The organism is Streptomyces sp. NPDC031497, from assembly GCF_055580905.1.
In genome coordinates this window covers 513,174-570,844 of sequence record NZ_JBVIKO010000001.1, presented here as the reverse complement: position 1 = coordinate 570,844, position 57,671 = coordinate 513,174, and the positions used below count along the sequence as shown (strand labels likewise).

At 71.0% G+C, this 57,671-nt stretch carries 46 protein-coding genes and 1 pseudogene (2 of these 47 cut by a window edge); 24 read left to right on the top strand and 23 right to left on the bottom strand.

Annotation, left to right across the window (positions count from 1 at the left end):
• Window positions 1-846 carry the 5' end (the start) of a GH92 family glycosyl hydrolase gene (locus ACZ5K7_RS02515; protein ID WP_468909534.1) on the bottom strand. It extends 2,898 nt beyond the left edge of the window, so only the first 846 of its 3,744 coding nucleotides appear in the window; its start codon is at window positions 844-846; its stop codon lies beyond the left edge, outside the window.
• 424 nt (window positions 847-1,270) lie between these two features.
• Here ACZ5K7_RS02515 and ngcE point away from each other — a divergent pair, with 424 nt between their 5' ends.
• The 10 genes from ngcE to ACZ5K7_RS02465 all read left to right on the top strand — a co-directional run bounded on the left by ngcE (window position 1,271) and on the right by ACZ5K7_RS02465 (window position 15,149).
• A complete protein-coding gene (ngcE, locus tag ACZ5K7_RS02510; protein WP_351710429.1) occupies window positions 1,271-2,722 on the top strand; it encodes an N-acetylglucosamine/diacetylchitobiose ABC transporter substrate-binding protein in 1,452 nt (483 codons plus the stop codon).
• A gap of 30 nt (window positions 2,723-2,752) precedes the next feature.
• Window positions 2,753-3,679, top strand: coding sequence for a carbohydrate ABC transporter permease (locus tag ACZ5K7_RS02505; RefSeq protein ID WP_351710427.1), 927 nt, complete (start codon window positions 2,753-2,755; stop codon window positions 3,677-3,679).
• A gap of 4 nt (window positions 3,680-3,683) precedes the next feature.
• Entirely contained in the window at window positions 3,684-4,583 is a 900-nt protein-coding gene (locus ACZ5K7_RS02500) for a carbohydrate ABC transporter permease (protein WP_351710425.1), read from the top strand.
• A 367-nt stretch (window positions 4,584-4,950) separates the two neighbouring features.
• Window positions 4,951-6,150, top strand: a complete 1,200-nt coding sequence (locus ACZ5K7_RS02495) for an ROK family transcriptional regulator (protein ID WP_351710423.1) — start codon at window positions 4,951-4,953, stop codon at window positions 6,148-6,150.
• Window positions 6,151-6,284: 134 nt separating this feature from the next.
• A complete protein-coding gene (locus tag ACZ5K7_RS02490) occupies window positions 6,285-7,376 on the top strand; it encodes a sugar ABC transporter substrate-binding protein (RefSeq protein WP_453384317.1) in 1,092 nt (363 codons plus the stop codon).
• A gap of 324 nt (window positions 7,377-7,700) precedes the next feature.
• Window positions 7,701-8,492: an ATP-binding cassette domain-containing protein gene (locus tag ACZ5K7_RS02485; RefSeq protein WP_351710419.1), complete on the top strand. Its 792-nt coding sequence runs from the start codon at window positions 7,701-7,703 to the stop codon at window positions 8,490-8,492.
• A 44-nt stretch (window positions 8,493-8,536) separates the two neighbouring features.
• Window positions 8,537-9,847 (top strand): sugar ABC transporter permease, encoded by a 1,311-nt coding sequence (locus tag ACZ5K7_RS02480; protein WP_351710453.1) that lies wholly within the window; start codon window positions 8,537-8,539, stop codon window positions 9,845-9,847.
• A 199-nt stretch (window positions 9,848-10,046) separates the two neighbouring features.
• Entirely contained in the window at window positions 10,047-11,963 is a 1,917-nt protein-coding gene (gene dxs / locus ACZ5K7_RS02475) for a 1-deoxy-D-xylulose-5-phosphate synthase (RefSeq protein WP_351710417.1), read from the top strand.
• A 168-nt stretch (window positions 11,964-12,131) separates the two neighbouring features.
• On the top strand, window positions 12,132-13,628 hold the full coding sequence (locus tag ACZ5K7_RS02470; RefSeq protein ID WP_351710415.1) for an amino acid permease: 1,497 nt from the start codon (window positions 12,132-12,134) through the stop codon (window positions 13,626-13,628).
• Window positions 13,629-13,700: 72 nt separating this feature from the next.
• Complete coding sequence (locus ACZ5K7_RS02465; RefSeq protein WP_468909526.1) at window positions 13,701-15,149, top strand: ArnT family glycosyltransferase; 1,449 nt, start codon at window positions 13,701-13,703, stop codon at window positions 15,147-15,149.
• 33 nt (window positions 15,150-15,182) lie between these two features.
• Here the strand turns inward: ACZ5K7_RS02465 and ACZ5K7_RS02460 are convergent, their stop codons facing one another.
• Window positions 15,183-15,554, bottom strand: coding sequence for a PIN domain-containing protein (locus ACZ5K7_RS02460; RefSeq protein ID WP_351710411.1), 372 nt, complete (start codon window positions 15,552-15,554; stop codon window positions 15,183-15,185).
• A 65-nt stretch (window positions 15,555-15,619) separates the two neighbouring features.
• On the opposite strand from ACZ5K7_RS02460, the gene ACZ5K7_RS02455 reads away from it, so the two are divergent.
• Window positions 15,620-16,636 (top strand): DUF8189 domain-containing protein, encoded by a 1,017-nt coding sequence (locus ACZ5K7_RS02455; protein ID WP_468909523.1) that lies wholly within the window; start codon window positions 15,620-15,622, stop codon window positions 16,634-16,636.
• Window positions 16,637-16,643: 7 nt separating this feature from the next.
• Here ACZ5K7_RS02455 and ACZ5K7_RS02450 read toward each other — a convergent pair whose 3' ends face one another.
• Window positions 16,644-17,741, bottom strand: coding sequence for an LCP family protein (locus ACZ5K7_RS02450; protein ID WP_468909520.1), 1,098 nt, complete (start codon window positions 17,739-17,741; stop codon window positions 16,644-16,646).
• A gap of 184 nt (window positions 17,742-17,925) precedes the next feature.
• Here ACZ5K7_RS02450 and galE point away from each other — a divergent pair, with 184 nt between their 5' ends.
• The 5 genes from galE (at window position 17,926) to ACZ5K7_RS02425 (ending at window position 27,654) form a co-directional block, all read left to right on the top strand.
• Entirely contained in the window at window positions 17,926-18,912 is a 987-nt protein-coding gene (gene galE / locus ACZ5K7_RS02445; RefSeq protein WP_468909517.1) for a UDP-glucose 4-epimerase GalE, read from the top strand.
• Window positions 18,912-20,012: a PLL family lectin gene (locus ACZ5K7_RS02440; RefSeq protein ID WP_468909514.1), complete on the top strand. Its 1,101-nt coding sequence runs from the start codon at window positions 18,912-18,914 to the stop codon at window positions 20,010-20,012. The genes galE and ACZ5K7_RS02440 overlap by 1 nt, the downstream gene beginning before the upstream one ends.
• A gap of 37 nt (window positions 20,013-20,049) precedes the next feature.
• Window positions 20,050-21,633 (top strand): DUF8189 domain-containing protein, encoded by a 1,584-nt coding sequence (locus ACZ5K7_RS02435; RefSeq protein ID WP_468909512.1) that lies wholly within the window; start codon window positions 20,050-20,052, stop codon window positions 21,631-21,633.
• Window positions 21,634-21,922: 289 nt separating this feature from the next.
• The gene (locus tag ACZ5K7_RS02430; protein ID WP_468909510.1) at window positions 21,923-23,155 is read left to right on the top strand and encodes a CDP-alcohol phosphatidyltransferase family protein; all 1,233 of its coding nucleotides are present in this window, start codon (window positions 21,923-21,925) and stop codon (window positions 23,153-23,155) included.
• The gene (locus ACZ5K7_RS02425; RefSeq protein ID WP_468909507.1) at window positions 23,152-27,654 is read left to right on the top strand and encodes a bifunctional glycosyltransferase/CDP-glycerol:glycerophosphate glycerophosphotransferase; all 4,503 of its coding nucleotides are present in this window, start codon (window positions 23,152-23,154) and stop codon (window positions 27,652-27,654) included. The genes ACZ5K7_RS02430 and ACZ5K7_RS02425 overlap by 4 nt, the downstream gene beginning before the upstream one ends.
• A 65-nt stretch (window positions 27,655-27,719) precedes the next feature.
• Here ACZ5K7_RS02425 and ACZ5K7_RS02420 read toward each other — a convergent pair whose 3' ends face one another.
• Together ACZ5K7_RS02420 and ACZ5K7_RS02415 are read right to left on the bottom strand one after the other, a co-directional pair.
• Window positions 27,720-29,849, bottom strand: a complete 2,130-nt coding sequence (locus tag ACZ5K7_RS02420; RefSeq protein ID WP_468909504.1) for a 3-hydroxyacyl-CoA dehydrogenase NAD-binding domain-containing protein — start codon at window positions 29,847-29,849, stop codon at window positions 27,720-27,722.
• Complete coding sequence (locus tag ACZ5K7_RS02415; protein WP_351710393.1) at window positions 29,846-31,063, bottom strand: thiolase family protein; 1,218 nt, start codon at window positions 31,061-31,063, stop codon at window positions 29,846-29,848. Before ACZ5K7_RS02415 ends, ACZ5K7_RS02420 begins: the two co-directional genes overlap by 4 nt.
• Window positions 31,064-31,309: 246 nt before the next feature.
• On the opposite strand from ACZ5K7_RS02415, the pseudogene ACZ5K7_RS02410 reads away from it, so the two are divergent.
• Window positions 31,310-31,477 (top strand): annotated as a pseudogene (locus ACZ5K7_RS02410) (carbohydrate ABC transporter permease); the annotation flags it as partial.
• A 249-nt stretch (window positions 31,478-31,726) separates the two neighbouring features.
• Here ACZ5K7_RS02410 and ACZ5K7_RS02405 read toward each other — a convergent pair.
• A complete protein-coding gene (locus tag ACZ5K7_RS02405; protein WP_468909500.1) occupies window positions 31,727-32,986 on the bottom strand; it encodes a hypothetical protein in 1,260 nt (419 codons plus the stop codon).
• Between the two features lie 834 nt (window positions 32,987-33,820).
• Between ACZ5K7_RS02405 and ACZ5K7_RS02400 the strand changes: the two genes are divergently transcribed.
• The gene (locus ACZ5K7_RS02400; protein ID WP_468909498.1) at window positions 33,821-34,609 is read left to right on the top strand and encodes a TetR family transcriptional regulator; all 789 of its coding nucleotides are present in this window, start codon (window positions 33,821-33,823) and stop codon (window positions 34,607-34,609) included.
• A gap of 299 nt (window positions 34,610-34,908) precedes the next feature.
• Here the strand turns inward: ACZ5K7_RS02400 and ACZ5K7_RS02395 are convergent, their stop codons facing one another.
• The 3 genes from ACZ5K7_RS02395 to ACZ5K7_RS02385 form a co-directional block, all read right to left on the bottom strand.
• Window positions 34,909-36,189: an HRDC domain-containing protein gene (locus tag ACZ5K7_RS02395; RefSeq protein WP_468909495.1), complete on the bottom strand. Its 1,281-nt coding sequence runs from the start codon at window positions 36,187-36,189 to the stop codon at window positions 34,909-34,911.
• A gap of 181 nt (window positions 36,190-36,370) precedes the next feature.
• Window positions 36,371-37,033, bottom strand: a complete 663-nt coding sequence (locus tag ACZ5K7_RS02390; protein WP_351710385.1) for a response regulator transcription factor — start codon at window positions 37,031-37,033, stop codon at window positions 36,371-36,373.
• Between the two features lie 318 nt (window positions 37,034-37,351).
• On the bottom strand, window positions 37,352-38,038 hold the full coding sequence (locus tag ACZ5K7_RS02385) for a DUF3000 domain-containing protein (protein ID WP_468909492.1): 687 nt from the start codon (window positions 38,036-38,038) through the stop codon (window positions 37,352-37,354).
• A 120-nt stretch (window positions 38,039-38,158) separates the two neighbouring features.
• On the opposite strand from ACZ5K7_RS02385, the gene hemE reads away from it, so the two are divergent.
• Window positions 38,159-39,226: a uroporphyrinogen decarboxylase gene (gene hemE, locus ACZ5K7_RS02380; RefSeq protein ID WP_468909490.1), complete on the top strand. Its 1,068-nt coding sequence runs from the start codon at window positions 38,159-38,161 to the stop codon at window positions 39,224-39,226.
• 9 nt (window positions 39,227-39,235) lie between these two features.
• Here hemE and ACZ5K7_RS02375 read toward each other — a convergent pair whose 3' ends face one another.
• Window positions 39,236-40,060 carry a rhomboid family intramembrane serine protease gene (locus tag ACZ5K7_RS02375; RefSeq protein ID WP_351710379.1) on the bottom strand — a complete coding sequence of 275 codons (825 nt, stop codon included), beginning with the start codon at window positions 40,058-40,060 and terminating at the stop codon, window positions 39,236-39,238.
• Between the two features lie 167 nt (window positions 40,061-40,227).
• Between ACZ5K7_RS02375 and ACZ5K7_RS02370 the strand changes: the two genes are divergently transcribed.
• Window positions 40,228-40,494, top strand: a complete 267-nt coding sequence (locus tag ACZ5K7_RS02370) for a hypothetical protein (protein ID WP_351710377.1) — start codon at window positions 40,228-40,230, stop codon at window positions 40,492-40,494.
• A gap of 91 nt (window positions 40,495-40,585) precedes the next feature.
• Here the strand turns inward: ACZ5K7_RS02370 and ACZ5K7_RS02365 are convergent, their stop codons facing one another.
• Together ACZ5K7_RS02365 and ACZ5K7_RS02360 are read right to left on the bottom strand one after the other, a co-directional pair.
• A complete protein-coding gene (locus ACZ5K7_RS02365) occupies window positions 40,586-41,974 on the bottom strand; it encodes an FAD-dependent oxidoreductase (RefSeq protein ID WP_351710375.1) in 1,389 nt (462 codons plus the stop codon).
• Between the two features lie 37 nt (window positions 41,975-42,011).
• Window positions 42,012-42,899 (bottom strand): DUF4349 domain-containing protein, encoded by an 888-nt coding sequence (locus ACZ5K7_RS02360; RefSeq protein ID WP_468909486.1) that lies wholly within the window; start codon window positions 42,897-42,899, stop codon window positions 42,012-42,014.
• Window positions 42,900-43,054: 155 nt separating this feature from the next.
• Between ACZ5K7_RS02360 and hemG the strand changes: the two genes are divergently transcribed.
• Window positions 43,055-44,617, top strand: a complete 1,563-nt coding sequence (gene hemG / locus ACZ5K7_RS02355) for a protoporphyrinogen oxidase (protein WP_468909483.1) — start codon at window positions 43,055-43,057, stop codon at window positions 44,615-44,617.
• A 5-nt stretch (window positions 44,618-44,622) separates the two neighbouring features.
• Window positions 44,623-45,354, top strand: coding sequence for a hydrogen peroxide-dependent heme synthase (gene hemQ, locus ACZ5K7_RS02350; protein WP_351710369.1), 732 nt, complete (start codon window positions 44,623-44,625; stop codon window positions 45,352-45,354).
• A 6-nt stretch (window positions 45,355-45,360) separates the two neighbouring features.
• On the opposite strand, the gene ACZ5K7_RS02345 is transcribed toward hemQ, so the two are convergent.
• From ACZ5K7_RS02345 to ACZ5K7_RS02320, 6 genes are all read right to left on the bottom strand, one after another.
• Complete coding sequence (locus ACZ5K7_RS02345) at window positions 45,361-46,998, bottom strand: alpha/beta hydrolase (protein ID WP_468909479.1); 1,638 nt, start codon at window positions 46,996-46,998, stop codon at window positions 45,361-45,363.
• 153 nt (window positions 46,999-47,151) lie between these two features.
• Complete coding sequence (locus tag ACZ5K7_RS02340) at window positions 47,152-47,931, bottom strand: TIGR04222 domain-containing membrane protein (RefSeq protein WP_351710365.1); 780 nt, start codon at window positions 47,929-47,931, stop codon at window positions 47,152-47,154.
• Between the two features lie 96 nt (window positions 47,932-48,027).
• Window positions 48,028-48,822: a DUF4142 domain-containing protein gene (locus ACZ5K7_RS02335; RefSeq protein WP_468909476.1), complete on the bottom strand. Its 795-nt coding sequence runs from the start codon at window positions 48,820-48,822 to the stop codon at window positions 48,028-48,030.
• A 203-nt stretch (window positions 48,823-49,025) separates the two neighbouring features.
• Window positions 49,026-50,297, bottom strand: a complete 1,272-nt coding sequence (locus ACZ5K7_RS02330; protein WP_468909473.1) for an MbnB/TglH/ChrH family RiPP precursor modification enzyme — start codon at window positions 50,295-50,297, stop codon at window positions 49,026-49,028.
• A gap of 124 nt (window positions 50,298-50,421) precedes the next feature.
• Complete coding sequence (locus ACZ5K7_RS02325; protein ID WP_468909471.1) at window positions 50,422-51,213, bottom strand: DUF4142 domain-containing protein; 792 nt, start codon at window positions 51,211-51,213, stop codon at window positions 50,422-50,424.
• A gap of 106 nt (window positions 51,214-51,319) precedes the next feature.
• A complete protein-coding gene (locus ACZ5K7_RS02320) occupies window positions 51,320-52,012 on the bottom strand; it encodes an aminoacyl-tRNA hydrolase (RefSeq protein ID WP_468909468.1) in 693 nt (230 codons plus the stop codon).
• A gap of 105 nt (window positions 52,013-52,117) precedes the next feature.
• Between ACZ5K7_RS02320 and ACZ5K7_RS02315 the strand changes: the two genes are divergently transcribed.
• Both ACZ5K7_RS02315 and ACZ5K7_RS02310 read left to right on the top strand, forming a co-directional pair.
• The gene (locus ACZ5K7_RS02315) at window positions 52,118-52,990 is read left to right on the top strand and encodes an ABC transporter ATP-binding protein (protein ID WP_351710355.1); all 873 of its coding nucleotides are present in this window, start codon (window positions 52,118-52,120) and stop codon (window positions 52,988-52,990) included.
• Entirely contained in the window at window positions 52,987-53,658 is a 672-nt protein-coding gene (locus ACZ5K7_RS02310; protein ID WP_351710353.1) for an ABC transporter, read from the top strand. The genes ACZ5K7_RS02315 and ACZ5K7_RS02310 overlap by 4 nt, the downstream gene beginning before the upstream one ends.
• Here ACZ5K7_RS02310 and ACZ5K7_RS02305 read toward each other — a convergent pair.
• The 5 genes from ACZ5K7_RS02305 to ACZ5K7_RS02285 form a co-directional block, all read right to left on the bottom strand.
• Window positions 53,650-53,832: a hypothetical protein gene (locus tag ACZ5K7_RS02305; RefSeq protein ID WP_351710351.1), complete on the bottom strand. Its 183-nt coding sequence runs from the start codon at window positions 53,830-53,832 to the stop codon at window positions 53,650-53,652. The two genes, ACZ5K7_RS02310 and ACZ5K7_RS02305, sit on opposite strands and share 9 nt — an antisense overlap.
• Before the next feature lie 18 nt (window positions 53,833-53,850).
• Window positions 53,851-54,672 carry a polysaccharide deacetylase family protein gene (locus tag ACZ5K7_RS02300; RefSeq protein ID WP_351710451.1) on the bottom strand — a complete coding sequence of 274 codons (822 nt, stop codon included), beginning with the start codon at window positions 54,670-54,672 and terminating at the stop codon, window positions 53,851-53,853.
• Window positions 54,673-54,855: 183 nt separating this feature from the next.
• Window positions 54,856-55,767: a slipin family protein gene (locus tag ACZ5K7_RS02295; protein WP_468909463.1), complete on the bottom strand. Its 912-nt coding sequence runs from the start codon at window positions 55,765-55,767 to the stop codon at window positions 54,856-54,858.
• Between the two features lie 146 nt (window positions 55,768-55,913).
• Window positions 55,914-57,398: a SulP family inorganic anion transporter gene (locus ACZ5K7_RS02290; RefSeq protein WP_468909460.1), complete on the bottom strand. Its 1,485-nt coding sequence runs from the start codon at window positions 57,396-57,398 to the stop codon at window positions 55,914-55,916.
• An 8-nt stretch (window positions 57,399-57,406) separates the two neighbouring features.
• A protein-coding gene (locus ACZ5K7_RS02285) for a carbonic anhydrase (RefSeq protein ID WP_468909457.1) crosses the window boundary here: on the bottom strand, window positions 57,407-57,671 show its 3' end. 314 nt of this gene lie beyond the right edge of the window; only the last 265 of its 579 coding nucleotides appear in the window; its start codon lies off the right edge, out of view; the stop codon is at window positions 57,407-57,409.

The following is a 57,671-nucleotide window of genomic DNA, read 5'->3' as shown; positions in this document are numbered from 1 at the left end:
ATCGAGGTCGCCGTCGGCCATCGAGGGGAAGATCCGGTAGGACAACTGCGTGTCCCGCCGGACCTTCACGTTCACGTCGAAGACCTTGTTGTACGAGTACGCCCGCCCGCTCGCCGTGTGCCGGCCCGCGTAGCGCAGCGCATGGGTCCCGGTGAAGCCGGCCCGTGCCTTCGCGGTCGGCGAGCCGCTCGGGCCCTTGTCGACCAGCGAGAGCATGTCCTGGGGCACCGGCCCGCCGCTGCCGCCCGTGGAGAACTGGACGTCGGCGACCTGCAGGATGTCCGGCGCGCCGTTGTTCTTCGTGACGTCGAGCCGGAAGTGCCGGTACTCGGCGGGTGCCGAGAGGTCGTACGACCTGGTCTGGAACCGCTCGGCGAAGGATTCGCCGGTGCGGGTGTCGACGGTCTTCCAGTCCTTGCCGTCCGCCGAACCCTGGAGGGTCCAGTCCGCGGGGTCGCGCTCGGCGTAGTCGTTCGCCGAGGTGACGGCGTACGTCACCAGCTTGATGGGCTTGTCGAAGTCGAACTCCGCCCAGCCGGTGGGCTGGAAGGTGAGCCACTTGGTTCCCGGCTCCCCGTCGACGAGGTTCTCCTTGACCTCGCCCGCGCCGGTGTTCTCGCCGCTGGCCCGCATGTCGGTCACATGGTCGGTGACATTGCCGGGGATGCCGGTGCTGTAGCCGCCGTCGACTCCGGAGGCGCGCGGGGCGCCGGCGGGGTCCGTGTCGACCGTGTCGGTCCAGTCCGGTGACGGATCGCCAGACTCGAACGAGGATGCGAACTGCGTCGCGGCGGCCGGTGCCTTGGCCGGCAGGGCGACCGCGGCCCCCTGGGAGCCCAGGGTCATGACTACGGCGGCCGCGATCACGACCGCCGTACCAGATCTGTGTCCTGTTCTTCGCTGCGTTCTCCGCTGCATCACAACGGGTACCCTCCCTGCCACATGAGACAACGTTGTCAGATGCGTGGCGCAGGAACCAGTAGGTGGTCAAGTGGTCCGTGATGTCAAGGGTGTTGGCTGCGGCATTCAGGGGTCTATGTCGGCTCTTTTTCCGGTAAGGCGTACCCAGGTCGCTCAGATTTCCGACAGGTCTCAACTAGGAAAAGACCCATGGCCAACCTTGCATTCGATCTTGCCCCGCTGGCGTGAAGTGGACTATACCTGTCGGCGTTTCCTGAGTGACTTCCTGCACGGCCCAGCACTACCCGACCGCGGTGCCGGGGAGGATCCGGTTCACCGCCTGAGTCCTGGAGAGGGCGAGGACTTGAGCATGGGATCCACATCCGCAGCCAGTCATGGTTCCGAAGGCGTCGGCCGCCGCGATCTGATCAAACGGTCAGCCGCGCTGGGCCTGATTTCGGTCCCCACCGTCGGTTTTCTCTCCGCCTGTGCCAGCAGTGGCGGAGGCGGCCAGTCCAAGGACAAGGCCGGCAAGAAGACGGCCAAGAACCCGCTCGGCGTCAACGACACCGCCCAGATGGAGTTCGTCCTCTTCGACGGCGGTTTCGGCAAGGAGTACGCCGAGGACGCGGTGAAGATCTACCAGAAGGACTTTCCGAAGGCCAAGGTCAAGTTCGCCGCCACCCAGAAGATCCAGTCCACCCTGCAGCCCCGCTTCAACCAGGGCACCCCGCCGGACCTCATCGACAACTCCGGCGCCGAGCAGATGGACATGGGCGTGCTGGTCGGCAAGAAGCAGCTGGCCGACCTCACCCCGCTCCTCGACGCGCCGTCGTACGACGACCCGAACAAGAAGGTCCGCGACACGCTGCGCCCCGGCATCGTCGAGATGGGCCAGTTCGACGGCGACCCGGTCTGGATCATGTACTACGCCTACACGGTCTACGGCGTCTGGTATTCGCAGAAGGCCCTGGACTCGCTCGACGCGGAGTACCCGCAGACCTGGGACCAGATGATCGCAGTCTGCGAGAAGGCCAAGAAGAAGGGCATGGCCGGCTGGACGTACGCGGGCAAGTACCCGTACTACCTCCCCTTCTCGCTGTACCCGATGATCGGCAAGGTCGGCGGCGTCGAGGTCCTGGACGCGATCGACAACCTGGAGCCCAACGCCTGGAAGCACCCGGCCGTCAAGGCGTGTTTCGAGGCCTACTACGAGCTCTACAAGAAGGGCTACATCCTCCGGGGCACCCCCGGCCTGGACCACATCCAGTCGCAGACCGCCTGGGCCCAGGGCAAGGCGCTGTTCATCCCGAACGGCTCCTGGGTGGAGAACGAGTCGGCGAACGTCATCCCCTCCGACTTCAACCTCGCCGTCTCCGCGCCCACCGGCATCGACAAGAACGACAAGATGCCGTTCGGCACCATCTGGGCCTCCGGCGGCGAGCCGTTCATCGTCCCGGCCAAGGCCGCGAACGGCGAGGGCGGCATGGAGCAGCTGCGCATCATGCTCAGCGAGGCGTCCTCCAAGAACTTCACCTCGAAGGTGAAGTCGCTGACCGCGTACAACGGCGGCACCGACGGCATCACCCTCACCCCGGGCCTCACCTCCGGTGTCGCGGCCCTGAAGCTGGCCGGGTCGAACGTGGTGAACCCGCGGCTCCAGGACTGGTATGTACAGCTCCAGAAGGAGAAGATCGGCGTGTCCGGTCTCGGCGAGATGATGGCGGGCCGGCTGACCCCGGCGGAGGCCATCAAGAAAATCCAGGGTTTTGCCGACGAGGCCGCCAAGGACGACTCGATCAAGCACTACAAGCACCAGTGACCAGAAACCCCTGACCGCACCGGAGTGGCGATGCAGCACGGCAAGTACCGGTTCATTGTGGGGTTTCTGGCGTTGCCCCTCGGACTGTACGCGCTCTTCGTGGTGTGGCCGTTCATCCAGTCCATCTACTACTCGTTCACGGACTGGACCGGCCTGAGCCCCGAATTCAAGATGGTCGGCCTGGACAATTACCAGAGGATGCTCCACGACGACATCTTCTGGAAGTCCTTGCAGCACAGCTTGATGTTCGCGGTCGTGCTGCCGCTGGTCACGATCAGCCTGGCGTTGTTCTTCGCCTTCATGATCAATGTGGGCGGTCGCAGAAGGAAGGGCGGCCCGGTCGTCACCGGTGTCCGGGGCTCCTCCTTCTACAAGATCGTCTATTTCTTTCCGCAGGTGCTGTCGATCGCGATCGTCTCGCTGCTGTTCGCCTTCGCGTACAACCCGGACAGCGGCGCGATCAATTCACTGCTGCGGGGAATTGGTCTGGACAATATCCAGCCGCTCTGGCTCGGCGACCCGAGCCTGGCGCTGTGGTGCGTGATGGCCGTGCTGGTCTGGTCCACGGTCGGCTTCTTCGTGGTCCTCTTCTCGGCGGGCATGGCGTCCATCCCCACGGACCTCTACGAGGCCGCCCTCCTCGACGGCGCCGGCCGCGCGACGACCTTCTTCCGCCTCACCCTGCCGCTGCTCTGGGACACCGTGCAGTCCGGCTGGGTCTACATGGGGATCCTCGCGCTCGGGGCCGAGTCGTTCGCAGTCGTACAGATCATGACGACCGGACCGGGCGGCCCCGACTACTCGACGACCGTGATGGTCCTGTACGTGTACCAGAAGGCGTTCCGGGACGGTCAGGCCGCCTACGCCACCACCATCGGCGTCGCCCTGCTGGTCGTCACGCTCGCCTTCGCGGGGATCGTGATGCGGCTGGGCCGTCGCGAGCGGCTGGAGTACTGAAGCGATGACGACGACCGAGACCGACACCACCGTCACCAAGATCGAGGTTCCCGCGCCGAAGCCGCCCCGGCGCAAGCGCGAGGGCGGGGTCCTCAACGTCTTCTCCCACGGCGTCCTGGTCATCTGGGCGTTCATGGTGGTCACCCCCCTGCTGTGGGCGGTGATGACGTCCTTCAAGGACGACCGGTCCATCTTCAGCTCGCCCTGGGCGCTCCCCGACAAGCTCCACTTCGACAACTGGTCGCGGGCGTGGACCCAGGCCAACATGAGCGACTACTTCCTGAACACCGTCCTGGTGGTGGGCGGTTCGCTGATCGGCACGCTGGTGCTCGGTTCGATGGCCGCCTATGTCCTGGCCCGCTTCGACTTCCCGGGCAACCGCTTCATCTACTTCCTGTTCGTCGGCGGCATGAGCTTCCCGATCATGCTCGCGCTGGTCCCGCTGTTCTACGTCGTGAACAACATGGGCCTGCTGAACACCATCCACGGCCTGATCCTGGTCTACATCGCGTACTCGCTGCCGTTCACGGTCTTCTTCCTCACGGCGTTCTTCCGTACCCTGCCCACGTCGGTGGCCGAAGCGGCCTTCGTCGACGGCGCCTCCCACACCCGCACGTTCTTCCAGATCATGCTGCCGATGGCCAAGCCCGGCCTGATCAGCGTGGGGATCTTCAACTTCCTGGGCCAGTGGAACCAGTACATGCTCCCGACGGTCCTCAACACGGACCCCGACAAGCGCGTCCTCACCCAGGGCCTGGTCCAGCTGGCGGTCAGCCAGGGATACAAGGGCGACTGGTCGGGCCTGTTCGCCGGCCTGGTGATGGCGATGCTCCCGGTCCTGGCGGCGTACATCATCTTCCAGCGCCAGGTGGTGGCGGGCCTGACGGCGGGCGCCCTGAAGTAACCCGGACGTTCGCAACCCGAAAGTACGGCGCCTTGATCCAGGCGGCCACCGCGACGCGGGCGCGGGGCTGTGTTCACTATGCGGCTCCGCCGCGTGGGCGCGACCAGCCACGACGGCGCCGCACCCGCGCCACCACGGTCACCCGCCACCCCCTCTGCCACCTGCTGACCAGTGGCCTAGACATGTCGAAAGCATGTCCCCCAGGCGACCCCCGAACCGCCAACGATTTCTGTCAAGGACTTGACGGCGGTAACCCGTTCAGCAGAGCTTGGAGTTCATAACTTGTAAGTGGCCCGGTCTCAGTGACGTGATCTGGGTCACGTTGGCGGCGCCGTGGCCGCCTCCGATGGCGGGAGTGGATGGGTCGATGGAGACTCCGGGGTCGCAGTCGTCGCTGCACCGAGCCAACCTGGAACGTGTCGTACGGGCCGTACGTCTGGCCGGATCGCTCACGCAGGCGGAGATCGCGCGCACGACCGGCCTGTCGGCCGCGACGGTCTCCAACATCGTGCGCGAGCTCAAGGACGGCGGAACCGTCGAGGTCACGCCCACGTCGGCGGGCGGCCGCAGGGCCCGCAGCGTGAGTCTGAGCGGTGACGCGGGCATCGTCATCGGGGTCGACTTCGGCCACACCCACCTGCGCGTCGCGATCGGGAACCTCGCCCACCAGGTGCTGGCCGAGGAGTCCGAGCCCCTCGACGTGGACGCGTCGTCCAGTCAGGGCTTCGACCGGGCGGAAGAGCTGGTCAACCGCCTGATCGCGGCGACCGGCGTGGACCGCTCGAAGATCGCCGGCGTGGGCGTCGGCGTCCCCGGCCCGATCGACGTCGAGTCCGGCACCCTCGGCTCCAGCGCCATCCTGCCCGGCTGGATCGGCGCGAGACCCGCCGAGGAGCTCAGACTCCGTCTCGGCGTCCCCGTGCACGTGGACAACGACGCCAACCTCGGAGCCCTGGGCGAGCTGGTCTGGGGCAGCGGCAAGGGCGTGCGTGATCTCGCTTACATCAAGGTCGCGAGCGGTGTCGGCGCCGGTCTGGTGATCAACGGGAAGATCTACCGGGGCCCCGGCGGCACGGCAGGCGAAATCGGACATATTACACTCGATGAATCCGGCCCGGTCTGCCGCTGCGGCAACCGCGGCTGCCTGGAGACCTTCGCGGCGGCCCGCTATGTGCTGCCACTGCTCCAGCCCGGTCACGGCACCGACCTGACCATGGAAGGCGTCGTACGGCTGGCCCGGGACGGTGACCCCGGTTGCCGTCGGGTGATCGCCGACGTCGGCCGGCACATCGGCAGCGGGGTGGCCAATCTCTGCAACCTGCTGAACCCGAGCCGGGTGGTCCTCGGCGGCGACCTCGCCGAGGCCGGAGAGCTGGTCCTGGGGCCCATCAGGGAGTCCGTGGGGCGCTACGCGATCCCCAGCGCCGCCCGGCAGCTCTCGGTGCTTCCGGGGGCGCTCGGCGGCCGTGCGGAGGTGCTCGGCGCGCTCGCTCTCGCGCTCAGCGAGATGGGCGATTCGACCCTTTTGGACGGCTCGTTGCCTGCCGTTGCACCTGCCTTCACTTAGAGAACGAATGGCGCCGTTGCCATCTCGTTAAGTATTTACTTCTTGACGTCGAAGTCACGGCCGAGTTGACTTCCAGCCACCTCGGCCGCAGCGTTGCGGCCCTGTCAGGGAGGCACCCCCAAATGAACGCAACGATGCGTAGAGTCGTGATCGGCACCGCCGCGGTTTCCATGGCGCTGTCCGTCGCCGCCTGTGGCAAGGCCGGCGACGACAAGAAGAGCGACTCGTCCAGCAGCAGCTCCTCCGGTGGCAAGACCATCGGTCTGCTGCTCCCCGACAGCGTGACCGCGCGCTACGAGAAGTTCGACCACCCGTACTTCGAGGCGCAGGTCAAGTCGCTGTGTGCCGACTGCACCGTCGACTACGCGAACGCTGCGGGTGACGCGGCCAAGCAGGCCCAGCAGGTCAGCACCATGGTCACCAAGGGCGTCAAGGTCATCGTGATCTCCGCCCAGGACTCTGCGGCCATCAAGTCCTCCATCGACGCCGCCGTGGCCAAGGGCGTCAAGGTCGTCGCGTACGACCGCCTCGCCCAGGGCAAGGTCTCGGCCTACGTCTCCTTCGACAACGTCAAGGTCGGCGAGCTCCAGGGCCAGGCCCTCCTCGACGCCCTCGGCTCCAAGGCGACCACCAAGTCCAAGGTCGTCATGATCAACGGTGACGACGCCGACCCGAACGCCGCCCAGTTCAAGGCGGGTGCGCACAAGGCCCTGGACGGCAAGGTCAAGATCGCCTACGAGCAGTCCGGCCTGTGGAAGGACACCGTCGCCGCGCAGAAGGTCAAGGCGGCCATCACGCAGCTCGGCGCCAAGAACATCGCGGGCGTCTACTCCGCCAACGACGGCATGGCCGGTGGTATCGCCACCACCCTCAAGGGCGCCGGCATCAGCGGCATCCCGCTGACCGGTCAGGACGCGGAGCTCGCGGGCATCCAGCGCATCGTCGCCGGCACCCAGTCCTCCACCGTCTACAAGGCGTTCAAGCCGGAGGCCGACGCCGCCGCCACGATCGCCGTGGACCTGCTGCAGGGCAAGAGCATCTCCTCGCTCGCCACCACCACGCAGACCAGCGGCTCCGGCGACAAGGTGCCCTCCCAGCTGCTGACCCCCGTGTCGGTCACCAAGGCCAACATCACGGACACCGTGATCAAGGACAAGCTGTACACCGTCGCGGACATCTGCACCGCCGAGTTCGCCAAGGCCTGCAAGGCCGCCGGCCTGCAGTAGTCCAGCCCTGGAGCCGTCCGGCTCCGGCCGTCAGCGCCCGGGTGATCGCAGTACGACACCCGGGCCCCGGCTGCCCGACGCACCCGGTCCTTCCGCAAGGGCCCCGTCCGTCCGGCGGTCTCGCGAAACCCCTCCGACGCCCGCTCCGGCCTTCATACCCCGCTGCCGGAGCGGGCGTCGGACGGACCCGTTGCCAAGCGCAGCGGATTCGCGCATGTTCATCTTGTTAACCACGTGCGTACACCGACCAACCTGAGGTACCGCACGGCCCTCCGCGCCTGATCACACAAGCGCGGCATCCCCGCCGGTCAGGCGGCGAAGGAGATGGTTCACGTGTCCGCTACGCCCGTGCTGGCGTTGCGCGGAATCTCCAAGCGATTCGGTGCGGTCCAGGCCCTCACCGAAGTCGATCTGGAGGTCCACGCCGGAGAAGTGGTCGCCCTGGTGGGCGACAACGGCGCAGGAAAGTCGACCCTGGTCAAGACGATCGCGGGTGTGCACCCCATCGATGAGGGCGTCATCGAATGGGAGGGCAACTCCGTCAGCATCAACAAGCCGCACGACGCCCAGGGACTCGGCGTCGCGACCGTCTACCAGGATCTCGCCCTCTGCGACAACCTCGACGTGGTCGGCAACCTCTTCCTCGGCCGTGAGCTGCTGCACCGCGGCGTCATCGACGAGGTCACGATGGAGAAGCAGGCCCGCGAGCTGCTGAGCACGCTCTCCATCCGCATCCCGAGCGTGCGCATCCCGATCGCCAGCCTCTCCGGCGGTCAGCGTCAGGTCGTGGCCATCGCCCGCGCCCTGATCGGCGACCCCAAGGTCGTCATCCTCGACGAGCCCACCGCGGCCCTCGGTGTCGAGCAGACCGCGCAGGTCCTCGACCTGGTCGAGCGGCTCCGCGAGCGCAACCTCGCCGTCATTCTCATCAGCCACAACATGGCCGACGTGAAGGCGGTCGCGGACACCGTGGCGGTGCTGCGACTCGGCAAGAACAATGGTTTCTTCCCCGTGAAGAGCACCAGCCAGGAAGAGATCATCGCGGCGATCACGGGTGCCACGGACAACGCCGTGACCCGTCGTTCGGAGCGTCGCACCCCGGAGGCGGCAAAGTGAGCGAGACGTCGAACAAGACCGTAGCGGGCGACGAGTCGCCCAAGATCGAGAAGGCCGGGGCGGCCGAGACCACCGAGGCCCCCACCACGGTGGCCCCCGCCGACGACCCCACGGCCGCGCCGGTCACGGTCGTCGACCCGCGCCTGCTGGTCCGTGAAGAGGGCTTCAAGGGCTACCTCACCGAGTTCAAGCGCCGGGTGAAGGGCGGCGAGCTGGGCTCGCTGCCGGTGGTCGTCGGACTGATCATCATCTGGACCATCTTCCAGGTGAAGAACAGCCTGTTCCTCAGCGCGGACAACCTCTCCAACATCAGCTACTTCCTCGCGGCCACCGGCATGCTCGCCATCGGCCTGGTGTTCGTGCTGCTGCTCGGTGAGATCGACCTGTCCGTCGGCTCGGTGAGCGGACTCGCCTCCACGGTGTTCGCCGTCTTCGTGGTCAACCACGGAATGAACCAGTGGCTGGCGCTGATCCTCACGATCATCACCGGCATCGGTATCGGCGCGTTGCACGGCTGGTTCTTCGCGAAGATCGGCGTACCCGCGTTCGTGGTCACCCTGGCCGGTTTCCTCGGCTGGAACGGTCTGATGCTGTGGCTGCTGGGTTCCAGTGGCACGATCAACATCCCGGCCGACAGCGGTCCGGTGCACGTCCTCGGCCAGAGCTCCTTCTTCATGGACCAGGCCATCATCGGCGCCTACCTGCTGGCCGGCCTCGGTGTGGTGCTCTCGGCGGTGGGCCAGTTCAACGAGCAGCGCCGGCGCCGCGCGGCCGGTGTGCCGTTCCGGCCCACCAGCGAGATCCTGGTCCGTATCGCGCTGCTCGCGATCGCGTCCTTCGTCGCGGCCGCGGTGCTGAACAACGCGTCCGGTGTCTCCAACGCGCTGGTGATCTTCCTCGCGTCGCTGGTGATCGTCGACTTCGTGCTCCGTCGTACGACCTACGGCCGCAAGGTCTTCGCGGTCGGCGGTGGCATCGAGGCGGCCCGCCGTGCGGGTATCAGCGTGCCGATGGTCCGGATCACCGTGTTCGCGATCTCCGGTGGCTTCGCGGCCATCGGCGGTATGTTCTTCGCCGGTCAGACGGCGAGCGCGACGCTCAACGCCGGTGGCGGCAACACCCTGATGCTCGCCATCGCGGCGGCCGTCATCGGTGGTACGTCGCTGTTCGGTGGCCGCGGTACCGTCTGGTCCGCCCTCCTGGGCATGCTGGTCATCCAGTCCATCCAGACCGGCCTCGACCTGCTCAACATGAACACGTCGATCCAGTACATGATCACCGGTGGTGTTCTGCTGGGTGCCGTTGTCATCGACTCCGTCTCCCGTAAGAGCCAGAAGGCGGCGGGGCGCGGCTGACGCCGAGCGCCCCTGAGGTTTCCGACTGTGCCCGGCACTGGACAGTGCCGGGCACAGTCGTGTCATAGGTGGGGCTCATGATGGGTACAGCCGATCGCGTGACCCATGACCCAAGGGCCGGAGTCGTTCCGCCCGGGCGGAACATTAGACTCGACGAGCCCGGCAACAGCTCGATCAGCTCTACTGCAAGGAGGCACGGGTGCCGCTGCTGACCCGTATCAGGGGACCGCGCGATCTGGACGGGCTCAGCCCCGAGGAGCTGGTCCAGCTGGCAGAGGAGATCCGGAGCTTCCTCGTGGAAGCGGTCTCCAAGACCGGCGGACACCTGGGTCCCAACCTGGGCGTGGTCGAGCTCACCATCGCCCTGCACCGCGTCTTCGACTCGCCGAAGGACAAGGTGCTGTGGGACACCGGCCACCAGTCCTATGTGCACAAGCTGCTCACCGGCCGGCAGGACTTCTCCCGGCTGAAGCAGAAGGGCGGCCTGTCCGGCTACCCCTCGCAGGCCGAGTCCGACCACGACGTCATCGAGAACAGCCACGCCTCCACGGTCCTCGGCTGGGCCGACGGCATCGCCAAGGGCAACCAGCTGCTCAAGAACGACAGCCACGTCGTCGCCGTGATCGGTGACGGTGCCCTCACCGGCGGTATGGCCTGGGAGGCGCTGAACAACATCGCCGACGCCAAGGACCGCCCGCTGGTCATCGTCGTCAACGACAACGAGCGGTCGTACGCCCCGACCATCGGCGGCCTCGCCAACCACCTGGCGACCCTGCGTACGACGGACGGGTACGAGCGGTTCCTGGCCCGGGGCAAGGACCTGCTGGAGCGCACCCCGGTCGTCGGCAGGCCGCTCTACGACACCCTGCACGGCGCCAAGAAGGGGCTGAAGGACTTCATCGCCCCGCAGGGCATGTTCGAGGACCTGGGCCTGAAGTACGTCGGCCCGATCGACGGCCACGACATGGAGGCCCTGGAGTCCGCCCTCGCCCGGGCCAAACGGTTCGGCGGCCCGGTGATCGTGCACTGCCTCACCGAGAAGGGCCGCGGCTACCAGCCCGCCCTCCAGGACGAGGCCGACCGCTTCCACGGCATCGGCCCCATCCACCCCGACACCGGCCTGCCGGTCAAGGCCTCCGGCGCCGACTGGACCTCCGTCTTCGGCGACGAGATGGTGAAGCTCGGCAAGGAGCGCGAGGACATCGTCGCCATCACGGCGGCCATGCTCCAGCCGGTCGGCCTGAAGAAGTTCGCCGACACCTTCCCGCAGCGGATCTACGACGTCGGCATCGCCGAGCAGCACGGTGCCACCTCCGCGGCGGGCCTGGCCACGGCCGGACTGCACCCCGTCTTCGCCGTGTACGCCACCTTCCTCAACCGCGCCTTCGACCAGGTGCTGATGGACGTGGCCCTGCACAGGTGCGGGGTGACCTTCGTCCTGGACCGGGCCGGTGTCACCGGCACCGACGGTGCCTCCCACAACGGCATGTGGGACATGTCGATCCTCCAGGTCGTCCCCGGTCTCAGGCTCGCCGCCCCGCGCGACGCCGACCAGGTCCGCGCCCAGCTCCGCGAAGCCGTCGAGGTCGACGACGCGCCGACGGTCGTCCGCTTCTCGAAGGGCGCGGTCGGCCCCGCCGTGGCCGCCGTCGGCAAGGTCGGCGGCATGGACGTGCTGCGCGAGCCCGGTACCGACACCCCGGACGTGCTCCTGGTCTCCGTGGGCGCCCTCGCCCCGATGTGCCTGGAGATCGCCGGCCTCCTCGACAAGCAGGGCATCTCCACCACCGTCGTCGACCCGCGCTGGGTGAAGCCGGTGGACGAGGCGATGGCCCCGCTGGCCGAGCGGCACCGGGTGGTCGTCACGGTCGAGGACAACATCCGCGTCGGCGGCGTGGGCGCGACGATCGCCCAGGCCCTGCGCGACGCGGGCGTCGACGTCCCCCTGCGCGACTTCGGCATCCCGCCCCGCTTCCTCGACCACGCGTCCAGGGCCGAGGTCATGACGGAGATCGGCCTGACGGCCCCGGACATCGCCCGTCAGGTGACGGGTCTGGTGGCCAAGCTGGACGGCCAGCCGACCGATGTCAGCTCGGTGGAACCGGCACGGGACTGATGTGAAGCGCCCCTGGCCGGGGCGCGTCCGAACCACCCCGATGGGTCGGTCTCGCTCACCCCTCCGGTGGCGAGACCGACCCATCTGCGTGAACCTGCCCTTGCCGGGGCATACGCATCCCCGGCCCTCTCGATCATGTCGAGGACGACAAACGTGGGAGGTAGGCACGTGGCCAGCACGCTCTTCAGGACCAAGAACGTCGAACAGTCCATCAAGGACACCGAGGAACCGGAGCACGCCCTCAAGAAGTCGCTGTCGGCGCTGGACCTCACGGTCTTCGGCGTGGGTGTCATCATCGGCACCGGCATCTTCGTCCTGACCGGCGCAGCCGCGCGGAACACCGCAGGGCCGGCCGTCGCGCTCTCCTTCATCGTCGCCGGCGTCGTCTGCGGCCTCGCCGCGCTCTGCTACGCCGAGTTCGCCTCCACCGTCCCGGTGGCCGGCTCCGCGTACACCTTCTCGTACGCCTCGCTCGGCGAGTTCCCGGCCTGGATCATCGGCTGGGACCTGGTGCTGGAGCTGGCACTGGGCACGGCGGTGGTCGCCGTCGGATGGTCGGGGTACATCCACTCGCTCCTGGACAACGCGGGCTGGCAGCTGCCCGAGTACCTCAGCGGCCGGGACGGCGCCCACGGCTTCGGCTTCGACATCCTCGCCGCCGCCCTGGTCCTCGTCCTGACCGCGATCCTGGTCGTCGGCATGAAACTCTCCGCCCGGGTCACCTCGGTCGTCGTCGCCATCAAGGTGGCCGTCGTCCTGGTCGTCATCATCGCGGGCGCCTTCTTCATCCACAGCGGCAACTACGAGCCGTTCATCCCGAAGGAGCAGCCGGTCCCGGCGGGCGGCAACCTCAAGGCTCCGCTGATCCAGCTGATGTTCGGCTGGGCGCCCTCCGACTTCGGTGTGATGGGCATCTTCACCGCCGCGTCCGTCGTCTTCTTCGCCTTCATCGGCTTCGACGTCGTCGCCACCGCCGCCGAGGAGACCCGCAACCCCCAGCGGGACGTGCCGCGCGGCATCATCGGCTCCCTGATCATCTGCACCTTGCTGTACGTCGCCGTGGCCATCGTGGTGACCGGCATGCAGAAGTACAGCGAGCTGTCCGTGGACGCCCCGCTCGCCGACGCGTTCAAGGCCACCGGGCACCCCTGGTTCGCGGGTCTGATCAGCTTCGGCGCGGCCGTCGGCCTGACCACCGTGTGCATGATCCTGCTGCTCGGCCAGTCCCGGGTGTTCTTCGCGATGAGCCGGGACGGGCTGCTGCCCCGGTTCTTCTCGCACACCCACCCGAGGTTCCGCACCCCGTACCGGCCGACCATCCTGCTCGGCGTCGTCATCGCGATCGTCGCCGGCTTCACCAGCCTCAGCGAACTCGCCGAGCTGGTGAACATCGGCACGCTCTTCGCCTTCATCATCGTCGCGATCAGCGTGATCATCCTGCGCAACACCCGGCCCGACCTGGAGCGGTCCTTCCGCACCCCGTGGGTGCCGGCCCTGCCGATCGTCTCCGTGCTGGCCTCGCTGTGGCTGATGCTCAACCTGCCGGCCGAGACCTGGCTGCGGTTCGCCATCTGGATGGTCATCGGCTTCGTCGTCTACTTCCTCTACGGCCGCTCGCACAGCCGCCTCGCCGGACAGCAGCGGACCCCCGCCGACGCTCCGTAATCATCAGGCTCGCCACTCCGGCCCCGTATGTCCCGTCCAGGTGGGACCGCGGGGCCGGATAGCGTGCTCCCCATGCTTGTCGCCCCCCTCGTCCCGGCACGGTCCGTAGTCGTACGGAAGGGGTACTGGCCGCGGCTGCTGCCGCTGCTCGCCGTGCTGGCCTGCGTCACCCGGATGCCGTCCTTCCGGCGGCCGCTGTGGAACCCGGACGAGGGCTTTCTCGCCGTACAGGCGCGCATACTGGCACGCGGCGGCCAGCTGTACGAGACGGTCGTGGACCGCAAGCCGCCGCTGCTGCCCTGGCTGTACGAGGGGGCGTTCGCGGTCTTCGGATCCGGGTCGCTCACCCCGGTCCGGGTGCTCGCCGTGCTCGCGCAGCTGGCCACCGCCGTCCTGCTCGCGTCGATCGCCCGACGGCGGTGGGGCGACCGCGCGGGCCGTACCGCCGGGGTGCTGTACCTGCTGGTCTCGGTCGGGCTCAACCCCGAGGACGCGCAGGCGGCCACCTTCGAGGTGTTCATGCTGCCCGCCACGGCCGCCGCGATGTGGTGCGCCGACCGCCGCCGCTGGGGCGCCGCCGGAGCCGCCGTCGCCTGCGCCTTACTCACCAAGCAGACCGGCGGCGCGGTCCTGCTGCCGGTGGTCTATCTCCTCAACCGGTACGGCGGCCCGCGCGCCGGCCTGCTCCGACTGGCGGCCGGCGTCGCCCTGCCCGTACTGGGCACGGCCCTGCTCACCGACCCAGCCGGCTTCGCCTTCTGGACGGTCACCGGCTCCGGCGCCTATGCCTCCTTCACCGGCTCCGAACTCCACGTCCTGGCACGGGCGTTGACCAACACCGCGATCCTCGCCGCGGCCTGCGCCGGGCTGCTCCCGCCGGTCGCCCGCGCTCTGCGCATCGCCCGTACCGGCGCCGCCGACCTGTGGCTGTGGCTGGCCGCGTCGGCGGCCGCCGTCACCCTCGGCTTCCACTTCTTCGGCCACTACTTCCTGCAACTCACCCCGCCGCTCGCCCTGCTGGCGACGGCCGCGCTGCAGGTGCTGCCCAGGGAGCGCACCTCGGCCGCGATCCGCACCTCGGCCTGTGTCTGCGTCCTGTTCCTGACCTGGGGACTGCTGGCCCCGCGTCCCGAACTCGCGCACGCCCAGCGGCTCGCGCTCGCCCTCGCCCACCGCACCGGCCCCGGCGACCGGGTGCTGGTCTGGGGGATACACCCGGAGACGTACTGGCTCGCCGACCGCACCCCCGCCACCCGCTATCTCACCGCCGGCCTCCTCACCAACTTCAGCGGTGGCCGGGACGGCCCGCAGGTCGGCGAGAAGTACGCCGTCGGGGGCACCTGGCCCGTCTTCCGCGCGGAACTGGCCGACCGGGCACCGACCCTGGTGATCGACGACTCCCGGGGCAAGCCCTACGGCCCCGACCGAGTCCCCACCCTGCGCCGACTCCTCACGGCCGGCTACGAACAGGTGGACGAGGTGGACGGGGCGGTGCTGTACGCACGGGTGCCGGCGGAGTAGGACCGGGGACCGACGGGCGCGGGCACGTCCGGGTCAGTGGAGGAGGGCGCTCGGGCCGATCACCTCGGCGCCCAGCTCCGTTACCCTGCGCCGGAGTTCGCGGTCGGCGGTGACGACGAGGCGGGGGCGGCCGGGGTCTTCGGCGGTCAGCTCGACGATCCGGTCGTCGCCGCTGCCGGACGCCGGCTCCACCCGTACCCCGGGCACCGAGTCCACCCCGCGGGCCGCGCCCTCGACGACGAGCACCAGTTCCACCGGGGTCGGGTGGCCGGGCAGGCCCCGCTCGGCCAGCCGGTCGCGCAGCCGCTCGGCGGCCCCCTTGCGGTCCCGCCACCAGCCGTCCGGCCGCGACCCGACGACGTTCGCGCCGTCGACGATCACCAGCAGGGGAGCTTCGTCATCCATGCCCCCAGCCTCGCACGCCCGGGGCCCCGGCCACTGCCCCGAAGGGCCCCGCTTAGAGTGAAGCGGTGAACGGCGACTGGCTCCTCCGCGGCCGTGACGGCCGGCTCAGTGTCTATCTGCCGTCGGGCGACGCCGTGCTGTGCCGGGCGGAACGCGGCCCAGGCGGTTCTTGGGGCACCCCTCGGAAGATGGGCGGCGACCAGCGGCTGCACCCCGGCTTCTCGGTGGGCCAGGGCGTCAACGGATACGCCCACCTGGTCGCCTGGCGGCCCACGGTGAACGGCGAGTCGGGTCTGGTCCACTCCACCCACTACCGCCCGCGTCTGTCCGCCCTGGACTGGCAGCCGATCGGCCACCCGAGCAAGAAGGGCGACGTCACCGGCGCCCCGGCCGTCGCCGTGGACGCCCAGGGCCGTGCCCATGTCTTCGTCCGCAACCGGGGGCGCGGGGTGAGCATGGTCGCCCAGAAGGAGAAGGGCGGCTGGGAGCCCTGGCGCGACCTGAAGGGCCGGCTGGTCGAGGACGGACTCGCGGCGGTGACCGGTGAGTCGGGGCGGGTCGAGGTGTACGCGGCCGTACCGGGCGGGATCGTGCACTGGCGCCAGGAGGAGGCGGGGAAGCCGCCCGTGCTCTTGGAGACACTGGAGACCCCGGTCCGTCCGGCCACCCTCACCGCCCTCGCCACCTCCCCCGGGAGCACGACCCTCTACTACAGCGACGAGGCCGGCGACCTGTGCGCCTGGCGTCCCGGGGGCAAGCCGTACACCCTGCTGACCTCCGCCGGGCCCGGCCCGGTCGCCGCGGTCCGCTGCGAACTCGACGGGTACGACTGCACCCTGCTCGCCCAGCGCTCGGCGAGCGGCCGGGTGGCCTTCGCCGCGTACCCCACGGAGGACGAGCGGGCCGGTGCCTGGTGGACCGAGTCGGGGCCGCAGCTCCCGGCCGACGCGTCGGTCGCCCTGACCACGGACGAGGACGACCGGGTCACCGCGGCGGCCCTGTCCCCGTCCACCGGACAGCTCCTGCTCACCCGCCGCAAGGACGAACCGGGGCTGGCCCTCGAGGCCTGGCGCGAGGTCTGACGTAACGTCAGCTTCCGCCGGTGGCGGGGGACTTCTTCGCCGACTCGGGGACCGTGGCGTCGGCGCGGATCGCCTTCCAGAGGGCCGAGGCCTGCGGCTCGGCGGCCACCACGCGGTTCGGGTCGACCTTGTCGTACGCCACCGGGAGCATGATCGTCTCCATGGTGGAGGGATTGACGCCGTTCAGACTGCGGCCGAACTCCGCGAGCTTGGTGAGCGAGGCGAGTTCGGAGTCGGTGGTGAGCGCGGCGGTCAGCTTGTCGGCGATCTTGTACGCCTTGACCGGGCTGCCCAGCAGGTCCTGCTTCTGGATCTCCGCGAGCAGGGCGATCATGAACTGCTGCTGGAGGCCGATACGGCCGAGGTCGCTGCCGTCGCCGATGCCGTGCCGGGTGCGGACGAACTCCAGGGACTGGGTGCCGTCCAGCTTGTGGGTGCCCTTGGCGAGGTCGAGGCCGCTGGAGGTGTCGTGGATGTCCTGGCCGACGGTGACGGTCACCCCGCCTATCGCGTCCACCAGGTCCTTGAAGCCGGCGAAGTCGACCTCGACGTAGTGGTCCATGCGGACCCCGGACATCTGCTCCACCGTCTTGACCACGCAGGCGGGACCGACCTGGGAGTAGATGGAGTTGAACATCACACGCTGCGCGGAGGCGACCGTGGAACCGTGCGGACTGGTGCACTTCGGGCGGGTCACCAGGGTGTCGCGGGGGATGCTGACCGCGACGGCCTGCTTGCGGCCCTCGGGTATGTGCATCACCAGCGCGGTGTCCGAACGGGCCCCGGAGACCTTGCCGGTGTTCAGTTTCGCGTTGGCGCCGGCCCGTGAGTCCGAACCGAGGATCAGTATGTTCTGTCCCGAAGTGGGCAGTTTCTCCGGACGGTCGTCGCCGATCGCCCTGTCGATGTCGACGCCCTTGATGTTGCCGTCGATACCGCTGTAGAGCCAGTAGGCGGTGCCCGCTCCGGCCACGACCAGGACGGCCAGCGAGATCAGGAGCCGGCGGCCCCTTCGGCGTCCGCCGGTGCGCTCGCGCTTGCGCCCGCCACCCTGCCCGGGGGGCACGGCGGTGTCGCTGAGCTGGGGCGTCGGGACATGACTCATCCTGCTTCGAATCCTCAAAGATCGTGCCCCGGCGGGGCGGTGCTGTGGCGTGAGGACTCGGGTGGGGGGAGGCCGGTCCGGTGGTGCTGCCCGGTCGAAACCGCACAAGGGGCGGATGACCGCACGATCATGCACAACCCGTGATGTATTTGTAAACAGCAGCCAAAGAAATAGTATGCGCGCCATGACGTGGCTGATAACAGGCGGTGCCGGCTTCATCGGCGCCCATGTCGTCCGCGCGATGCTCACCGCTGGTGAGCGCGTAGCGGTGTACGACGACCTCTCGACGGGCGACCCCGCCCGCGTCCCCGACGGTGTGACCTTCGTCAAGGGCTCGGTGCTCGACGGCACCCTCCTGCGGCGCACCCTGTCCGACCTCGGGATCGACGGCGTGGTCCACCTCGCGGCCAAGAAGCAGGTGGGGGAGTCGGTCGAACGGCCGCTGCACTACTACCGCGAGAACGTGCACGGCCTGGAGACCCTGCTGGAGGCGGCCGCCGGCACCGGCGTACGGCACTTCCTGTTCTCGTCCTCCGCCGCCGTGTACGGCATGCCCGACGTGGACCTGGTGACCGAGAACACCCCCTGCGCCCCGCTCAACCCGTACGGCGAGACCAAGCTGGCGGGGGAGTGGCTGGTGCGCGCCGCGGGCCGGGCGCACGGGATGACCACCGCCTGCCTGCGCTACTTCAACGTCGCCGGGGCGGCCGACGCGCGCCTCGCGGACACGGGCGTCTCCAACCTCGTCCCGATGGTCTTCGAGAAGCTCACCGAGGGCAGCGCCCCCGTGATCTTCGGCGACGACTACGACACCCCGGACGGCACCTGCGTACGGGACTTCATCCACGTCGAGGACATCGCCGCCGCCCATCTCGCCGCCGCCCGCGCGCTGCCCGGCCGGGCGCCCGGCAGCGACCTGACGGTCAACATCGGGCGCGGCGAGGGGGTTTCCGTCCGCGAGATGATCACGCTGATCGGCGAGGTCACCGGCTACGGCCCGGCGGCCGCCCCGGTGCACGCGCCGCGCCGCGCCGGGGACCCGGCGCGGGTCGTCGCCTCGGCCGACCGCATCCGCGCGGAACTGGGCTGGACGGCCCGCCACGACGCCCGCACCATGGTCGCCTCGGCCTGGGCGGGCTGGTGCCGGCGCCATCCGGAGGCCCTGCGCTGATGGCCGCTCCCGTGCGCGACCGGGTCGCCGGGGTGCGGGCGACCGGCGGAACCCCGGCCGGCCGCACGGTGCGGTCCGGGCCCTGGCTCCTCACCGGGCACGACGGCCGGCTCATCGCCTACGCGCAGGTCGACGGCGCCGTGCTGCGCTGGACGGAGACCCGCCCGGGCGGCCCCGACTGGATTGGCCCGGACGTGCTGCCGGTCAAGAACATGACCGAACTCACCGTCGCCCAGGGCCGCAACCGGTACGCCCACCTCGTCGGCCGCCGGGCCCGTGGCACCGGGGACGCGCCGCCGGCCGTGGACCTGGTCTACGCGATCCAGTACCAGGCGGGCCGCCCGCTGAGCGAGTGGCGGTCCGCCGGCAACCCGCACGCCAAGCGGGAACGCACCGCCCAGATGGGCACTCCCGCCGCGGTCGTCGACGCCTCGGGCGCCCTGCACGTCCTGGTGGCCACGGCGGAGGGGCGGCTGGCCCTGCGGCGCGAGGACGCCCGGGGCCGCTGGGAGCCCTGGCTGGACCTCGAGGTCGCGGCCGTCCTCGACACCCCGGCCGCGGTGGCCACCGCCACTGGGCAGGTGCATGTCCTCGCCCCGACCCGCACCGGTGCCCTGACCTGGTGTCAGTCCGGGCCGGGCGCCGCACCGGAGCGGGGCCCCGACCTCGGCGTCGTACCGCTGCCCGGGGCGGCCTGCGGTCTGGAGACCTCGCCGGGCCGGATCACCTACTACCTCACCGACGCGGTGGGCGGCGGTGCCGTCGCCGTGCGTCCCGGCTCCTGGCCGGTGCCGCTCGGCGGGAACCCCGGTGACGGACGGCACGCCGCGCTCGCCACCACCCTCGACGGACACCCCTGCACGGTGCTGGCCCACCGCGACACCGAGGGCCGGCTCGTGCTGGGCGCGTGCGGTGCCGAGGAGGAGCACCACGGCGTCTGGTGGACCGACACCGGCACCGTCTGCCAGGGCGATCCCGTACTGGCCCGCGACGGCCTCGGACGGGTCGTGCTGCTGGCGCTGACCGAGGACGGCGGGCTCGCGCTGGCCCGCCAGGACGACGGCCCGGGGCTGAGCCTGGGCGACTGGAGCCCGCTGTGAACGCGCGAGGCGACGGACACGAGAAGGACGTGAAGGAATGACGCGCAGGTCCGGCCGGACCGGGCCGGGGCCCGCGGGCCGTACACCGGACGGCCGCGGGCACCTGGTCGCCGTCGTCGTACCGGAACCCCGGGACGCGGTGGCCGTGGTCGAACGGGAGGCGCCCGGCAGCGAGATCGCCGTGGTCTGCCTGCGGCCCGGCGGCAAGGACGGCCGGGCGGCCCTGGACCGGGCGCTCGCCGCCGCCGAGAGCCGGGGCTGCCGGGTGCGCGGCGGCCCCCGGGTGCTGGACAGCGACCCCCGGCAGGCGCTGCCGGCCCTGCGGGAGGAACTGCGCGCACTCGATCCGGAACGGCTGCACACCCTCGACCCCGACCCCGTGCACACCGGCCTGGACGAGGCGAGCGGGATGCCCTCCTACGGGGTGCCGGACACGCACGCCGAGACCGCCGCCGTGGCGCTTGCCGCGGCCCGCGCCCACCAGGCCGGGACGGGTCGGCCGTTGTACGTCGACTGCCTGCGCGCCGAACAGGGCCCGGGCGGCGACGGCGCCCCGCGCCACCCGGCGCCGGTGAACTGGCTCTCGGCCGGCTTCGACGGCCGGCTCACCGCCTTCTGGCCGACGGCCGCCGGTGTGGTGCGCTGGTACGAGGAGCTGCCCGGCGGCCGGTGGCGTGGCCCGGAGCTGCTGGAGGGACCGGGTCTGCTGCCCGGTCTGCTGGTGGTGCGCGATCCGCACGGGCTGCCTCATCTGCTCGGGCTGCGCAGGACCGCGCGCGGTGACGGCGGGGTGGACGTCGAGGTGGTGCATGCCGCCCAGTACCGCACCGGGCGACCGCTCACCCCCTGGCAGTCGCTCGGCGGGCCGAACGCCGCCGCCTGGCGCAAGGGACGCGAAGTGGGCTTCCCCGCGGCCGCCTTCGACGCGGCCGGGGACCTCCAGGTCTTCGTGCGCAACTTCGGGCACAGCGTCAGTCACCGCCGCCGGTCGGCCGACGGCACCTGGACGCCGTGGCAGCACCTGAGCGGGCTGCGGGTCGCCGACGACCTGGTCGCGGTGACCGCCGAGCACGGCGGGGTCGAACTGTTCGCCCGGGCCCGGGACACCTCGGCCGTGCTCCGCTGGTGCCCCGGGGCGGACGGCACCTGGAGCGAGGACCGCACCCTGCCGTTCGCCGCCCGCCCGGGCAGCCTGACCCCGGCGGCCGAGCCGGGCGCGGTCCTCTTCCGCGACGCCCGTACCGGCCGGACCTGCTTCTGGCGGCCGGGTGCCCCCGGCCCGTACCCGCTGGACGACCCGCTCGACGACCCGGAGAGCGGCTCGGGCGCGCCGTCCGCGGCCCGGGGCGCCGAACTCGCGGGCTGGGGCTACTCCGTGCTGGTCGGCCGGGGCGCCGACGGGACCTGCTCGCTCGGCGCGCATCCCGCGGGCCGGCCGGACACGGGGGTGTGGTGGCAGGACGTCGGCGCGCCTTCCTACGGCGCTCCGGCCGCGGCCGTCAGCCGTGCCGGACGGCTCGCCGTGGCGACCCGTACACCCGGTGGGCGGCTGCTGGTGGCCCGCCGGGACGAGAGCCGGGACGGGCTGGTACTGGACGGCTGGCGCCCGGTGGGGGACTGAGCCCGGCCTGTCGAACGGCCAACCGGATGGCCGGATTCCCACCCTTTCCGACCCCTGACCGAACCGTTCGCAAGCTCTGGGCCAAGTCTGCCCCAAGAGCGGCCCACGGTTCCCCGATGTGAAGATCGCAAATAGTTGTACGGGTTGCCTGTGATCAACATCGCGGTCAATGGCAGGTCAATGCGCGTCGACACGTAAGTGAAGGATTGTTAAAGTTCGGGTCGCTTATGTGATTGGCCTGTGAAATCAACCGGCCAATGTGTCCTGTTTAAGGGGTGACTGGGGGGTTATGGCCAGGCTTTCGCTGCGGGCTGTCCAAAAACTGACCTGCAAGAAACGAGACGCCTGGTGGACGGTCTTCCTCGTCGACCCCGTCGCCACCCGACTGCTGCTGGTCGTCGCGCGCTTCCGCTTCATCACCCCGAACCGGGTCACCTGGGCGGCGCTGTTCATCGGCCTGGCCGCGGGCGGCTTCTTCCTGGAGGGCGACCGGCAGTCCCTGATCATCGGGGCGCTGCTCTACCACCTGAGCTTCATCCTCGACTGCATCGACGGGAAGCTGGCCCGCCTCAAGGGCAACGGCACCGTCTTCGGCGGCTGGCTCGACTACGTCTTCGACCGCATCCGGGTGCTGTTCTGCGCCCTCGCCCTGATGGGCGGCCAGTTCCTGCCGCACGACGACGAGCGCTACCTGGTGGCCGCCCTCGTCGTGGTCTTCCTCGACATGCTCCGCTACGTCGACGCGCTGCAGATCTACAAGATGCGCATGTCGATGCGGACCAGGATCGAGAAGGTCACCCGAAACCGCGCCGAGGCCGAGGCCGAGGCTGTGGCTGTTGCCGAGGTCGAGGCCGAGGCCGAGGCTGTGCAGAAACGTTCCGTCAATGAGCGGGAGACCCCCGACGGCCCACCGGTGGTCTTCATGGAGGACCTGCTCCGCGACAACCCCCACACCTCCGCCGAGACCCTCCGCGCCGAGGCCGGCACCGGCAACGTCGTCGACCTGCACGAGCAGTTCCGCGACCAGTTCCCCTGGTACACCCGGATCCGCCGGGCCATGCTGCGCACCCGGATCCGCCCGCACCTCATCAGCGGCATCGAGTTCCAGATGTTCGTCTTCATCGTCGGCCCGCTGATCGGCCAGATCCTGTGGACCACCGCCGTCTCGGCCGCCCTGCTGCTGCTCTTCGAACTCGTCATCATGTACAAGTTCTGGCTCTCCACCCGCGACTTCACCAAGGTCATGGAGGAGCTCAGCCCCGCCTCCGGCGCCACCGGCACCATCGCCCCGCAGCTGCACCGGGGCCGCCACCGCCGCGCGGCCGACGCCCTGCTCGCCGACGAGCGCTACCAGGCCCCGGCGCCGGAGGACGACCCCTTCTTCCAGCCGTACCCGAAGCCCGACACCGTGCTCGACGGGCTCCCGCACGTCCCCGCACCGCACGGCGACACCATGCCCCTCACCCAGATCGGCAGGGGCGCGGCCCGCAGGATCCCGGTGGGCCGGGAGGAGTACCGATGAGACCCGGAGCAGAGACCACCCACGCCGAGTACGACGACGGCAACTTCCGGGTCACCGTCGTCATCCCCGCCCACAACGCGGCCACCACGATCGGCAAGGCGCTCCAGTCGGCCCTGAACCAGACCTACGAGCCGGTCGAGGTGATCGTCGTCGACGACGCCTCCACCGACGGCACCATCGAGGTCGTCGCAAGCTTCGCGGGCACCGACCCCCGGGTCCGGGTGCTGCGCCGCAAGGAGAACAGCGGCGGGGTCGGCGCCCCGCGCAACTGGGGCATCGCCCAGGCCGAGGGCCGCTGGGTGACGTTCCTGGACGCGGACGACGAACTCCCGCCCCGCGCCTGCGAACGGCTGGTCGCGAGCGCCCTGGAGACCGGCAGCGACATCACCGCCGGCCAGGCCGTCCGGGTCAACCGGGCCACCGGCGACACCGAGCCCTGGGCGCCCGAGGTCTACGCGATGGGCCGTACCGTCGCCGGTCTGGAGGAGTTCCCGCTCCTGCTCTCCGACCCGATCGCCGCCGCCAAGCTCTACAGCGTGGAGTTCCTGCGCTCGTACGGCGTCTGGTTCCCCGAGGGCGTCTTCTACGAGGACACCTACTTCTCCACCGTCGCCGGCTGCCTCGCCCGGGGCATCACGGTGATCACCGAGCCCGTCTACCGCTGGATGTGGGAGCCGGACGGCACCTCCATCACCGGCCGCACCGGCGAACTGCGCAGCATCACCGACCGGATCGCGGTGCACCGCGCCACCGACCGGTTCCTGCTGGAACGCGGGCTGTGGCAGCTGAAGGTGCGCAAGGACGCCAAGTTCCTCACCCACGACCTGCGCCTGTACATGCGCGCCCTCGCCGAGGGCGACGCCGGGTTCCAGCAGCGGTTCGCCGACATCGTCAGCTCCTACCTGTTCTCGCTCAGCGAGGAGGCCTTCGGGCTGTGCGGCCCGGTCGACCGGGTGCGCGGCTACTTCCTGATGTACGAGGAGATCGAGGCCGCCCTCACCACGCTGGACTACACCCAGCGCAAGAGCGTCTTCTCCTCCCACCTTGTCGAGGAGGGCGGCCGGGTCTACTGGTCCGCCGACCATCTGCACCTGCCCGACGCCCGCCGCATGCTGGACGTCACCGAACTGGGCCTGGCCGCCGCCCCGGTCACCCAGCTCCCGCTGTTCGGCCGGCTCACCGGCTGGCGGGTGGCGGGCACCGAGCTGTCGTACACCGGCGAACTGGTCAACCGCTTCGGCCGGATCGCCCTCGGCGACCCGGTCTCCCTCTCCCTGGCGGTCCGCAACCGGCACACCAAGAAGGATGTGGTCGTCCCCATCCGCGAGGTCTCGGTCGACGAGCGCCTGCTGACCTTCGAAGGCAGCGCCGACCTGGTGAAGCTGCTCGGCGACGACCTCGCCGACAGCACGGTGTGGAACGTCTCGGTGATCCTGGAGTGGAAGCGCAGCCGCTCCCGCTCCGCGCTGAGCGTCCGCGACATCACCCTGGACGGTCTCGGCTTCGACCGGGACGGCGAGGAGTACGAGGGTTACCGCACCGTCAGCGGCAACCTCGCCCTGCGCTCCGCCACCGCGGGCCGGCGCACCTTCGAGACCGAGCAGAACGACCCGAACGCCCCCTGGATGTGGTGGCGCGACCGGATCCACCCGCCGATCGGGCAGCTCACCGGCCCCTTCCAGCTCGCCGTCGTCGTCCCCTGCTACAACGTCGCCAAGTACCTGGACGACTGCCTCGGCTCCCTCGCCGCCCAGCGCGGCTTCGCCGAGACCCAGGTGATCCTGGTCGACGACGGTGCCACCGACGACACCCCGCACATGCTGGAGCGGTTCGCCGCCCACTACGCCAACGTCACCGTCGTCCACCAGCCCAACGGCGGCCTCGGCAACGCCCGCAACACCGGCCTGGACCGGGTCGTCGCGCCGTACGTCACCTTCCTCGACTCCGACGACATCCTCGGCGAGGACGCCCTCGCCGCGATGCTCGAAGCCGCCCACCGTGACGGCTCGGAAGTCGTCATGGGCGACCTCGTCAACTTCCCGGACCGGCCCTACGGCCCGTGGAAGGAGTACTTCGGGCAGGGCGACCGGCTGGTCACCGACTTCGCCGAGATCCCCGACATGATCTTCAGCGGCTCGGCCTGCAACAAGCTCTTCGCCACCGCCCTGCTGCGCCGGCTCGGCCTGCGCTTCGGCGAGGGCGTGCACTTCGAGGACGCCTGGCTGACGCTGCCCGCGATGCTGCGGGCCGGCTCGCTGAGCATCGTGGACCGGCCCGTCTACTGGTACCGGGGCCGCCCCGACGGCTCGTCCATCATGGACTCGCTGTGGAGCAAGCCCGCCAACTACCGCGACCACCTGCGGCTCAACCACTTCCTGTTGCACTACAGCGCCGAGGAACCCCCGGAGATCCGCCGGATGTTCCAGCGCTACGCCACCCGCACCTACAAGGGCTTCCTGTGCAACGCCCGCAACGTGATGGGCCGTTCGCAGCTCGCCGGGATGTTCCCGGACCTGCACCGGCACTACGCGCAGATCCCCGACGACGTCATCACCGAGTTCGTCACCAGCCCCGCCCAGCAGCTCGACCACTACGCGGCCCGTACCGGCAACTTCGAGCTGTTCGCCGACCCGGAACCGGCCCTCGCCGCGGCCCCGCCGGTCGTGGAGATCGACGACGACGGGTTCTACCGCACCTTCCCCGGTGGCCGGCTGCACAGCGGCGCGGCCCGGGTCAGGGATCCCAACGTGGTGGTGGAGAGCGTCCGCACCCGGGACGACGTGCTGGTCCTGGAGGGCTGCATGGCCTTCCCCGGCCTGGACCTCGGCGGCCCGATGGGCAACCGCCTCGAACTCGTCCACCAGGTCCGCGGCACCAAGGTCACCGTCCCGCTGACCCAGGTCTACCGCCGCGACCTGAGCAACGCGCGGGGCGGCCGGGACCTGTACGCCGGCTGGTACGCCGAGATCCCCGCCGCCCGGCTCGCCGAGACCGGCTTCGGCGTCGGCGACTTCCGGCTGCGGGTGCACCGCCCGGACGGCACCCGGCACCGCAACGTCGTCATGAAGGCCCGCCTCGCCCTGCACCGGCTCAAGGGCCCCGGCAAGGTCGGCCGGTACCCCTACATGCTGACCATCGGCGCCCAGGACGCCCTGCATCTGCGCCTGGTCGCCCCCGGCCGCACCGCCCGCCTCAAGCACGCGATGTGGCGGGCCGGCCGCGAACTGCGCATCCTGCGCACCCGCAACCCCGGCTGGCGGATGCGCCTCGCCTACTGGCTGACCTATCCCTTCCTCAACGGCAAGGAGATCTGGCTGGTCGGCGAGCGCTCCGACACCGCGCAGGACAACTCGTACCACTTCTTCAAGTGGGCCCGGACCCACCGCAAGCGCCGCAACGTGTACTACGTCATCGACGCGGCCTCGGCCGACCACGCCAAGGTCGCCCCGTACGGGAACGTCCTCAAGCTGGGCTCCTTCAAGCACCGCATGTACCTGCTCCACGCGACCAAGCTCATCGGCTCCTACGACTCCGAGTCCTACCTCGTCCCCGAGGGCTACAAGAAGGCGCTCTTCCTGCACCGCTTCGGCGAACTGGTCAAGTACCAGCGGGTGTTCCTCCAGCACGGCGTCACCTACAACGACGTGACCTCCGGCGCGGACCAGCGCATCGCGAGCTACGACTTGCTGGTCACCGCCGGCCGCCAGGAACGCGACTTCATGGCCCAGGAGGCCGGCTACGGCGACCGCGCCCAGCCGGTCGGCTTCCCGCGCTTCGACGCCCTCCAGCGCGAACGCCGCGACAAGCCGCGCATCCTGCTGATGCCCACCTGGCGGCAGTGGATCGTCACCGCGTCCTACAAGAAGTCCGCCGGACCGGCGCGGACCAGCTTCACCCAGTCCGAGTACTACCGCTTCTACAAGACGCTGCTCTCCGACCCCCGCCTCGGCCGCGCCCTGGACCACTTCGGCGTGGACCTCGAATTCTTCCCGCACTACGAGATCCGCCCCTACCTGCACACCTTCCAGTTCTCCTCGCCGTCCATCCAGGTCGCCGACCCGCACACCCGCAATGTGCAGCAGGCGATGAAGGAGTGCTCGCTGATGGTCACCGACTACTCGTCGGTGTTCTTCGACGTGGCCTACATGGGCATCCCGCTGGTCTACGTCCCCTTCGACGAGGAGGACTTCTACGGCCGGCACTACAAGCGCGGCTACTTCAACCTCGCCGAGGACGGCTTCGGCCCGGTCTGCCGGACCGTCGACCAGGCCGTCGACGAGATCATCGCCGCCATCGCCCGCGACTTCACCGTCCAGCCCCAACACCGGGCCCGGGTCGAGGAGTTCTTCGTGCACCGCGGCGGCGGCAACTGCGAGCGCGTCTTCGACGCCATCGAGGCCCTGGGCACCGCCTCCGCGGCCGCCCTGGCCCCCCGACGCCCGATCGGCGCCCTCCCGGCCCCGCTGCCCACCCTCACCGAGTGGATCGACGCGGCCTGACCCTGTCCACGACATGCACAAGGGGGCCTCCGCGGATCGCGGAGGCCCCCTTGTGCTGCCGGCCGTTACGCCGGGACGGACGCCACGCCCGGCGCCAGGAACTTCTTGCCGTTCACGCGCTCGGAGACACCCTCGCGGTCCAGGTACGGCGTGATGCCGCCCAGGTGGAAGGGCCAGCCGGCGCCCGTGATCAGGCAGAGGTCGATGTCCTGCGCCTCGGCGACGACACCCTCGTCGAGCATCAGCCCGATCTCCTGGGCGACGGCGTCCAGGACGCGGTCACGGACCTGCTCCTCGCTGAGGACCACATCGCCCTGCTTGAGCAGCGCGGCGACCTCGGGGTCCAGCTCCGGCTTCCCGCTGTCGTACACGTAGAAGCCGCGCTTGCCCGCCTTGACGACGGCCGCGAGGTTCGGGGAGACCGTGAAGCGGTCCGGGAAGGCCCGGTTGAGGGTCTCCGAGACGTGCAGGCCGATGGCAGGACCGACCAGCTCCAGGAGCACCAGCGGAGACATCGGCAGGCCCAGCGGCTCGACCGCCTTCTCCGCGACCTCGACCGGGGTGCCCTCGTCGATGACGTTCTGGATCTCGCCCATGAAGCGGGTGAGGATGCGGTTGACGACGAACGCCGGGGCGTCCTTCACCAGGACCGCGGTCTTCTTCAGCTTCTTGGCGACGGCGAAGGCGGTGGCCAGCGACGCGTCGTCGGTCTGCTCGCCGCGCACGATCTCCAGGAGCGGGAGGATCGCCACCGGGTTGAAGAAGTGGAAGCCCACGACCCGCTCGGGGTTCTTCAGCTTCGACGCCATCTCCGTCACCGACAGCGAGGAGGTGTTGGTGGCGAGGATCGCGTGCGCCGGGGCGACCGCCTCGACCTCCGCGAACACCTGCTGCTTGACGCCGATCTCCTCGAAGACGGCCTCGATGATGAAGTCGGCGTCCGCGAAGCCCTCGGCCTTGTCCAGCACACCGGTGACCAGGGCCTTGAGGCGGTTGGCCTTGTCCTGGTTGATACGGCCCTTGCCGAGCAGCTTCTCGATCTCGGCGTGGACATAGCCCACACCCTTGTCGACGCGCTCCTGGTCGATGTCGGTCAGCACGACCGGCACCTCCAGGCGGCGCAGGAAGAGCAGGGCGAGCTGCGAGGCCATGAGGCCCGCGCCCACGACGCCCACCTTGGTGACCGGGCGCGCCAGGTTCTTGTCGGGCGCACCCGCCGGGCGCTTGCCGCGCTTCTGCACCAGGTTGAACGCGTAGATGCCGGCGCGGAGTTCACCGCCCATGATCAGGTCGGCGAGCGCCAGGTCCTCGGCGTCGTACCCCTGCTGGAGGTCGCCGTTCTTGGCGGCGGCGATGATGTCCAGGGCGCGGTAGGCGGCCGGGGCGGCGCCGTGCACCTTGGAGTCCGCGATGAAGCGGCCCTTGGCGACGGCCTGGTCCCAGGCCTCGCCGCGGTCGATCACCGGGCGCTCGACCTCGATGTCGCCCTTCAGCACCTGGGCGGTCCAGATCAGCGACTGCTCCAGGAAGTCGGCGCCCTCGAAGATCGCGTCGGCGATCCCGAGGTCGAAGACCTGCTGGCCCTTGAGCTGCTTGTTCTGGTTGAGGCTGTTCTCGATGATGACCGAGACGGCCTTGTCGGCGCCGATCAGGTTCGGCAGCAGCGCGCAGCCGCCCCAGCCCGGGACCAGACCGAGGAAGACCTCGGGGAGCGAGAACGCCGGGATGGCCTTCGAGACGGTCCGGTACGTGCAGTGCAGACCGACCTCGACGCCACCGCCCATGGCGGCACCGTTGTAGTACGTGAAGGTCGGCACGGCCAGACCCGCGAGGCGCTTGAAGACCTCGTGGCCGCCCTTGCCGATGGCGAGCGCGTGCTCGTGCTCCTTGAGGAGCTCGACGCCCTTGAGGTCGGCGCCGACCGCGAAGATGAACGGCTTGCCGGTGATACCGACACCGACGATCGTGCCCTCGGCCGCCTCCTTCTCGACCTGGTCGATGGCGGTGTTCAGGTTCGCCAGCGAGGCCGGGCCGAAGGTGGTCGGCTTGGTGTGGTCCAGGCCGTTGTCCAGGGTGATCAGCGCGAAGCGGCCGGCCCCGGACGGCAGGTCGAAGTGGCGTACGTGCGCCGACGTCACGACCTCGTCGGGGAACAGGTCCGAGGCCTGCTTCAGAAGCTCGGCGGTGGTGCTCACTTGTCCCCCTCGAAGTGCGGGTTCTCCCAGATGACCGTCGCGCCCATGCCGAAGCCGACGCACATGGTGGTCAGGCCGTAGCGGACGCTGGGCTGCTCCTCGAACTGACGGGCCAGCTGCGTCATCAGACGCACACCCGAGGAGGCCAGCGGGTGACCGAAGGCGATGGCGCCGCCGTACTGGTTGACGCGCTCGTCGTCGTCCGCGATGCCGTAGTGCTCGAGGAAGGCCAGCACCTGCACGGCGAAGGCCTCGTTGATCTCGAACAGACCGATGTCGGAGATCGACAGACCCGCCTGCGCGAGCGCCTTCTCGGTGGCCGGGATCGGGCCGTAGCCCATGACCTCGGGCTCGACACCGGCGAAGGAGTACGACACGAGCCGCATCTTGACCGGCAGGTTGTTCTCGCGGGCGAAGTCCTCGCTGGCGATCAGCGAGGCGGTGGCGCCGTCGTTCAGACCGGCCGCGTTACCGGCGGTGACCCGGCCGTGCACACGGAACGGCGTCTTCAGACCCGACAGGTTCTCCAGGGTGGTCCCCGGCCGCATCGGCTCGTCGGCGGTGACCAGACCCCAGCCGGTCTCGCCGCCCTCGGGGTTGGTCCGGCGCACCGAGATCGGGACCAGGTCGGCCTGGATCTTGCCGTTGGCGTACGCCTTGGCGGCCTTCTCCTGCGACCGCACCGCGTACTCGTCCGTGCGCGCCTTGGTGATCCCCGGGTAGCGGTCGTGCAGGTTCTCGGCGGTCATGCCCATGAACAGCGCCGACTCGTCGACCAGCTTCTCGCTGACGAACCGCGGGTTCGGGTCGACGCCCTCGCCCATCGGGTGGCGGCCCATGTGCTCGACACCGCCGGCGATGGCGATGTCGTACGCGCCGAAGGCGACGGAACCGGCGACCGTGGTGACGGCGGTCAGCGCGCCGGCGCACATGCGGTCGATGGAGTAGCCGGGCACGGAGGTCGGCAGGCCCGCGAGAATGCCCGCGGTACGGCCGATGGTCAGACCCTGGTCACCGATCTGCGTGGTCGCGGCGATGGCGACCTCGTCGATCTTCTTGGTGTCCAGCCCGGGGTTGCGGCGCAGCAGCTCCCGGATCGCCTTCACGACGAGGTCGTCGGCACGGGTCTCGTGGTAGATGCCCTTCGGGCCCGCCTTGCCGAACGGGGTACGGACGCCGTCGACGAAGACGACATCCCTGACGGTACGAGGCACGATTGGCTCTCCTCCAGGGTGCGGGATGGCACTGCTGCGATGCGCTGAGCGCGCGCTCAGGGCCCATGCTACTTATGAGTAACGTGGCTGCCCACCCCTGACGGTCGGAGCGGCGAAGGTCACATGAAAAGCACCGGCCAGGGAAAGCGCCCATCCAGAGGCGCGGGGCTGTATCGATATGCGGCTCCGCCGCGCGGGCGCGAGCAACCCACCACGACCCGCGGCCCCGCTGTCTGCCTGCCGTTCCAGAATCTTGGCGTGATCTCGACGTCCCTGTTCCGCTTCGGCGGCCCCTACGGAGCGCACTGGGAGATCGTCTCGGCGGGAGCGATTCCGGTGATCCTGCCGATGCTGGTCGTCTTCCTGTGCCTGCAACGCATCATCTGCAACGGCTTCACGCGGGGAGCGACGCGGTGCGCGCCCCGCAGCGCGGGGCTAGCGTCCGACGCCGCCGCTCGGCATCGTCCGGCCGGTACACCGGAGTGTTCGAGTGCGGGTCGGCGGTCCGTACGCCCAGCTCCAGGATGCGGGCGTTCTGCGCCATCAGGCGCGGGCCGTGTGGGTGTGATGCGCGGACGGGGCGGGCGTCGGTCCGCGACCGGGGTGGTGTGAGCACGGGGGCTCCTCTCGGGTGGTGGTGTGCGCACTAGGACGGCCGTGGGATCACGGACGGCCCGGAGAGCGGCATCCCCGGTGCTCCAGCGCGCGGATGACGCGGTAGTCCCGTTCGATGGCCCGCGGCTCGCTGCTGCTGAGCACGGCCTCGGCGGACACGGGCGCACCCGGCGTGCGGATCTCGCTCGCCGCGACCACGGTGGGCAGCGAGCGCAGGACGGCTCCCAGCCACGGGGCGATCCCGGCGGCCGGACGCAGACGTACCCGCACGACGTGCTGTCCGCTCGGAGCGGGCGCGAACCGGGCGCCGGCGGCCGGCGGTATCCAGGCGCCCAGCGCGTCGGTGGCGCGGTTGCGGCCGGTCGCCGTCCGCAGCGCTTCGTCGGCCGGCGTCACGACGGGCGCCGCCAGCGCGGACACCACCAGCAACTCCTGATCGGCGCCGTACGCGAGGCGGGTGGTGACCGGGCCGCACACCACGCCGAGCGCGTCGAGTGCGCGGTTCGTGCGAAGCGCGAGGGTCTGTGCCAGCGGGCTGCCCGGAGGGAGCAGATCGGTACGGTCGAAGCGGCCGTCACCGGTGTGGACGTCCGCCCACAGGTCGGTGACGACGTGTTCGGGGCGGCCGTCCAGGTCCGGACGGGTGGCGGTGTTGACCGTGTACCGCAGCCGGGAGGGCCGCTCGCTCAGTACCAGGTGCGCGCTGCCGGAGTGCTGGAGGGCCGCGTGCCGCATGGCCGGCCAGGTGGTGTTGATCTGGCGTTCGTCCTCGCACTCCACCGGGTCGACCGGGGTGCCGGTGGCCGCCGGGGCGAGCAGGTAGCCGGGCCCGGGGCGGCTCCGCGCCCAGGCCATGGCGTCGGCCGGACTCGTCGTGCGGATGCCGCGCAGAGCGGGGATCCCGACCCGTGCCAGGCGGTCCGCCTGCGCCCCGCGGTCGTACCTCAGCGGCGAGCACGCCGGATCGGCGCCGGGAAGGCCGAGCTGCCAGGCGATCCGCTCGGCCAGCTCGATGCCCCCGGTGCTGCCCGCGACGACGGCCGACACCCCCAGCGCCCGCAGCGCCTTGACCGTCTGCCGGACCCCGCGGTGCACGACCGTGCCGGTGTATCCGACGGGTACCGGCGAGCTCCGGTACGCCGGTGGCCGCAGGCGGTGCTCCGGTACGACGGCCACCGTCCGCCAGCCGTGCCGGGCGAACGCCCGTGGATACGGGACCCCGCTGTCATACGGGGCGATCACCGCCGCGGTGGGGGCGGCGGGGTCGGTCCGTACGACGGCCGTGGCGGGGGCGGCGGGGATGGTCATCGGTGCGAGCTCCCAGGCAGACGGGCGCGAGGCCGAAGCGGGTCGGCGGGTGCGGGCGGACATCCGGCAGCCCGGGTGGCTCACGCGCACGTGATGAACGAGGCAATTGCGTCGGGCATCCGCGCGTTTACTCCACGGATGCCGGCCATCGGGGCCGGCATCGCATACGGAACGCGTCGAGGACAAAGCCGGCCGTACACCGACGCCGATGGCTCGGCGGACTTCGTCCGAACGCGATCGGAATGCATGTGACCCCCCGTGCGGATGGGTGTGATGCGACGGCGTGTCCGCTGGACCGCTCGACCCGCCGTACGACGCCATCCGGTCTTGTTGGGACCGGTCGGTCTCTTCTGCTGTGGCCGGCCCCATCCGCAGGGAGGGACCCGCCTGTGTCCTCGGAGTACAGGACTGGCTGTGCGGCTTCCGGGAGGTGATCGATGGCAGAAGGGACTGATCGGTCTGTTGTGTCGGCGCCAAGTCTGGAACTCAGGCGCTGTGACGTCAAGCAAACGTCGGTCGCAGCTCCTCAGCGCCTCGGCTGCGGGCGGGAGACCGCGTTCCGCTCAACGAGGGTGGTCACGGCCGAAAGGCCATAGGAGTCCTTACGTGTTGCGCCCTGGCCCTTCGGGGTAGTATCGGGAGGCTGATCAACGTGTATGCGATATTTCCCGGCTTGTCGTGAAGCCCTGGAATTCCTTTTCCTGAGAATTCGGTGCGGATTTTCGGGGCTTCGAGACCGCTCGCGGGGGCGGGCGTTCTGGAATGCGTGTGCAGTTTTCCTGGACAAAGTCCGTTCAGTCTCAACCGGCGAATGGGACTCGAAGGCGAGATCGAATGAGCAACCTGCGTAGGCCGCGACGGCGGCAACAACGCGCCATTGACACGAGGCAGCGAATCCTCGACAGCGCCGGCGCGCTCTTCGTGGCGGACAGCTACGAAGGCACGTCGGTAAGTGACCTGATCGCCGCCGCACGGACGAGCAAGGGGGCCTTCTACCGGCATTTCCCCGGCGGAAAGCTCGAAGTGGCGTCGGCCATCATGGAGGACACGCTGAGCATGGACGGGCTGCGGAAGCAGCGAATCGCGCTCCAGGAGATGGTCGACATAGGCATGATCCTGGCCCATCGAATCTCCAGGGAGAGCGCTCTCCAGGCCGCCTTGATGCTGTCGTTTCACGGCACTGCACCAGAAACCTACGGAACGCCCTGGCCGGACTGGATCGTGTTCAACACGGGGCAGTTGACCGAAGCCCGGCGACGAGGAGAGCTGAAACCCTTCGTCGATCTGGAGGAGCAGGCGTACCAGGTCGCGGGGGCCTGGGCCGGATTGGTGCTGATCTCGAACACCCTCGATCGGCACATGGGGAACGTCGAAGCGCGGGTCTCGCGCATGTACCGCAATCTGGTGACCGCGATCGCGGTACCGGAACTCCTGCCGGAGATCGACTTCTCGGTGGAACGAGGCAGGAACCTGTACGCCGCGTTCCTCGAAGGCGCATCCGACCAGGACCTGCCGCCGGGCGAACCGGCGGACGAACTCCAGGATCAGGACGAAGACCACGAAGAGCCCTCGGAGCAGGCCGAAAAGGCGCCCCCGGAGCATGCCGGTGAACTCCTGGACTAGGGCCTGTCTGACAATTCCGGTCTGCCTCGCGACGCCATGCACGCTTTCCCACTGCCTCAAGGGCGTGGGAGGTGCCCCCCCACTCGCCGCACATGGCCTACGCCCGGCGCGCCGAGAGCACGCACCTGACGCCGCGAGGCCGCCCTCCGGGCGACGACGGGAATGGTCAGACAGGCCCTAGCGGGACCAGCGCGGACACCAGCTCTTCGGCAGTGCCGTGCCGCACGCCGGAGGGCCGAGTCCGGAGTCCCCGTGCCGGTACCCGGTGAGCCGGAAAGGGAACGGCCCGGGGGACCGGCCTAGGCCGACAGCGCCGTCACCAACGCCGTCGTCACCTGCTCCACCTGCCACGGCCGCGCGCCGTACGCCGCCAGAGTCGCTCCCACCGTCTCGGCGTCCATGACCTTCGGCGGCTCCCAGCAGAGCCTGCGTACCGAGTCCGGCGCGATCAGGTTCTCCTGCGGCATGTTGAGCTGCTCGGCCAGCGCCGACACCGCGGCCCGCGCCGCGGACAGCCGGGCCGCCGCCTCCGGATCCTTGTCGGCCCACGCCCGTGGCGGGGGCGGTCCCGTCACCGGCTGCCCCGGCAGCGGCAGCCCGGCGTCCGGCAGCGCCCTGGCCCGGTCCACCGCCGCCTGCCACTGCTCCAGCTGCCGTCGCCCCATCCGGTGCCCGAAGCCGTTCAGCCCCGAGAGGGCGTGCACGTTCGCCGGCAGCGCGAGCGCGGCCTCCACGATCGCCGCGTCACTGAGCACCTTGCCGGGCGACACATCCCGCTTCTGCGCGATCCGGTCCCGCGTCTGCCACAGCTCCCGCACCACGCCCAGCTGCCGGCGCCGCCGCACCTTGTGCATCCCCGACGTCCGGCGCCAGGGATCCTTTCTCGGTTCGGCCGGCGGCGCGGACGCGATCGCGTCGAACTCCTGCCGCGCCCACTCCAGCTTCCCCTGCCGGTCCAGCTCCTTCTCCAGGGCGTCCCGCAGATCCACCAGCAACTCGACGTCGAGCGCCGCGTACCGCAGCCACGGCTCGGGCAGCGGCCGCGTCGACCAGTCGACGGCGGAGTGGCCCTTTTCGAGGACGAAGCCGAGGACGCTCTCGACCATCGCGCCGAGCCCGACCCGCGGGAAGCCGGCCAGCCGCCCGGCCAGCTCGGTGTCGAACAGGCTGCCGGGCATCATGCCTATCTCGCGCAGACAGGGCAGATCCTGGGTGGCCGCGTGCAGGACCCACTCGACGCCGGCCAGCGCCTCGCCGAGACCGGAGAGATCGGGGCAGGCGACGGGGTCGATCAGCGCGGTCCCGGCGCCCTCGCGGCGCAGCTGGACGAGGTAGGCGCGCTGCCCGTAGCGGTAGCCGGACGCGCGCTCGGCGTCGACGGCGACGGGACCGGAGCCGGCGGCGAACGCGGCGATCACCCGGGCGAGCGCGTCCTCGTCCGCGACCACGGGCGGAATGCCCTCACGCGGCTCCAGCAGGGGAGTCGGCGCCCCCGTCACAGAAGATCCGGCGTCGTCCGGAGGAGTGCCCCCGGTGGTGCGCAGTGAACTGTCTGCTGCGGTGTCTTGGGCGTCGGTCACATGTCAAGGGTATCTGTGTGTGGACGGCGCCCGTCGACGGAACGTTCCGTCGACGGGCACCTGAGGGTCGTAAACCAGTCAGGTCGGTGAAAGATCAGGTCCACGAACGGGGGATGACGGGGGGGCGACGCGACAGCGGACCAGCGGCCGATCCGGTTCACGTCGGTGGACGCACGACCAGTCAGTGGATGATGCCGGTGCGCAGGGCGACGGCGACCATGCCGGCGCGGTCGCCCGTGCCGAGCTTGCGGGCGATGCGGGCGAGGTGGCTCTTGACGGTGAGGGCGGACAGGCCCATCGAGACGCCGATCGCCTTGTTCGACTGGCCCTCCGCGACCAGCCGGAGCACCTCGACCTCGCGGCCGGAGAGCTCGCGGTAGCCACCCGGGTGGTTCGGGGCACCCGGGGGGCGGCGGTGCATACGGGCGGCGGCGGAACCGATGGGGGCGGCGCCCGGTCGGGTGGGGAGCCCGATGTTGGTGCGGGTGCCGGTGACGACGTAGCCCTTGACCCCGCCGGCCAGGGCGTTGCGCACGGCGCCGATGTCGTCGGCGGCGGACAGGGCCAGGCCGTTGGGCCAGCCCGCGGCGCGGGTCTCCGACAGGAGGGTCAGGCCGGAGCCGTCGGGGAGGTGGACGTCGGCGACGCAGATGTCGCGGGGGTTGCCGATGCGGGGACGAGCCTCCGCGATGGACGAGGCCTCGATGACATCGCGCACACCGAGCGCCCACAGGTGGCGGGTGACGGTGGAGCGGACGCGCGGGTCGGCCACGACCACCATGGCGGTGGGCTTGTTCGGGCGGTAGGCGACCAGGCTTGCGGGCTGCTCAAGGAGAACGGACACCAGGCCTCCTGGGGTGGGGGACGGGGGCCGGCTTGTGGGGAAGAAGCCGGGACGAACCGTGCTTTCAAGGTCACAGTCGTCTTCGGCATCAAACCCGTCCGCCTTTAGAGAATGATCACGATCTGGTGAGTAACAATACGTGCAATTCGGACACGCGATCGATCATCCGAAGATCGAATCGGTTCGGGGTGTTGTCGTACGGGACAGAAAGTGGCCGTATCGACAAAGAGATGGTCAACGAAGGGTGAGTCGACGGGACTCGTGTGGACGAGACCTCGGTCAATGTCGGACATGACGGAAATAGTGGAGGGGGGGTGGCTAGCGCGCCTGCGGGTCGCGGCGCTGCGGCAGCGTGACCACCGAGGCGTCTCCGGGGGCGGCCGGCGGCAGTCCCGCGACCTGCGCCAGCAGGTCGCACCAGGAAGCGAGGTGCGCCGCGGTGTCCGGGACCCCGGCGCGGCCCTCCCGGGGCGTCCAGGAGGCCCGGATCTCGATCTGCGAGGCGGCGGGCCGCTCGGACAGCCCGCCGAAGTAGTGCGAACTCGCCCGGGTCACGGTCCCGCTCGGCTCGCCGTACGACAGGCCGCGCGCCTGGAGGGCGCCGGTCAGCCACGACCAGCAGACGTCCGGCAGCAGCGGATCCGCCGCCATCTCCGGCTCCAGTTCCGCGCGCACCAGCGTGACCAGCCGGAACGTCCCACGCCAGGCGTCGTGCCCGGCCGGGTCGTGCAGCAGCACCAGACGGCCGTCGGCGAGGTCCTGCTCGCCGTCGACCACCGCCGCCTCCACGGCGTACGCGAACGGGGCGAGACGCTTCGGGGCGGGTGTCGGCTCCACCTCGACCTGCGGCCGCAGCCGGGCACCGCGCAGCGCGTCGACCGCGGCCCGGAAGGCCGGCGGTACCGGTGGCGCCGTACTCCCCGTATGCCCTTCGCCCTCCTCGGTGTCCTTCCCCTCGCCCATCCCGCCAGCGCCGTCCGACAGTCGTCCCTGAGCCGCAGCCATGCGGGGAAGAGTAAGGGGAACGACGCCTTCGCGCAGGGAGAGACACCACCTAAGGCCCCACCTGAGGTGCCGCGCAGGGTGCGGCCGCGGCGGCTTCGGGGCCGTGCGAGACTTGCCGTCGTGAGTGCGAACGGAAGCCCGACGGGCCAGCAGCCGACAGCGACGTACGACAGTGCCTTCCTGAAGGCGTGCAGGCGTGAACCCGTGCCGCACACCCCCGTGTGGTTCATGCGGCAGGCCGGCCGTTCGCTGCCGGAGTTCCGCAAGGTTCGCGAGGGCATCCCCATGCTGGAGTCCTGCACGCGGCCCGAGCTGGTCGCCGAGATCACACTCCAGCCCGTCCGCCGGCACAACGTGGACGCGGCCGTCTACTACAGCGACATCGTGGTCCCGCTCAAGGCCATCGGCGTCGACCTCGACATCAAGCCAGGCGTCGGCCCGGTCGTCGAGCACCCGATCCGCACCCGCGCCGACCTCGCCCAGCTCCGCGACCTCACCCCCGAGGACGTCTCCTACGTCACCGAGGCGATCGGCCTGCTCATCGCCGAGCTCGGCCCGACCCCGCTGATCGGCTTCGCCGGCGCCCCCTTCACCCTCGCGAGCTACCTCGTCGAGGGCGGCCCCTCGCGCACCTACGAGAACGCCAAGGCGATCATGTACGGCGACCCGGAGCTCTGGGCCGACCTGCTCGACCGCCTCGCGGACATCACGGCCGCGTTCCTCAAGGTGCAGATCGAGGCCGGCGCCTCCGCCGTCCAGCTCTTCGACTCCTGGGCCGGCGCGCTGGCCCCCGCCGACTACCGCCGCTCGGTGCTGCCCGCCTCCGCGAAGGTGTTGGACGCCGTCGCCGGATACGGCGTCCCGCGCATTCACTTCGGCGTCGGCACCGGCGAACTGCTGAAGCTCATGGGCGAGGCCGGCGCGGACGTCGTCGGCGTCGACTACCGGGTGCCGCTCGACGAGGCCGCCCGCCGGATCGGCCCCGGCAAGGCGCTCCAGGGCAACCTCGACCCGACCGTCCTGTTCGCCGGCAAGGACGCGGTGGAGACGAAGGCACGCGAGGTACTCGACGCGGCCGCCGGCCTCGAAGGCCATGTCTTCAACCTCGGGCACGGCGTGATGCCGTCCACCGACCCGGACGCACTGACCCGGCTGGTCGAGTTCGTCCACACCGAGACGGTCCGCTGACCCCGTCCGCTACCAGCCGTGCCGGGGCCGGGCCCGCCTGCCGAACAGCAGGCCGCGCGGTTCCGGCGGCGGAGGCGTGCCCGGCTTGAGCGGCCAGGCCAGCAGCATGCCCACGAGGAAGCCGACGACGTGCGCCGCGTACGCCACCGTGCCGGCGTCGGAGACGCCCTCGCCGGAGGAGTACACGGCCTGGAGCACGAACCAGAAGCCCAGCACCAGCCAGGCCGGCAGCCGCAGCGGCAGGAAGACCAGGAACGGGACCAGCACCCAGACCCTGGCCCTCGGGTAGAGGACGAGATAGGCGCCCAGGACGCCGGCGATCGCGCCGGACGCGCCGATCAGCGGGTCCGCCGAGGCGTCGTTGAGGAGCGCGAAGCCGTAGCCGGCCGCATAGCCGCAGACGACGTAGAAGAGGAAGTACCGGATGTGGCCCATCCGGTCCTCGACGTTGTTGCCGAAGATCAGCAGGAACAGCATGTTGCCCAGCAGGTGCAGCCAACTGCCGTGCAGGAACATCGCCGTGAAGACGGACAGCACCGGCGACTTGTCGTAGGAGGGCGGCCCGACGACGCAGCCGGGGCCGTTCTGGCCGATGCCCACGGCGCCCGTCGGGACCAGCCCCGGCAGCTGATGGTGGATCAGCTCTCGGGGGACCGCCGCGTAGTGGTCCGTGAAGGCCTGCAGATGGCACAGCTGTGCCAGATCGCTGCCGCCGGCCACGGAGCCGGCTATGCCGGGTGTGAACAGGAACACGAGGACGTTCGCGGCGATCAGCGCGTACGTCACGTACGGCGTGCGACGCACCGGGTTCACGTCATGAACGGGGATGACCACAGCTGACTAGTGCCCAGGGCGGGGGCGCCCGAAGCACGGAGCGGCTCGGTGAACGTCGGCGCGCGCGGGTGCGTATGTCCTTGCGACCGATGAGCTTCAGGTGATGTTCCAGGCGACGTGAGGACCAGGCGATGAACGAGCGGGTTGCTTCTCAGGGGTTCCCTCCCATGCAGGCCATGCCCGACGGCGAGGCGGAGATCTCCCTTGTGGTGCGGCTTCCGTGGGAGGACGTGGCACGGCTCGGCCAGGAGGCGGGGCGGCTGGCGGCGCAGATGCAGCGGCCGGTGACGCTGGACGAGGCGGTGAGCAACCGGCTGCGGTCGACCCGGCCGGCGGCGGCGCACGCGCGGCCGGGGGCTGAGCAGCCGGCGGCCGCGGCCGCGCCGGGCGGTGCGGGGGTCACTTCGTTGCCGAGGATCAGCGGGACGGCTTGATCGCCGTCGCGGGGCGCGGGTGCGCTGTGGCCGGTCGCGCCCCGCGGCGGAGCCGCAAATCGATTACGCCCCGCGCCCCTGACGGGGCGCTTCAGTGGCCCTCGCGCACCTTGGCCGACGCCTTTCTGGCCGCCACCAGTACCGGATCCCACACCGGTGAGAACGGGGGCGCGTAGCCCAGGTCCAGGGCTGTCATCTGGTCCACCGTCATTTTTGCCGTCAGGGCCACCGCCGCGATGTCGACCCGCTTGCCCGCGCCCTCCCGCCCCACGATCTGCACGCCGAGGAGGCGTCCCGTGCGGCGTTCCGCGAGCATCTTGACCGTCATCGGGTTCGCGCCGGGGTAGTAGCCTGCGCGGCTCGTGGACTCGATGGTGACCGCCTCGAACTGGAGGCCCACCCGCCGGGCGTCCTTCTCGCGCAGGCCGGTGCGGGCGATCTCCAGGTCGCAGACCTTGCTCACCGCCGTGCCGACGACCCCCGGGAACGTGGCGTAGTCGCCGCCCACGTTGGTGCCGATGACCTGGCCGTGCTTGTTGGCGTGGGTGCCCAGCGGGATGTACTGCTCCTGGCCCGAGACCAGGTTCAGGACCTCCACGCAGTCGCCGCCCGCCCAGATGTCCTGATGGCCGCGGACCCGCATCGCCAGGTCGGTCAGCAGGCCGCCGTGCTCGCCGACGGGCAGGCCCGCCGCCTGGGCGAGGCTCGTCTCCGGGCGCACGCCGATGCCCAGGATCACCACGTCCGCCGGGTACTCGCCGTCCTCCGTGGCCACCGCGCGGACGCTGCCGTCCTGGCCGGTGAGCAGCTTGGTGACCTCGGCGTCGTTGACCATGGTGATGCCGAGGCCCTCCATCGCCTCGTGCACCAGGCGGCCCATGTCCGGGTCGAGCGTGGACATGGGCTCGCTGCCGCGGTTGACGACCGTCACCTCGTAGCCCCGGTTGATCATCGCCTCGGCCATCTCGACGCCGATGTAGCCGGCGCCGACGACCACGGCGCGCCGGCCACGCGTGCGTGCCAGCGTGTCGAGCAGGGCCTGGCCGTCGTCGAGGGTCTGCACACCGTGCACCCCCGGCGCGTCCGCGCCCGGCATGTCGGGGCGGATCGGGCGGGCACCGGTCCCGATGACGAGCTTGTCGTACGACGTCCAGGACTCGGCGCCGGAATCGACGTCACGCGCGCGTACCCGCTTCCCGGCCACGTCGATCTCGGTGACCTCCGTACGCATCCGCAGATCGATGTCCCGGGACCGGTGCTCCCCGGGCGTGCGGGCGATCAGATGGTCCCGCTCCACCACGTCACCGCCGACCCAGTACGGGATGCCGCACGCCGAGTAGGAGCTGAAGTGGCCGCGCTCGAAGGCCACGATCTCCAGTTCGTCCGGTCCCCGCAGCCGGCGTGCCTGGGACGCCGCGGACATGCCCGCGGCGTCCCCGCCGATCACCACCAGTCGTTCCCGTCCACCGCTCATGTCCATGCGAACACGCTACGGGGCGAGGGAATGTCGGACGTGCTCAGGTCTCCTCACCGGGCGTACGGCGCCGGCGTACGACCCGCCACCACAGGAACGCGACCAGGGCCGCCAGCGCCGCGAACGGCAGGGCCGCGCCCAGCGCCAGGGCGATCCAGCGCAGCATCGTGAGGAAGACGTGCCAGCCGCCGGCCAGCGCGTCCACGAACCCGGGAGTGTCGTCCTTCGCGGCCTTCTGCACCGGCGTCTCGGTGAGCGACAGCGTGATGGTGGCCAGGCTGGTACGGTCCTTCAGGGACGCCTGCTGGGCGAGCAGCGCCTCCAGGTCGGCCTCCCGGCTGCTCAACTCCCCTTCCAGGGTGACCACGTCACCGAGCTTGGTGGCCCGGTCCATCAGTTCGCGGACCCGGGCCACGCTGGCCCGCTGCGACTTGATGCGGCTGTCCACGTCCACCACCTGGTCGGTGACGTCCTGGGCCTTCGCGGTGCGGTCGAGCAGCTTGCCCGCTCCCTGGAGGTCGGTGAGCACCTCGTCGTACTTCTCGGTGGGGACCCGGAGGACCACGCGGGTGCGTTCATGGCCCTGGGAGCCCCGGGTGGTGGTCTCGTTGCCGACGTAGCCTCCGGCGTTCTCGGTCGTGGTGCGGGCCTCGTCGAGGGCCTTGGGCACGTCCTTGACCTGCACGGTCAGGGAGGCGGTGCGGATGATGTGGTCGACCGTGAGCGTGGGGGTCTCGTCGGCGCCCCTGTTGCTGCTCTCCTTGGCGCCTGCCGGGCCCGCCGCGTCCTGGGCCGCGCTGCCTGCGGCGGCCTTGGCGTCGCCGGCATCGCTCGCGGAGCCGCCGGAGTCGCCGCCCGCGCTGCATCCGGCCAGGGCGAGGGCGGCGGCCAGCAGGAGGCCGGCGAGGGCGGGTCGTACGGGATGACGCATGGTTCCCCCCGAGGGTCGTGACTGTTGACGCTCCTTCGACGCCGTGGGGGTGCGGGACGTTTGAGCGCAACGGTTCCGATGCGGTCACGGTCCGGACGCGCGCCGGTCACCGGGCCGGGACGGGAGTGCCGGTGGGGTTTTGAGAGAGTGGGGTCATGAGCGCAACGGACACGGGACATGTCGTCGTCGTCGGGGCCGGGATCGCGGGGCTCGCCGCGGCCCACCGGCTGCTGGAGCGCGGCGCGCGCGTGACCGTGCTGGAGGCCTCGGGGCGAGTCGGCGGCAAGCTGCTGCCCGGCGAGATCGCGGGCGTGCGGGTCGACCTGGGCGCCGAGTCGATGCTGGCCCGCCGGCCCGAGGCGGTCGCCCTCGCGCGCGAGGTGGCCCTGGACGACCGGCTGCGGCCGCCGGCCACCGCCACGGCCTCGATCTGGACCCGAGGCGCCCTGCGGCCCATGCCCAAGGGCCACGTCATGGGCGTGCCCGGCACCGCAGCCGCGCTGTCCGGTGTGCTGTCCGAGGAGGGCCTCGCGCGGATCGAGCGCGACGCCGACCTGCCCCGCACCGAGGTCGGCGACGACGTGGCGGTGGGGGAGTACGTGGCCGGGCGGCTCGGCCGGGAGGTCGTCGACCGGCTCGTCGAGCCGCTGCTCGGCGGGGTCTACGCGGGCGACGCGTACCGCATCTCGATGCGCTCGGCGGTCCCGCAGCTCTACCAGGCCGCCAGGACGCACGACTCGCTGACCGAGGCCGTCCGCGAGATCCAGGCCAAGGCGGTCGCCAACCAGCAGACGGGCCCGGTGTTCATGGGCATCGAGGGCGGCGTCGGCACCCTGCCGCTCGCGGTGGCCGACTCGGTGCGGGCGCGCGGGGGCGAGATCGTCACCGGGGCACCCGTGACCGAACTGCGCAGGGTGGGACCGGGCACGGCACGGGACGTCGACCACGACGGCTCACCGGCCGGCGGATCCGGCCCCGCGCGGGCGGGCGCCGGGGCGGCGGCTCACGGGGACCGCGAGGCGGGCGGCGGCCCGCGCACCGGGTGGCGGGTCGTCGCCGGTGACCGGGTGCTGTACGCGGACGCCGTGATCGTCGCCGTCCCGGCCCCCGTCGCCGCCGCCCTGCTGCGCGCCGAGGCGCCCGCCGCCGCGGCCGGACTGGCCGCCGTCGAGTACGCCTCGATGGCCCTGATCACCCTCGCCTACCGCCGTGCCGACCTCGCCCTCCCCGAGGGCAGCGGCTTCCTGGTGCCGCCCGTCGACGGCCGCACCATCAAGGCCGCGACCTTCGCCTCCCAGAAGTGGGGCTGGATCGCCGACGAGGACCCGGACGTCGTCGTGCTGCGCACCTCGGTCGGGCGGTACGGCGAGACGGAGGTGCTGGGGCGCGCGGACGGTGACCTGGTCGACGTCTCCCGGCACGACCTGCGCGCCGCCACCGGCCTGGACGCGGACCCCGTCGCCACCCGGGTCACCCGCTGGACCGACGGTCTGCCCCAGTACCCGGTCGGCCACCACGCGCGCGTGGCCCGCGTCCGCGAGCACGTCGCCCGGCTCCCGGGCCTGGCGGTCTGCGGAGCGCAGTACGACGGGGTGGGCATCCCCGCCTGCATCGCGAGCGCCTACGCGGCGGTCGACCAGCTGGGCGGTGACCTGGCGGCGGTGCGGGAGCTCACCGCCAACCCGGTGCAGAGCCTGCACGGCGGAGCGGGAGAATAAGGATTATGAGTGACGACGCCCCCACCACCGCCCCCGAGCGGATCCCGAACAAGGGCAAGCTGGCCAAGGACCTCAACGAGGTCATCCGCTACACCCTGTGGTCGGTCTTCAAGCTGAAGGACGTGCTGCCCGAGGACCGCGCGGGCTACGCCGACGAGGTCCAGGAGCTGTTCGACCAGCTCGCCGCCAAGGACGTGACCGTGCGCGGCACCTACGACCTCTCCGGTCTGCGCGCCGACGCGGACCTGATGATCTGGTGGCACGCCGAGGACAGCGACCAGCTCCAGGAGGCGTACAACCTCTTCCGCCGCACGAAGCTGGGCCGCGCCCTCGCGCCGGTCTGGTCGAACATGGCGCTGCACCGCCCCGCCGAGTTCAACCGCTCGCACATCCCGGCCTTCCTCGCCGACGAGACGCCGCGCAACTACGTCAGCGTGTACCCGTTCGTCCGCTCCTACGACTGGTACCTGCTGCCCGACGAGGACCGCCGCCGGATGCTCGCCGACCACGGCAAGATGGCCCGCGGCTACCCGGACGTGCGCGCCAACACGGTCGCCTCGTTCTCGCTCGGCGACTACGAGTGGATCCTGGCCTTCGAGGCCGACGAGCTGCACCGCATCGTCGACCTCATGCGTCATCTGCGCGCCTCCGAGGCCCGGATGCACGTCCGCGAGGAGGTCCCCTTCTACACGGGCCGCCGCAAGGACGTCGCGGAGCTGGTCGCGGGCCTCGCCTGACGACCCTCAGCGCCGGCCGGCCTTGCCCTTCAGGGAGTCCCGCAGCTTCTTCTGCGGGGCGTGGCCGGCCGGCTTCGGCTCCGGGTGCCCCGTGCAGGACGCTCGCCGGTCCGGGAGCCGGCCCTCCAGCAGGTAGGCCTCCAGATAGCCGTTGACGCACTTGTTGGGGCCGCCGCCGATGCCGTGGGTGCCCGCGTCCCGCTCGGTCACCAGCACCGAGTCGGCCAGCCGCCGGTTCATCTCCAACGCGCCCGAGTAGGGCGTGGCCGCGTCCCGCTCCGCCTGCAGGATCAGTGTCGGCGGCAGCTCACCGGGACCCGTCCGGACGTCGAGGGCCTTCTGCCGGGGCGCCAGCCAGTAGGCGCAGGGCAGGTTCATGAAGGCGTTGTCCCAGGTCTCGAACGGCGCCACCCGCGCCAGCCGGGTGTTGTCCCGGTCCCAGGTCCTGAAGTCCGCCGGCCAGGCCGCGTCGTTGCACTCGACGGCCGTGTAGACCGCGTTGCCGTTCTCCGCCGCGGCGGCCGTCGCCGGCGTCGGCGCCGCCAGCCGGACGAGCGGCTTCGCGTCCCCCTTCAGGAACTTCGACAGCGCCTCCGCGCGGCTCGGCCAGTAGTCGTCGTAGTACCCGGCCGACAGGAACGCGCCCTGCAACTGTCCCGGCCCGACCTTCCCGCCGGCCGCCTTCTTGGCCAGCCGCTTGCTCGCCCGGTCGTAACTCGCCTGCACCTTCGCGGCCGTGTCACCCAGCCCGTACACGTCGTCGTGCCTGGCGATCCACTCCCGGTAGTCCGCCCAGCGGCTCTCGAACGCGGCCGACTGCTCCAGGTTGGAGCGGTACCAGATCTGCGCCGGGTCCGGGTTCACCGCCGAGTCCAGCACCATCCGCCGTACGTGCGAGGGGAACAGGGTGGCGTACACCGCGCCGAAGTAGGTGCCGTAGGAGGCGCCCATGAAGGTCAGCCGGTTCTCGCCGAGCGCGGCGCGCAGCACGTCCAGGTCACGCGCGTTGTTGAGCGAGGTGAAGTACCTCAGCCTGCTCCCGGACCGCTTGAGACAGCCGCGCGCGTACGCCTTCGCCTCGGCCACCCGCGCCTTCTTGTACGCCGCCGAGGGGTGCGCCGGTGACGGGGAGGGCGCCTTGAAGAACCGCTTGGGGTCCACACAGGACAGCGGCGCCGAACGGTCCACCCCGCGCGGGGCGTAGCCGACCAGGTCGTAGGCGGCGGCGAGGCGCTTCCACTCGGGCAGTGCGCCGACCATCGGGAAGGCCATGCCGGAGGCACCGGGGCCGCCCGGGTTGTAGACCAGGGTGCCCTGCCGGGGCACCTTGCGCTTGCTGTTGTGCGGGTCCTTGTGGGTGGCGCGGACCCGGCTGACGGTCAGTCTGATCTGCTTGCCGTCCGGATGCGCGTAGTCCAGTGGGACGCTCACCGTGCCGCACCGGAAGGAGCTCGGGAAGTCCAGGCCCGCGGCGCACTTGCCGAAGTCGATGCCCTCCGCGCGTGCCCGGGCGGCGGCCACGGCGGTACCGCGCAGTTCGGTGGTCGCCGCGTCCGGGGCGCGGGGCGCGCTCCCGGCCGGGGCGGCGGCCAGGGTGGTCAGGATCAGGGACCCGGCTGCCGAGTACAGGGCGGGGGCTCTCATGGCGTATCCCTTTCGGTGCGGTCGCTGCGTGGCGCGGCAGCAACGGCACCGCAGCGACTGCACGGCAGCAATAAAAGGGATATTTCGACCGGTTGTCGGCGAAGGCAAGCACCAACGGCCGGTGTCGGCCCCAATGCCCCTGTACGCCCCCGCTCACTCCCGCGGGAGCTGGTCCCGGTGTGCGAAAGCCGCACGCAGCTCCGGTTCACCGATCGCGCGGATACCGCGGACGGCGACGGAGGCGAGCAGCGAGTGGTCGTCGGCCGCCCGGTTCGCCCGCCGGTGCAGCCCGCCCAGCAGCCGCTGCCCGGCCGGGGAGGCCCAGCGCGCGTACGGGTGCACCTCGACCCGGGCGATGGCCAGGCAGCTCAACGTCAGGGTGAGGGGCAGCGCGAACCACATCGCGACCAGGCCGCGGGGCATCTCGGTCGGGGCGGGCAGCACGAGGGCGACCGCCCCCAGGCCGAACACGGCGAGCGCGGCGGCCCGGACCTGACGCACGCCCGACGCGACCGTCGTACGCGCCGCCACGTCCGGCACCGCGAGCCCGGCCCGCACCAGCCCCTCGCCGAGACTCCGCACGGCGTCCGCGCCGGCCGCGGCCGAGCGCACCGGCGCTATTCGCGACTGCCCCTCCGGCCCGATGGCACCTATCACCGAGCGTTCCATCTCGTCCCGAGCGCGCGGGTCCACGACGGTCGCCCAGCCGGTGTGGGCGAGCAGCAGCCGCTGCTGGCGGGCCATGGACACCAGGGTCAGATCGGCGACCCGTGCGGGCCCGCCGGACAGGAAAGCGACCTCGTACAGCGTCAGATCGTGTCCTCGGCCGGTGTCCGTGTCGGTGGCCGCGGTGCGTACGGCGGCCAGGCACAGCCGAGTGCAGGCGGTGCCGGCGACGGCCCAGGCCAGGAGCAGGAGAAGGACCCAGAACATGACGCGTTTCTATGCCAGGGGCTTGGGAAACGCCATGCCCTGTTCATATTCCGGACCGAGTGTTGTCGGTATGTGACGTTCCGTTTCCCGTGCAGGTCAGGGGCTGCGGGGAGGCGGGGGACTGGAGGCGGCGGGCGGCAGCGGGTACGTCGAGGCCGTCTGCGGGTCCGGCACCGGGGACGGTGTGACCGGGATCGCATCGCTCGGCGCGAAGACCGGCGGCGAGGCGGCGGGGGAGGGGGTGACCGCCAACTGCTGCGCGAGGGCGGCGAAGTCGACGTACCCGGTGGCCTCCAGGACCTTGATGTGGTCCAGGACGGTGGTGTTGGCGTCGTCGGCGAGATCGCGGACCAGGGTGTTCTGGGTGCCGGCGCGGACCTGGGCGACGACGGAGAAGACCCGGCCGTGGGCCAGCCGCGCGATGTTCGCGAACTGCCGGTCGAAGTCCTGCCCCTGCGCCTCGGTCAGCGTGGCGAGCCACTGTCGCTGCTGGTCGTTGGGCTGGTTGGGAATCGGCACGCCGAGCTGGGCGGCGACGCCGCGGACGTGCGCGTCGAGGGAGGCGTGTCCGTCGACGAGGTGCTGACCGGCGGTCCGTACGGCCTGGGTGGTGCCCTTCTGCTCCGCCATCTCCCCGGCCGGCAGCTCCCAGAGCCCGGCGAGCCGCACCTTGACGATGAAGTCCCGGTCCTGGGCCGACAGGGGGCCGTAGCGGGTCGACACGGTCTGGGCGCTCAGCACGTTCACCGCGCCGGTCGGGTCCGAGCGGTCGGCGTACGACCAGATCGGGAACACCAGGGCGGCGAGGGTCGCCGCGAGACAGGCGATGATCAGTCCGGTACCGGTGAATATGCCTCGGCCTTGGATCGGGGGTCGGGGACGCGCGCGCATGATGCCTCCTGCACCGCACGGGTGGGGCTTCGCTGTGCGGGCTTGGCATATTACCGAGGGCGGGTGACGGTGGACCGGGCCGCGGTGTGCGGTGCGTGCGGGTGAGGCGTCGTGGGGCTTCGGTCGGATGTCCGGTGCGGGCCGTGTATGGCTGGTCGCGCAGTTCCCCGCGCCCCTGACGGGGCGCTGAGCCGCTGAGCCCCCTAGCCTCGCCGCAGCAGTGCCCTTCGTCGGGGCGTCGGTCCCGCTCGGTCCCGCCACCACCTTTCCAGTCGGCGCTGGGAGGTCCTGCCTCCCGCTCGGCCGTCGCTCAGCAACCGCTCCGCGAAGTCCAGCGCATCCCGCCGGTACCCCCCGGTCATCGGCCGTTCCTGCGCGTACGCCAGAAACGCCGGCCGGTACGCGTCCCCCAGGATCTCCGGCAGCTCCGGGGCCACCTTCGCCACCACGTCCGCCCGCTTCGACGCCAGTGCCCGGGACTGCACCCCCATCCGCACCCGGTCGAACCCTTCCGGCACCGGTGTCCCGGCGACCAGTGCGGACAGCACCGCGGTCTGTGCGAGCCCGACGCTGCGCCGGGTGGCGTCGGTCACCTCGGGCGCGGCCGGCCGCGCAGGGCGATCGAACCGGCGGTCGGCGACCGCGCCCCCCGCCGCCACCGCCCCGCGGATCGCCGCCAGCTCCCGCTCCAGTTCGGCCGGTTCGGGGAAGTTCTCGTCCCGCTCCAGCAGCACTCCCGGCGGCGTGACCCGGGACGCGAGGTCGGTCAGGACGTCCAGGACCGCCGGGGGCACCGGGTGGGCGTGGCTGTCGTGCCAGACGCCGTCCCGCTCGAAGCCGCCCGCGACATGGACGTAGGCGATGGCCTCGACGGGGAGTTCGGTGAGCGCCTTGGCCGGGTCCTCACCGCGGTTGACGTGGTTGGTGTGCAGGTTCGCCACATCGATCAGCAGCCGTACCCCGGTGCGGTCCACGAGGTCGTACAGGAACTGCCCCTCGGTCATCTCCTCGCCCGGCCAGCAGATGAGCGCGGCGATGTTCTCGACGGCGAGCGGCACGGGCAGCGCGGCCTGCGCGATACGGATGTTCTCGCAGAGGACGTCGAGGGCGTCCCGGGTGCGGGGGACAGGGAGGAGGTGTCCCGCCTCCAGGAGCGGCGAGGCCGTCAGCGGGCCGCCCGCGCGGACGAACGCGATGTGCTCGGTGACCAGCGGGGAACCCAGCGCCTCCGCCCGCTCGGCGAGCGCCGCGAGCCGGTCCTCGTCCGGGCGGTCCGCGCCGCCGAGGCCCAGGGAGACACCGTGCGGTACGACCGTCACCCCGCGCTCGCGCAGCCGCCGCAGCGAGTCAGGGAGGTGGCCCGGGCAGGTGTTCTCGGCCACGACCTCGACCCAGTCGATACCGGGCATGCGCTCCACGGCGTCGGCGATCTCCGGCCGCCAGCCGATGCCCGTTCCCAGCCGCTCCGGCGTCATGGTCCGCCCCCCTCTTGTTCCGAATGACGGGGGTATGGCCCCGGAGCGCGTCCGCGAACCGCGTTGCCTGCCGCTTCAGAGCAACATTTGAGGTTCGGGTCCGCGCTCCGGGGAGCTGAACCGGCTATCCGCCGAGTACGCCCAGCGAGTCCACCGGGTCCGGGCGTGCGGTGTTCACCGTGCCCGGCGCGCCGGGCGAGGGCCGGGACGTGACCCGCACGTCACCGCTGGCCTGCGCGGCCGGAGCGGAGGGCACCACCACCCCCGGTGCCGGGACTGCCGGGCCGGTCGGGCTCGCCGTGGTGGAGTTGGCGATCTCGTTGGCGATCGCCTCGAAGTCGACCTTCCCGGTCTTCTCCAGGATGGTGATGTGGTCCAGCACGGTCTGGTTGGCGTCCGAGGCCAGCTGCCGCACCAGGCTGTTGCGGGTGGTGTTCCGTACCGTCCCGATCGCCGGGAAGATCTTGCCGTGCGCGGCGCGCAGCAGGTTCACGAACTTGTACTCGTACTCCGCGCCGGTCGCCGTCGACATCTCCTGGAGCCAGCCCTGCTGCTGCTCGTTCGGTACGTTGGGCAGTTCGACGCCCAGCTGCCCCGCGACGATCCGGACCCGCCGGTCCAGGTCGGTGTGGCCGACGATCAGATGGTCCCCGGCCGCCTTGATCTCGGCGCTCGGTGCCCGCTGGATGGCCTGCTGCCCGGCCGGCAGCTCCCAGAGTCCGGCCAGCCGGACCCGCACGATCAGATCGCGGTCCGAGGCGGACAGCGGACCCCACTGGGTGGCCACGGTCCCCGCCGCCAGGTTCGCCTGCCCGGTGCCGGAGCGGTCGCCGTACGACCACACGGGATAGGCGAGCGCGCCGAGCGTGGTGGCGAGGGCCGCCAGGATCATGGCCGTACCGTTGAAACGCCGCAAGGGGTCCCTCCCCGTGTCGCTGGTTCAGTGACCGGACGTACGGGTGTGCCGGCGGCGATGTTCAAATAAACGGCAAAGTTCGTCAGGGTATTTAAAAATTCCCAGGTCAGCGGAGTGCGGGATGGTCCGCGACCACGGTGCAACTGCCCGGCGCGATCTCGGTGAACCCGGCGTCCCGCACCAACGGCAGCCCGCTGTCCGTCAGTTCACGCCACTCGGCCGGATCGGCGGTCCGCACGGCGAGCGGGAACCCGGCCTCCCGCCAGGCCTCCCGCTCCTCCTCCGACAGCGCCCACCAGGCCAGTTGGGCCCCGTGCCCGGCCTGCGCCATCGCCTTCCCGGCCGACATCTCCAGCTCCGGGTTCAGCCACAGCACGGCCCCCGCGCGGTCGGCGCCGGCGGGCGGCTCAGGGTCGTCCAACTCGGTCCCGGACACCTGCAACCTCGCCAGCTCCTTGGGCCACCCGTCCAGGGGAACCGGCGGAAACACCCGTACCTCGGCGGACTTCCCCGTGAGGGTGATCCCGGGCAACTCCCCGGCCCGCCGCCACTCGGCCCCCCGGGCCCGCCGCACGACCTTCCGGATCCGCGCGTCCTCCCAGTCCCGCATCGACTGAGCCCATTCCCCGTCCCCGAGGGAGCGCGGATCACTGAGCATGGTCAGCACGGCCCGTGCGGCGGTCTCGAGTGCGTCGGTGCGGGCGGGGGGAGCCGCCTTCTCGATCCGCACGACAAGAGGCAGTACGAACTGGGGTGCTTCGTCCCGACTGTTGGCCGAGACCTGAAAAGGAGCGCTCACCGCACCAACCTTAAGGGGCGCGGGGAACTGCGCGACCAGCCACATACGACCGGCACCCCGCAGCGATGCGCACCGCTCGCCCCCTTCCGGCACGACAATGTCGGCATGCACCGCGATCTTGAACTGGCCCGCGTAGGCCGCCGCTACGGCATACGCGGCCCCTGGGTCTTACGAGGCATCGACCTCACCCTCACCCCCGGCACCCTCACCCGCGTGGAAGGAGCGAACGGCACCGGCAAGTCCACCCTGCTCCGCCTGATCGCCGGCATAGACACCCCCACCGAGGGCCGTATCACCGGCCGCCCCCGCACCGCGTACGTACCCGAGCGCTTCCCCTCGGCCCTCCCCTTCACCCCCTCCGGCTACCTCACCCACCTCGGCACCGTCCACGGCCTCTCCCGGAAGTCGGCCGCCGCCCGCGCAGCGGACTGGCTGGAGCGGTTCGGCGCCGCGGCCTACGCGGCCACGCCCATGGCCCAGCTCTCCAAGGGCACCAGCCAGAAGGTCGCGGTCGCCCAGGCCCTGCTCGCCGACCCCCGGCTGCTCGTCCTCGACGAGGCCTGGACCGGCCTGGACGCCGAAGCCCGCGCGGAGCTGGAGCGGGCCGTCGCCGAGCGGACCGCGGCCGGGGGTGCCGTCGTGTTCGTCGATCACGATCCACGGCGCCTCGCGGGCGCGCCCGACGCGACCTACCAGGTCGTCGACGGCACCCTCAAGCCCGCTGCCGCGCAGGTGACTTCACCCGTCGGCCCGCACACCGTCGTCACCGTCCGGGGCCCCGCCGGCGGCCGCCTCCCCACCGACGTGACCCGCACGGCGGCCTTCGCCGAGGAACCGGCCCCCGGCACCTATCGTCTTACGGTTCCCGCGTCCCACTCGGACGTGGTGCTGCGTGCCCTCCTCACGGCCCACCCGCCCTGGCACGTGGTCGCCGTCAGTCCCTCGGACGTCCCACCGGACGAGAAAGCCCGCCCATGACCGCACTCCTGCGCTACCAGACCGCACTCCTCCTGCGCTCCCAGCGCTGGCTGCCCCCGGTGATCCTGTACGCCGTGTTCCTGGGCGTGGGTGTGCAGAGCGGTCAGCCGGTGCTGGACTCGCTCGGCTACACGGCCGCCGCGCTGCTGCCGGTGGCCGCCTGGCTGGTACGGATCTGTGTCACCGGCGAACCGCCGGCCGCCCGCGCCTGCGTCACGGCGGCGCGGGGCCCGGCCAGGGCCCATCTGGCCGCCCTGCTCACCGCCCTCGCCGCCGCCGCGCTGCTCGGCACGGCGGCGACCCTGGTCGTGACGGTGATCAGCCGGCACGCCACCAACGACCACCGGCTCGTCGTACCGCCCCTGCGGGCCGGGGCCGCCGGTCTGCTCGCGACCCTCGCCTGCGCGCTGCTCGGCGTTGCCGTAGGCGCGCTCACCAACCGGCCGCTGCTGCGCTCGCCGGGCCGGGCGGTGCCCACGATGCTGCTCGCCGCGCTGCTCGCGGTGGTGGTCGCGGGCTCTCCGGCGCACGCGGCGGTCAGCGGTCTGGTCTCCGGTTCGGAGTCCGGCCGGGTCCCGGTGTCACCCCTGCCCCTGGCCGCGGCGGCCCTGCTCACCGCCGCGGCCTTCACCGTGGCCTGCGTCCTCAGCGGCCGCCGCTCATCCTGAACAGGCGGTCCGCTGCGCCTCCTGCCACTCGCACCGGGGGCACATCGTGATGCCCTTGTACGACTCCGGGTACTCGGTCGGCTCCCGGCACAGCACGCACTCGGCGTACGGCGGACCGTCCGCCTTCGGCGGTTTCGCGGCCTCGCTGATCGTGCAGTAGCCCTCGTCGCTCATACCTCCAGCGTAGGACGGTCAGCGATGGCCGGGCGTCTCGCCGATCAGCTCGGACACCTTCACGAACCGGAAGCCGCGCTTGCGCAGCTCCGGTACGACGTGGCGGACCACCTCCTCGGTGGTCGGGGCGGCGCTGCGGGTGCAGTGCATGACGACCACGGAGCCGGGCTTCACCCCGTCCAGCACCTGCTGGGTCACCGCGTCGGCGTCCGTCGCGAACGCGTCGCCGCTCACCACGTCCCACTGCACCGCGGTGACCCCGAGCGCGCCGACCGCGCGCAGCGCCTGCTGGTCGTAGCAGCCGCCGGGGAAGCGGAAGTACGGCATCGGATGCGGCACTCCCGCCCTGAGCAGCGCGGCGTAGGCGCGCTCCACGTCCGACTTCATGTTCACGGCGGCGACGGTCGGCAGGCCGTAGCAGTCGCCGGTGAACGCGTAGTGGCTGTAGGAGTGGTTGGCGACCTCGAACTGCGGGTCGCGGCCGAGGGAGCGGGCCTGGTCCGGGTACTCGTCGGCCCAGCGGCCGGTCATGAAGACGGTGGCCGGCACCTTCAGCCGGCGCAGGGTCGCGATCAGCGCGGGGTTGTCGAAGTGTTCGCCGGCGGCCGCACGGGGTCCCTGGTCGGCGGTCATGTCGGCGTCGAAGGTCAGGGCGACGGTCTTGCCCAGGGTGCGCGGACCGTTGGAGAAGACGGGCGCCAGGCCGCCGGGGCGCGCGGGGAGCGTGGGCGGCTTGGCGGCGGGGGCCGGCCGGGCGGGGGCCGGGTGGCCGGTGTGGGGCGCCTGGGCGGTGCCGCAGGCGGCGAGCGCGGCGCCCAGGGCGACGCAGGCGGCGGTCATACCGGTAAGGCGGCGTACTGATCGGGTCACCCTATGAACGTAGGTCGGATTGTCCGTTTTTTCTGGATGGCGCGGCGCCGGGCCCGCCGGGGTCACCCGGGCGGCGGCTGCCCGGTCACGGTGCGGGTGGGCGTCGGCCGGCCGGGCGTTCAGGTCGGGGCGCCCACCGGGAGCCGGAGCAGGTCACGCAGAGCGGGGTCGCTGTCGTCCGTTCGCTTCGGGTGCTTCCTCGGCACGGGCACGCCTTTCGCTGGGGTCCGGGTGTCCGGGCTCCGGGAGTTCGGCGAGCCCGGCGAGATCGGGGGGAACGCGCGGTGCGCCGCCGTTCGGCGTGGGCTGCTGGGCCCGCTCCAGGAAGCGCAGAAGCTCCACCGGGAAGGGCAGGACCAGAGTGGAGTTCTTCTCGGCCGCCACCGCCACGATCGTCTGGAGCAGCCGCAGTTGCAGGGCTGTCGGGGTCTTCTCCATCTGCTGGGCCGCCTCGGCCAGCTTCTTCGAGGCCTGGAACTCGGCGTCGGCGTTGATGATCCGGGCCCGGCGCTCCCGGTCGGCCTCGGCCTGGCGGGCCATCGAGCGCTTCATCGTGTCCGGCAGCGACACATCCTTGATCTCGACCCGGTCCACCTGAACGCCCCAGCCCACGGCCGGGCTGTCGATCATCAGCTCCAGGCCCTGGTTGAGCTGCTCGCGGTTGGAGAGCAGGTCGTCCAGGTCGCTCTTGCCGATGATCGACCGCAGCGAGGTCTGGGCCATCTGCGATACCGCGAACTTGTAGTCCTCGACCTTGACCAGCGCGCTCACCGCGTCGACCACCCTGAAGTAGACGACCGCGTCCACGCGCACGGTGACGTTGTCGCGGGTGATGCCCTCCTGGGCGGGGACCGGCAGCGTGACGATCTGCATGTTGACCTTGTGCAGCCGGTCCGCGAACGGGATCACCAGATTGAATCCGGGCTGTCGTACGCCACCGGTGACCCGGCCGAGCCGGAACAGCACACCCTGTTCGTACTGCTTGACGACCCGCGCCCCCGCGGCCAGGTACAGCGCGCCGACGCACAGCGCCGCCACCACCGCGACCAGCAACTCCTGAACCATCACGACCCCCAGCCAGAGAGGTCCGGTATGTCTGATGCTGCAACGATATGCCCGGTGGGTCGTTCGGGGCCATGGGCCGCCGGGGAACAGGTCCGGGCCGGGATGCCGAGGGGCGTCGGCATCCCGGCCCGGGAGCGGCCGCCGGTTCAGACGGCCGTGACTCGGGTGGTCACGGCCGAGGCGGCCGTGACCTTCACCGGTTCGGTGTCGGCGTCGCTGTGCCGCTCGGCCCAGCTCTCCAGTGCGGTCCGGCAGGCGTGGTCGAGATGGTGCAGCCCGGACAGGTCCACCCGGATCGGGCGGTCCTGGGGCAGCGCCTCCAGACTGTCGAGGATCTTGGGCAGCCGCAGGAAGGTCGCGTTGCCCGACAGGTGGGCGTCGATCGGGCCCGCGCCCTTGTCGATGACCTCCAGCTTGATGTGCGAGGCCTCCCACGCGGTCTTGACGATGGACAGGGCCAGTCCGACGAGCACGCCCTCGAACATGCTGACCGCGACGATCGACACCGCGGTGACGACCAGGATCAGCGCCTCGCCCCGGTGCTCGCGCCAGAGCGCGGCCAGCGCCCGAACGGGGATGAGCTTGGCGCCCGAGTAGACCAGGATTCCGGCGAGTGCCGGGATCGGTATGTAGCCGAGGACTCCTGGCAGCAGCGCCGCGAACAGCAGCAGCCAGACGCCGTGCAGCACCCGGGACGCCTTCGTCCGGGCGCCCGCCTGCACATTGGCCGCGCTGCGCACGATCACCGCGGTCATCGGCAGCGCGCCGAGCAGTCCGCAGAGCGCGTTGCCCGCGCCCTGGGCGATCAGCTCCTGGTTGTACTTGGTGCGCGGACCGTTGTGCAGGCGGTCCACGGCCGCCGCGCTGAACAGCGACTCGGCGGACGCGATCAGTGTGAACGCGACGATCGTGCCGATCACGCCGAAGCCCGCCAGTTCGCCGAAGGCGCTCAGCGGCGGCGGCTGGACGGAGTCCAGCAGCCCGTGCACCTCGACGGTGGCGACCGGGAGGCTCAGCAGGAACGCGGCCAGGGTGGCGAGGCCGACGGCGGCCAGGGGGCCCGGAACCGTGCGCGCCTTCGCCGGGAGGTACTTCCACAGCACCAGGACCGCGACGGTGCCCGCACCGAGGGCGAGCGAGGCCAGCGCCTCCCCGTCCCCGAGGGCGTCCGCGAACGCCCCGGGCAGTCCGGCTATCTTTCCGGGCCCCGACTCGGGGGCCTTGGCGGCGAGCGCCGGATACAGCTGGCCGGCGATCAGGACCAGACCGATTCCGGCCAGCATGCCCTCGACCACCGAGACCGAGATGGCCCGGAAGTAGCGGCCCAGCCTCAGCGCACCCATGGCGATCTGGAGCACGCCGGTGACGAGCACGATCACGCCGAGCACCGGCAGCCCGAACTCCCGCACCGCCTCGAAGACGAGCACGGTCAGACCGGCGGCCGGCCCCGACACCTGAAGGCTGCTGCCCCGCAGCATCCCGGTGACGAGACCGCCCACGATGCCGGTGACCAGGCCGAGTTCGGCCGGCACACCGGAGGCGACGGCCACGCCCACGCACAGCGGGAGCGCGACCAGGAAGACGACGAGAGAGGCGGTGAAGTCCTGCTTTATGTGGGGGAACTTGGTCATCGCGACGCTCACAGGGTCTCGAACGCGTCGGTGGCGGCGCGGTGTTCGCGCACGGCACCGGTATGGACCTCGTAGTACCAGCCGCGCAGGGTCAGTTCGCCCCGCGCCAGCTTCCTGTCGATGAACGGGTAGGAGCGCAGCCGCAGCAGTTGGGCGAGCACGTGGTTCTGCACGCCCTCGGCGACGGCCGGGTCCTCCACCGCCCCGGTCGGGCGCGGCTCGGCACGGGCCAGCCAGTCCCGTACGGCGGGTACGGCGGTCAGGTCGTCGCCG

Excerpts from the sequence above, each read along its gene's own strand:
- ngcE (WP_351710429.1), top strand. The coding sequence starts at position 1,271 with ATGGGATCCACATCCGCAGCCAGTCATGGTTCCGAAGGCGTCGGCCGC.
- ACZ5K7_RS02505 (WP_351710427.1), top strand. The coding sequence starts at position 2,753 with ATGCAGCACGGCAAGTACCGGTTCATTGTGGGGTTTCTGGCGTTGCCC.
- ACZ5K7_RS02500 (WP_351710425.1), top strand. The coding sequence starts at position 3,684 with ATGACGACGACCGAGACCGACACCACCGTCACCAAGATCGAGGTTCCC.
- ACZ5K7_RS02495 (WP_351710423.1), top strand. The coding sequence starts at position 4,951 with ATGGAGACTCCGGGGTCGCAGTCGTCGCTGCACCGAGCCAACCTGGAA.
- ACZ5K7_RS02490 (WP_453384317.1), top strand. The coding sequence starts at position 6,285 with ATGCGTAGAGTCGTGATCGGCACCGCCGCGGTTTCCATGGCGCTGTCC.
- ACZ5K7_RS02485 (WP_351710419.1), top strand. The coding sequence starts at position 7,701 with ATGGTTCACGTGTCCGCTACGCCCGTGCTGGCGTTGCGCGGAATCTCC.
- ACZ5K7_RS02465 (WP_468909526.1), top strand. The coding sequence starts at position 13,701 with ATGCTTGTCGCCCCCCTCGTCCCGGCACGGTCCGTAGTCGTACGGAAG.
- ACZ5K7_RS02460 (WP_351710411.1), bottom strand. The coding sequence starts at position 15,554 with ATGGATGACGAAGCTCCCCTGCTGGTGATCGTCGACGGCGCGAACGTC.
- ACZ5K7_RS02450 (WP_468909520.1), bottom strand. The coding sequence starts at position 17,741 with ATGAGTCATGTCCCGACGCCCCAGCTCAGCGACACCGCCGTGCCCCCC.
- galE (WP_468909517.1), top strand. The coding sequence starts at position 17,926 with ATGACGTGGCTGATAACAGGCGGTGCCGGCTTCATCGGCGCCCATGTC.
- ACZ5K7_RS02440 (WP_468909514.1), top strand. The coding sequence starts at position 18,912 with ATGGCCGCTCCCGTGCGCGACCGGGTCGCCGGGGTGCGGGCGACCGGC.
- ACZ5K7_RS02435 (WP_468909512.1), top strand. The coding sequence starts at position 20,050 with ATGACGCGCAGGTCCGGCCGGACCGGGCCGGGGCCCGCGGGCCGTACA.
- ACZ5K7_RS02430 (WP_468909510.1), top strand. The coding sequence starts at position 21,923 with ATGGCCAGGCTTTCGCTGCGGGCTGTCCAAAAACTGACCTGCAAGAAA.
- ACZ5K7_RS02425 (WP_468909507.1), top strand. The coding sequence starts at position 23,152 with ATGAGACCCGGAGCAGAGACCACCCACGCCGAGTACGACGACGGCAAC.
- ACZ5K7_RS02405 (WP_468909500.1), bottom strand. The coding sequence starts at position 32,986 with ATGACCATCCCCGCCGCCCCCGCCACGGCCGTCGTACGGACCGACCCC.
- ACZ5K7_RS02400 (WP_468909498.1), top strand. The coding sequence starts at position 33,821 with ATGAGCAACCTGCGTAGGCCGCGACGGCGGCAACAACGCGCCATTGAC.
- ACZ5K7_RS02385 (WP_468909492.1), bottom strand. The coding sequence starts at position 38,038 with ATGGCTGCGGCTCAGGGACGACTGTCGGACGGCGCTGGCGGGATGGGC.
- ACZ5K7_RS02370 (WP_351710377.1), top strand. The coding sequence starts at position 40,228 with ATGCAGGCCATGCCCGACGGCGAGGCGGAGATCTCCCTTGTGGTGCGG.
- ACZ5K7_RS02365 (WP_351710375.1), bottom strand. The coding sequence starts at position 41,974 with ATGGACATGAGCGGTGGACGGGAACGACTGGTGGTGATCGGCGGGGAC.
- ACZ5K7_RS02360 (WP_468909486.1), bottom strand. The coding sequence starts at position 42,899 with ATGCGTCATCCCGTACGACCCGCCCTCGCCGGCCTCCTGCTGGCCGCC.
- hemG (WP_468909483.1), top strand. The coding sequence starts at position 43,055 with ATGAGCGCAACGGACACGGGACATGTCGTCGTCGTCGGGGCCGGGATC.
- hemQ (WP_351710369.1), top strand. The coding sequence starts at position 44,623 with ATGAGTGACGACGCCCCCACCACCGCCCCCGAGCGGATCCCGAACAAG.
- ACZ5K7_RS02345 (WP_468909479.1), bottom strand. The coding sequence starts at position 46,998 with ATGAGAGCCCCCGCCCTGTACTCGGCAGCCGGGTCCCTGATCCTGACC.
- ACZ5K7_RS02340 (WP_351710365.1), bottom strand. The coding sequence starts at position 47,931 with ATGTTCTGGGTCCTTCTCCTGCTCCTGGCCTGGGCCGTCGCCGGCACC.
- ACZ5K7_RS02335 (WP_468909476.1), bottom strand. The coding sequence starts at position 48,822 with ATGCGCGCGCGTCCCCGACCCCCGATCCAAGGCCGAGGCATATTCACC.
- ACZ5K7_RS02330 (WP_468909473.1), bottom strand. The coding sequence starts at position 50,297 with ATGACGCCGGAGCGGCTGGGAACGGGCATCGGCTGGCGGCCGGAGATC.
- ACZ5K7_RS02315 (WP_351710355.1), top strand. The coding sequence starts at position 52,118 with ATGCACCGCGATCTTGAACTGGCCCGCGTAGGCCGCCGCTACGGCATA.
- ACZ5K7_RS02310 (WP_351710353.1), top strand. The coding sequence starts at position 52,987 with ATGACCGCACTCCTGCGCTACCAGACCGCACTCCTCCTGCGCTCCCAG.
- ACZ5K7_RS02305 (WP_351710351.1), bottom strand. The coding sequence starts at position 53,832 with ATGAGCGACGAGGGCTACTGCACGATCAGCGAGGCCGCGAAACCGCCG.
- ACZ5K7_RS02300 (WP_351710451.1), bottom strand. The coding sequence starts at position 54,672 with ATGACCGCCGCCTGCGTCGCCCTGGGCGCCGCGCTCGCCGCCTGCGGC.
- ACZ5K7_RS02295 (WP_468909463.1), bottom strand. The coding sequence starts at position 55,767 with ATGGTTCAGGAGTTGCTGGTCGCGGTGGTGGCGGCGCTGTGCGTCGGC.
- ACZ5K7_RS02290 (WP_468909460.1), bottom strand. The coding sequence starts at position 57,398 with ATGACCAAGTTCCCCCACATAAAGCAGGACTTCACCGCCTCTCTCGTC.